The sequence below is a fragment of the Priestia sp. FSL H7-0729 genome, assembly GCF_038005685.1.
GTDB lineage: Bacteria > Bacillota > Bacilli > Paenibacillales > Paenibacillaceae > Paenibacillus.
Genome location: NZ_JBBOTQ010000001.1, coordinates 1,326,445 through 1,384,115, shown reverse-complemented (window position 1 = coordinate 1,384,115; position 57,671 = coordinate 1,326,445). Strand labels below are relative to the sequence as shown.

The window sequence follows — 57,671 nt, the reverse complement described above, 5'->3', positions numbered from 1 at the left end:
TTTGTAATGGAATGGTCTCAAAAGGCGATGAATCGCCCAGGGATAGAAATCCGAGGTCAATGGCACCTCCAGCCAGCCAGCCCTCAATCTCAGCATAATCGCCCTCCCACAGCTTGATCTCAATTCCTGGATGACGCAGGCGAAATTGTTTCAGGATGCCTGGCAACCATTGCGTGGAGACACTTGCGAAGGTGCCGATCCGCACGGTACCAATCTCGGCGCCGCGAATCAGGGAGATTTCTTGGTTCATCAGTTCCGTCCAGCGCAGAATCTCACGTGTATATCCCAGAATGCGTTCGCCTTCAGCGGTAACCCGTATACCGGAGCGGCCGCGATGGAGTAGTGAAAAACCACATTCGGTCTCAAGACTTGAGATGGCATGGCTGACTGCGGATTGGGTGATATTCAGGGCTTCTGCTGCTTTGGTGAGACTGCCATATTCCACAACGGTATTCAATATTTCGTATTTGATCAGTGACATGAATGGTTCTGTTCCTTTCCGATTTGAATACATGAGTTTATTTCATATAATCTATTATAAATATTCATTTTTATAATGCAAAGAGATCGTATATACTTGCCAAGGCGAGTTAGTTTGACGCACGATCACACAGCTCAGAATACATAGAATGAAGGTTGAAGCAAGATGAATGGTGGACAGGTTAATCAAGGTCAGGCAACAAGAAGAGCGGACATACAGATGCTGCTCGCAACGGTCATCTGGGGATCATCCTATCTGTTTATGAAATCGGGCCTGGAGTCCATGCAAGAATTGAATCTGGTCGCATTTCGTTTTGGAATTGCTTTTATTGCAGCAGGACTTCTGTTTCATCGGCGGTTGTTGAACATGGATCGCAGAACACTTGTGGCAGGAGCCATTATGGGGACAGCTTTATTCACTGCATTTGTATTCATCACCTATGGTGTACAACGAACAACAACATCTCAAGCGGGATTCCTGATTAGTTTGGCGGTTATTTTTGTACCGATCCTGACGACGATCCAGCATCGTCGTATGCCTGATAAACGATTGACACTAAGTATATTGGTTGCCGTTACCGGGCTTGGCTTGCTGACGCTTCAACATGAGCTGAGTCTGCACACGGGAGATATTCTGTGCATACTTGCAGCACTGGTATATGCCATCTATATTATGATTGCCGGCAAGTTCACACCGAAGCATGATCCATTAACCCTGGGAACGGTGCAATTGGGTATTGCGGCGATGTGGGGAATTGCAGCTACATTCATGCTTGAGACGCCACGTATGCCCGATACGGCTGAATCCTGGGCAGCCATTCTCGGCTTGGGTGTATTGTGTAGCGGATTGGGATATATTTTGCAGACACTCGCACAGCGTCATGCTTCTCCCACAAGAACGAGTCTGATCTTCTCACTCGAACCCCTGTTTGCAGCGGCCTTTGCATTTACGTTTCAAGGAGAATCACTAACGTTGCAAGGATATGCAGGAGCAGCACTGATGTTGGTCGGTGTTCTGATCACAGAGATCAAGCTTCCACACCCTGTCTTCTGGCGCAGAAAACGCCCGGTTTTACAGTCGGAACTCAGCGATCAGGGAGCACCAGGCGTATAATTAGGGACAATGCCCTTTCGTCATCTTCTATGGAAGGTGGGGAGAGGGCCTTTTTGGTTATGCCATACACCTTGTGTAAGGGAGAATCAACTACCTAACAAAAAAACAGAATAACATAACTTGTTTTGTTGATTTTTGTTTTTTATGCTACACTGAATGAAAATCAGGAAAAACGGGTGAGTAAGATGGCTAAAAGAGTAACAATGCAGCAAATTGCGGATGCTGCGGGCGTGTCCAAATTCGCAGTTTCCCGTGCGCTGACGGGCAAGCCTGGTGTGAGTGAGCATACACGCGAGATGATTGTCAGAACGGCGGGGCAGCTTGGATATTTTAGAACAGAACCCAAGCGGTATCCGGTGGATACACAGGCGGCAGTAGAAATTAAGCCCGAAGCGAAGCGACAAGGCACGATATTGATTTTGTTTCCCAACATTCGTTCTCAGAATCGATCCTCCTTGTACTGGGGTCCTGTGTTTGACGGCATTTCCGAAAGGTTGAATGAGCAGGGAATGGATATTTTAACGCTGACAGAACCCTCTTCAGATCGGATGTTCTCGGTCCTTAATCCCGAAGCAATCAGCGGAGTCATTACGGTGGGCACCATCTCGACATCCGTATTGCTGGAGATTTACAGGCTCCGTATTCCGCTTGTAATGGTGGACCATGAAGACCCAACCGTATACGCAGACTCGGTCTTCACGGACAATATGAAATGTATGAAAGAACTGGTTCTCATGCTCGTTGGTAAAGGGTACAGAAGGTTTCAGTTTGCCGGGCAGCTGCCCGATGCGGCAAGTTTTAGAGAACGCTGGCTTGGATATCGTACAGTGCTTGAAGAGAAGCAGTTGCAGGGAGAACAGCAAGAAGACTTGCTGGGACAAGAGTATGATCAGATTCGGAGATCCATTGCTGGAATGAAGCTGAAGGAGGTGCCGGAAGTCTTCGTATGTGCGAATGACCATACGGCTGTCATCGTGCTTCAGGAACTCCGAAGCCGAGGCATTCAGGTTCCTGAACGCTGTGCCGTAACCGGGTTTGACAATACGCAGACGGATGAACCCATTCTTGCTTCGGTGCATATTAACAAAGAGAATCTGGGCACAAGAGCGGTAGATCAGCTTTTGTGGCGGATCAAACACCCGGATGAACCATATGAACGTAAGCTGATCTATTCAGAATTAATTATTCGCGATGAATATAATGCCAGTATACAGTAACGGGACATGAACGCATGGGTCAGTTTAACAGTGAAAATAGTGTAAGTGAACTCAGTTGAGAGACATGAAGAGGGTAGGGCTTCATGTCTTTTTGGTATGAAGAGATAATTAAATAAATTAAATTACAAAACAGATTGACTATGAGAAGCATATCGTGGTAATTTTGTTTTGTAAGTTATTTATTTTTATGCTAACAAAACCTAACAGAATATTAGATAACAACTCTAACAATAATGGAGGCTGTCATGAGCACAATACAATCACAGGTTTTTCAGAATTGGACGTTCAAGGCTTGCGAAGATCAAGAGTGGATGCCGGCTCAGGTACCCGGCTGTGTGCATACAGATTTGCTGAAACTGGGCAAGATTCCAGATCCTTTTTATGGAACGAACGAGAAGGAAGTACAATGGATTGATAAGATAGATTGGGAATATCAGACGGAATTTGACGTGGCCGAAACGTTGTTCTCCCAGGAACATCTGGAACTGGTGTTTGATGGTCTGGATACATATGCGGATGTGTATGTGAATGATGTGCATGTGTTATCCGCAGACAATATGTTCCGGGTATGGAAGGCGGATGTGAAGGGTGTATTAAAGGGGAACGGCAACATGCTTCGAATACGTTTTCGGTCTCCGATTCAGGAAGACCTGCCGAAGCTGGAGAAGCTCGGATATGCGTTGCCTGCATCCAATGATCAATCCGATGTTGGCGGACTTGGCGATAAGAGAGTAAGTATTTTTGCCCGTAAAGCGCCGTATCACTATGGTTGGGATTGGGGTCCGCGTTTTGTAACCAGTGGGATCTGGCGTGAAGCACGTCTTGAAGGTTGGACACAAGTTCGAATTAATGATGTGTATATCCAGCAAAATGAAGTAAGCGCTACCTCAGCATCATTAACGGCTGTTGTGGAAGTCGAGACCTCACAAGCGGTAGATACAGTCATTCGTATAGGTGCAGACGGTCAGAGATGGGAAAAATCAGTATCGCTGCAACCTGGAACTCAAAGTGTGGAGATTCCTATATCCATCCGTGAACCAAAACTGTGGTGGAGCCGCGGACTTGGTGCTCCGCATATGTACACCTTCCTTACCGAGGTGCTTCAAGGTGAACGGGCTGTGGCTGAATCTGCAGTGAAGACAGGGCTTCGTTCCATTCGACTGGTACGTGACAAAGATGAAGCAGGAGCATCCTTTTACTTCGAGCTAAACGGTGTTGCGGTATTTGCCAAAGGGGCCAATCATATTCCGAATGACAGCTTCATCACCGAAATAACCCGTGAACGTTATCGACATGAGATTATCTCCGCTGCCGAGTCCAATATGAACATGCTTCGTGTGTGGGGTGGCGGGATCTATGAGCAAGATGATTTCTACGAACTTTGTGATGAATACGGTATCCTGGTATGGCAAGACTTCATGTTTGCATGTAGCATGTATCCGGGAGATGAAGCGTTCCTGAACAGTGTGAGACATGAAGCGATCGATAATGTTAAACGTCTGCGTAATCATCCAAGTATTGCACTCTGGTGTGGAAACAACGAGATTGATTCAGCCTGGGCTCATTATGTTGAGAATGGTGGCTGGGGATGGAAGAAGGATTTTACTGCTGAGCAACGGGAACACATCTGGGCGGATTACGAAGCCATCTTCCATGATCTGCTGCCAGAAGTGGTTGAGGCGTATGCTCCAGGTGTAGATTACTGGCCATCTTCACCACTTGTATCCCTGACAGGGGATGAGAAGCAGCATGCGCACCCTTCCACAGCAGAAGGAGATATTCACTACTGGGGCGTGTGGCATAATGTAGAACCGTTTGAAAATTACAACGTGCATGTGGGTCGTTTCATGAGTGAATACGGATTCCAGTCTTTCCCGGAGTACAAGTCAGTCCGTACGTACGCGGAAGAAGAGGATCTGGCGCTGGAATCGGAAGTCATGCTTGCGCATCAGAAGAATGGCGCAGGTAATCGTCTGATCAAGCAGTACATGGATATGTACATGCATGAATCGAAGGACTTCCCATCGTTCCTGTATATGAGCCAGGTGCTTCAGGCGGAAGCAATGAAGACAGCGATTGAGGCGCATCGTCGCCGCAAACCATTCTGCATGGGTACACTTTACTGGCAAATGAATGACTGTTGGCCGGTGGCTTCATGGGCAGGTATGGATTACCTTGGTCGTTGGAAAGCATTGCAATATTATGCGAAACGCAGCTTCAGCGATGTGTTGGTATCCGTAGACGGGACCAAGGAAGATACGACAGATATATATGTAATCTCGGATCTACTTGAGCCAGTCAAAGGTCAATTGCAGGTTCGACTGATTGGATTCGATGGCACGGTGTATCGTGAAGAAAATCATGAAGTAACAGTGGCTTCGAACTCGGGTCAACAGGTGTTGTCCCTAAGCCAGGCTGAATGGCTGGAAGGACATGATGCAGCAACAACGTTGCTGCGAATTGATCTGAAGCAGGATGGAGTAGCAGACATCGTGCAGGAGCATTATTTTGCACCATCCAAAGATCTTGCTTTGAAGCATGCACACATTAAAGTAACTGAAGTTTTGGATGAGGCTGGTGCCCATCTGGTGCTGGAAAGTGATGTACTTGCCAAACAGGTATGGATCGCCTCTGAAGCGGAAGGTGTATTCTCGGACAACTTCTTCGATCTTATTCCTGGCATTCCGGTGAAGGTGCAGTTTACTTCCAGAGAAGGACTGCAATCTGCCGATGCGGTATCCAATACGGGACTCATTCAGGTTCGTTCCATGGCTGACTTTATCAAACAATAATAAGGTTTAATCTCAGGACGGTTGAGATCTCTCTTAAGAGGGATTTCGACCGTTTTTATTTTGCGGCATCCAACAAAAACACAAGGTAGGCTTCAAAGATGGTGCCATCATTGCTATAATTGATAATCATTATCAATTAATAAGTGGGTTTGTGGTCACAATGCTATGTATTGTACAGGGTTGGGCACTTAGGAAAGGGAGTCTATATGGGAATTCAGAATGACATCAAGCTGTGGGATCAGGTACAGGTTCGCGTGCTTGATGTGCGTCTTATATCACTGGAAACCAACGAGTTCATACGTAATTATGTGTTACCGACCAGTGCATTTGTATATGTTCAAGGCAGGGGGCAGGTGTGGCTGGATGAAGAAGTATGGACCACAAGCCAGTTCTTGCTGCTGCACGGGGGAAAAGGAAGGCGTCTGACCCTTGAAGCGACCGGGGTGACAGAGGTGCATTTGATTTTGTACAAATCCACGCTGCCATCGAACGTCTTGGTGGAGTACCGAATGATGCTGAACCAGCGCAATCCGTTCGAAGAGTCCTGGGCGACAGCGCCGGATCATGCACTTGAGCTGCGTGAGCTTGTGCGGAATATATATGAATGCTGGTCAGAACATAAGCAAGTGGGCAAAATTCAGGTCAAAGTGTACTTCTTTCAACTGGTACAGATTGTATTGTTACAACGGAGTCGCATGCTTAATGAAGTTCAGCAGCCTTCGCTTACCGATCGGGTTTTGCGATATATCAAAGCTCATTATCGGGAATCGATCTCACTTGATTCGCTTGCCCAGTCCTTGAGTTACAGTCCGCAATATGTATCACGCAAATTCAAGGAACAGACGGGGTGTACTCCGACAGAATATGTGATTCGGTTACGAATGGGTGAGGCGAGGAGTTTGCTTGCATCCACGGAAGCTTCATTACAGGAGATTGCGGCGTATGTGGGTTATATGGACCCGTTCTATTTCAACCGTATATTCAAAAAAGAGACCGGCATTACACCGGGACAATATCGGTTAAAGCAGCAGGAAAATTCGAAATCAGTTTCAAAAAGTGCATTATATGCAACAAATGAATCCATTGTAACAGGACGCGAGGAACGTTATCCTTTAATTGATGATGATAATCATTATCAATATATTGGAGATGAGGAAATCTACATGTTTAACCAGTTTAAATCAGCGATCATGTCGCTTGCGCTTGTACTCACATTGAGTGCTTGTGGAACAGCCCAGCAGGGGGCAGAAACATCCGAGGTCGCGGCTGAACCCGAACAACCGGCAGTAGTAGAAACCAAAATGGTCAAAACGACCTTTGGTGAGGTCGAGATCCCTGCACATCCAGAGCGAGTGGCTGCTATCGATTATCTGGGAACGTTGCTTGCTCTTGGTGTCAAACCGATTGGTGGAGGCCAATTTCTGATGAACAGTCCTTATCTGGAAGGTCACATGGATGGTCTTGCAACGATAGGGGATTCCGTTGAACAATTGATGGAGCTGGAGCCTGATCTCATTATTACATTGAATCCGGACAAGGCGGCTTATGAGAAATACAGCAAGATTGCGCCAACGGTTTCAATTGCATCCATCACTTTCCCAACACTGAAGGACGAAGTAAACTATTTCGGTGATGTCCTTGGCAAAGAAGCGGAAGCAGAGAAGTGGCTGGCTGATTTCGATGAGGAGATTGCCAAAATCAAGCAGGAGGTCCAGAACGTTGTCCCGGCTGAGGCTACATTCTCCGTTATGCAGGAATATGATCGCCAAGTTTTCATTTTTGGCAATCAGTCAGGCCGTGGAGGACGTAACATCTATGAATTGCTTGGTTTGCAAGCCCCTAAGAACATTCCATCCGAGTTGATGCAGGGTGCCTACCATGAATTCTCCATAGAACTGCTCTCCAAATACGCGGGAGATTACATTGTGCTGACCAGCAATTCTCAACTGAAAGACCTTCAGGCAGATCCGGTCTGGGGTTCATTACCTGCTGTCAAAAATGGAAGAGTATACATATGGACAGAAGAACAGTCCTGGTTCCGCGACCCGATCGCCTTGTTGAAACAGACACAGGACCTGGCAGAATGGATTATTGGACTTCATACACCGTCTAAATAAGGAACGGCCGTTCCTGCCCACAGTTAAAGGCCCGAGTGCATCACAAATGCACAGCGGGCCTTTTTTCGTTTTTTGGAATCATTGAATCTCCAAGATCTCGATCGCGTAACCGTCCAGTTCCAGATGAGGACCTTTCCGTTTGCCGTCCAGTGCACTGGTGTATGAAGCGTTAAGTTCAATGGAGACAGGTTCGGGGCTCAGATTCAGAATAAAACGGAACGTTCCATTCGGACCAGAGCGGGTGGTCACCTGTACACCATGTGGCAAAGCTTGAATTCCACCAAGGTCACTGTCTTCTGCGATGCTTCTCAATAACTGGCTCAAATACGCTTCTTCCGGCTGGGTTGCCACATAATAGACCTCACCATTACCCCAGGTATTCCTGGTTATAGCGGCGGTTTCGGCATAAAATTGATCCGCATATACAGCGATCGGCTGCGCCGTATCCAGTTCCAAAACATCCACCCATTGAGAAGCAGCATAGAGATGACCTTGGTCATCACGAATCTGAACGGTATCCCCGCCAACAGGATCATACTCGGTTACCCGCACACCACTACAGTCAGACAACAGACCTGGGAGCGGAGCCATGACACATACGTTATTGTCGTTCTTGACACCCGTGCGATGGGTTAAGACCAGGATGCCCCCAGCTGCTGCAAAAGCCTGCAGACGTTCTGCTGTGGTCTCATCCAGCAGGTACAGATGCGGAGCAATAATGATCTTATAGCCATCCAGTGGCTCCGAAGTGTGTATTACATCCGTAGAGATGCCCAATTTGGTCAAGACCCGATGCCATACTTTCATATTTTCGTAGTATTCCAGTCCTTCAGCCTGGGGCTGAATTCGAAGGGCGTTCAATTGATCATGCGAATGAAGAATCGCGACTTCGTTATGCAATGTTGAACCTTGCAGACGTTCACTGAGTTTGTTCACTTCGGTGCATAGTTGTTGAAATTCCTTAAAACGTCGGCCCGGAACGTTGCTGTGATCAATCAGTCCATGCCAGAACTGTTCAGCGCCCACAGTTGCACTCCGCCAGCGGAAATGCACAACCGCATCAGCCCCGCGAGCAATGGTCTGCCAAGCGTAAGCGCGCAGGAACCCGGGCTGCGGTGTACGCCACATGGGGAACCAGCATCCCGGAGGGCCACTCAGCTGCTCCATGATCCAGAAGTTGCGGCGCTTAATACCGCGTGTCAGATCCAATGAGAGTGCACCACTGTAAGGCGCGGTGTCTGTTTTGTTCGGTGAAGGGTTCGGATAATAATCAAAAGAAGCGAAGTCCAGCTCCTGACCGATTTTATACTGATCTGCTTTTTGCGGATAACTGTGAAAATTATGGGTGACAAAATGCTTAGGACAATTGCGGCGAATAATCTCGACCTGAATATGTTGAAAATCCATAATGGAGTCCGACTGGAAACGAGAGTAGTCCAACAGGAATGAAGGATTCTGAAACGAAGAGCCTCCATACGGCGGTGTGACTTGTTTCCAATCGCTATATTCACCACTCCAGACCACAGTCCCCCAGGCTTGGTTGATCTGATCCAGGCTGTTGTAGCGAACACGAACCCATTCACGAAAAGCGTCCGCACAAGCGGTACACTGACAATCTGTGAAGCTGAATTCATTGTCTGTCTGCCATCCGATAATTGCCGGATGTTCGGCATAGCGCTCGGTCAGTTTTTGTACAATTCTTGCACTGTACGTTCGAATACTGGGACTGTTATAACAACGATGTCCCCGAACGCCTTCATGATACGGTTGACCATGCGGAAGCACAGGCAGTACATCAGGACATTTTTCGGTAAGCCAGCGTGGGGGTGTCATGGTTGGTGTACCGATTACAATTTGAAGTCCATGACGATGCAAGGTATCAATCGCTTGATCAAGCCATGCCCACTCAAACTGTCCATCTGCGGGTTCCATTCTGCTCCAGGCGAACTCACCCACACGCACAATGCGTACTCCACTTTCAGCCATTAAACGGGCATCATGTTCCCACAGGGAAGGTTCCCAATGTTCTGGATAATAATCGACGCCCATTTGCACGGGACGGTTTGTATTCATATCGGTTGTTCTCCTTTAGTGTCAGCATCATGATCTTGTGAATCCTATACAAGTCTATTTCATTGTATACTGGATAATAACAAGGGAATATAACATCATGTTGCGACAGGATATCATGATCTTGCTATTCAGAATCTTCATAATCGTTACGTAAACAGGAGGTTGAACATATGCGAATACATTGGTTTATGCCTGAGCCGGGATTCGCCGGGTACACCTGTTATCCAGTGGCCTACGGAAGATATATCGATCCAGCGCATGGGGAGCATCGTCCAGACGGGATACGTGAATACAATCTACATCTGATATTCAGTGGACAGGGGTATGTCCGAACAGAACAGGGAAACGTCCGATTGATGGCTGGCCAAGGTTTTCTATATGCACCAGGACAGGCGCAGCAATACTATGCGGACCCGACTGATCCCTGGGAAGTAAGGTGGATTCATATGCAGGCCTACGATCTGGAGCGATTGCTGGACCTCCGCAGTCCAGACAAGGTTTGGCTGTTTTCATTTTCGGGATTCGAACGCTTCGAGGCGTTGCATGAACAATTATGCCAGCTCGGCAGAACTTATGAGAGTGTCCATGAACCCAGATTGTCTGCTGTCCTGTACGAGTTGCTGGCAGAACTTACGAGGAATTCGGAGTCGCTGGCGGGCACGTCTATACTGAGTCATCAGGATACCATTCGTTCAACGGCCGATTATATCCGCCGTCATTGTACGCAGCCGCTAAGTCTTGCCGACATGGCCAATACAGCGGGATACAGTGTGTATTATTTTAATCGCATGTTCAAAAGCATTATGGGGGTTCCCCCAGGCCGGTATCTGCTGGATTGCCGTATGCTGGCGGCGAAGAAAAGTCTGGCAGATTCAGATCTGACAGTGAAACAGATTGCTTCTCAATGTGGCTTTACACACAGCAGTTACTTTATTCGCATGTTTCGAACGTACATTGGTATGACCCCGCAGCAATTCAGGCTGCTTTATGGCTCAGGCAGTGCAGATAAGGGAAATGCCATCACAAGGGAGGATTGAGTCCATATGTAACTCCAACAAAACCGTGCTGCCCAGTTTACTGAGCAGCATGGTTTTCATATTCGTATGTAGGACTGAACAGTAGGAGGGGATTAGCAGTCTGTGAGTCTGGGCGGGGATGAACTAACAGTGTGATTGTCCTATGAGAGATATAGGTTATTGTTTCTTTTGTTCATTCTGGAGTTCTTGCAGATCCTCCAGTTGCAGTGTGAGGTCATTCTCGGGGTTTGCGCTCACAATGACTTCTGACTGTGATTGTTGCTGACCTGGTTGATTCGACTTGGCAGCAGGCTTGATCAGATAGAGACTTTGAACGGAGTTGAGCAGGCTGGCAGGGGTATCTTCATACGTTTCCAGGAAAAGCACATAGTTTTTGGTGGGGATCAGTTTAAGGTTGTCTTCATTAATAATCTCGGTGTTGCCTACTTGTCCGCCAAGTTGCTTCACTTCAAGTTGTTCCCCGGCCTTGTAACTGCCCTTATAGGATTCAGCGATCTGAATCGTGTGGATCGTATAGATTTTGTCAAAAGAAGACGGCTCTCCTCCCGGGTCGGACGCTGGGTTTAACTCGTTTTCATTGGCAGCATCGGTAACTTGTACGATATCGTTCATAGCCTCCACACGCGTCTCAATAACACTACCCTTCACAATGGTATTTGCTCTCGCGGACAGGTCACCAATGCTGGCATAACTTGGGTAATCTTCAGAAGCAATAATGGTTATGGGCGCATCCGATGGAGAAGCGGCAGGTATATAAGAAGAACATCCAACAGCAGATAACATGAAAATGGAAGAGAGAAGCATTGTTAATACTCGATTCTTGTTCATGGACAGGAATCCTCCTTGGTTTTTGGAATGAGTTTGCAGCGGATTAGTACTTGGATCTTACGTTATTGATATCAAAGGTTTGAGGTTTGGTCATGGAATTGCGGTTGCGGGAGTATGACATAATGGAAGGACTCGTTGTTGTTGGGTTGTCACCGAGCCAGATGGAGTGACCGAGTTCGTGGACGAATACGCTTTGAATGAAGTTGGATAAGTTGGTCGCGTCAGGGGTGATGGTGGATGCATTGAGTTCGATGCGGAAGCTAACGACTTGACTGCCGGATACAGAGGCGTAGTTGACACCATAAGCTGTGTTATTGAAGTTTCCTACGGTGATGGTGTTCGGAGAGTTGCTCGTTTTGGTGAATTGCACTTTGGCACCGGCATTGTTCCAGTTGGCGAGGGAAGCGTCCATTGGAGTTTGCCATGCTGAGGTGTAATTATACGTGCGAATGGGGATGGTGGTACTGGGATAACCGTAGGTGAGAAAGGTTGCCGCATAGATGGTACTGCCGAACATCGCAATCGCTGAGAACAACATGATGCTCGCCAAAAACTTCCTTTTCATACTTAAAACCTCCAATAAATGTATTTTATTCTCTATTATAGTAACAAGGAATAGTTAGATTGAAATGAGTCCGAGGTCGTTGTTTTTGTCGAGAAAAACATGAATTAACACTTGATCAGACCCGAGTGGTGTCAAAATAAGTCATTTTCCGTTTGATGTGCATGCATAATTTCCCTGAAGTTACAAACAATACATCCAACTTACACAGGGAAAGGTAGTGCTAGAGCATGTGCAACCGTTTTTCATTGGCAGCCGATTTGGACGAAGTCAGAGATCATTTCAAGATCCAGCGGGTAATGTATTATTACAAGAACCGATACAATATCAGCCCAACACAGCATACGCCGATTATTTTGCATCAAGATGGTGAGCGTGTATTGGATGAGTTCCGGTGGGGGTTCATTCCATTCTGGGGTCGTGATGCCGTTAACGCGAATCTCATGACGGTACACGAGAATCCTTCCTATTACAAACTGGTAGAGACCAAGCGCTGCGTCATTCCCTGCAATGGATTATATTACTGGCGGCAAGAGGGCAAGAAAAGTTATGCGGTTCGTGTTGTCATGCCGGATCGCGGTCTGTTCGGCATTGCTGGGTTATACGAGGTGTGGAGAGATACACGTAAAGAGCCGCTTCGTACCTGCACAATGCTTATGACAGGTGCGAACATGGTTACACGCGAGTTTGGCAGTAAAATGCCGGCGATCCTCTCCGAAGAAGAGATCAATACCTGGCTTGACCCGGCTAATACACGGGTGACACAGTTGCTACCGCTATTAAAATCGTATAACAGTACAGAGATGAATCTGTATCCTGTCACCCCTATGGTCGCGAACGATGAACACGACTGTTACGAGTGCGTGGAAGAGATGGATCAGAAGCTGGCTTACGTTCGGAGTTTCTGAACATCCATTGGATAGAGTGAAGGACTGTGGATAGAATGAAGAAGATTAAGGGGCTGAGAGTCTGGAGACACTCTGCTCTTTTTTTCCTTTCTGAAAATGAAGAGTTGCAATTGCAAAGAAACGTAACTATAATCATTACAGTAAGTGGACGCATATATTCATATATCTATTAAAAGAGATATTTATAATCAGGAGGGAACCACGAATGAATCCAAAGTTTAACCAGATGTTTGAACAAGTTTCACTGCCGACTGGTATTACACTGAAAAACCGTATCGTGCTTGCTCCAATGACTCATATGTCCTCCAATGCTGATGGTACCATATCAGACGCGGAACTTGCTTATTATGCACGTCGCACCGGTGGTGCAGGCATGTCGATCACAGCTGTAGGGCATGTAACAGAGCATGGCATTGGTTTCCCGGCTCAGTTTGGCGTCTATGATGATCGCTTCATTCCGGGTCTGAAGAAACTGGCTGAAACCATTAAACAACAGGGCTCCGTTGCCGTATTGCAAATTTTCCATGCGGGCCGTCTGACGCCTGAACAAGCTGTCCCTGCGGGACAAGTGGTTGCTCCTAGTGCGGTTGCAAGTGAGCGTCCAGGTTCGCCTGAACCAAGAGAATTGACGGATGCCGAGATTACTTCCATTATCAAAGACTTTGGTGAAGCGACACGTCGTGCAATCGAAGCCGGATTTGATGGTGTTGAGATTCACGGTGCGAACGGTTATCTGATCCAGCAATTCTTCTCTCCGCATTCCAACCGACGTGAAGACCGTTATGGTGGAAGTGCCGAGAAACGCCTGACATTCCCCCTTGCTGTAGTGGACGAAGTCCAGAAAGTGGTTGCCGAACATACCAAACTGCCATTCATCATTGGTTATCGTTTCTCCCCGGAAGAACCGGAAACACCGGGACTCACGATGGAAGATACGTATGTACTGGTGGATGCGCTGAAAGATAAAAACCTGGACTACCTTCATGTCTCTGTGAACGAGTTCTGGTCCAAACCAAGACGTGGCGAAGCAGATACACGCTCAAGAATGGAATTCATCCTGGATCGTGTGAACGGCAAATTGCCTGTGATTGGTGTAGGTGCGATTCATACGGCGGATGAGGCCGCAGACGCCCTTCAAACGGGAGTACCTTTACTTGCCATTGGACGTGAACTGATTATCGAGCCGGATTGGGTCGAGAAAATCGAGAGCGGACGGGAAGAAGATATCGAAACGATTCTGACGAAATCGGATCAGGAACGTCTGGTTATCCCTGATGGGCTGTGGAATGCAATCATCCACACACCGGGCTGGTTCCCTATGGCAGAAGATAAATAATTACACTTCTTGACTGGATTTGGAGGGGGCGAAAGCTCCCTCTTTTTGCATGTGGACCAAATTCTCCTTGTGATCGCACTGTGGTATGATGGATGAACAGGATCAACTGGATAATCAACGGTTTGGAGTGAAGGAATATGCTCGTAGCTGAACGGTATGAGAAAATAGTGGAATGGGTGGATACGCAGGGCAGCATGCGTGTGACCGAACTTAGTGAGCGCTGCGGGGTGACGGAAGAGACGATTCGTCGTGATCTGGACAAGCTCGAACAGGCGGGCAGGCTCAGACGATCCCATGGCGGGGCAGTCAGCGTTAAATACAAAGAAGAGTTACAGTCGGAGATTCCATATCCGGAACGCGCTGTAGCCCATGCAGAAGAGAAGCGCAGAATTGCAACAGAAGCGGTGAAAATGGTGGAATCCGGCGATCGGATCGCTCTGGATGCAAGTACAACGGCATGGTATATGGCGGCAGGATTGCCGAACATTCCACTGACGGTATTAACCAACTCGATTAAGGTCGCCGCAGAGCTGAGTAACAAGGAGCAGATTCGTGTGATTGCCACAGGTGGCCAATTAGCTTCGAAGTCACTTTCTTTTGTAGGACCGCTTGCGGAACGTTCGCTGGATGCTTACCATGTGGATAAAGTATTTCTGTCTTGCAAAGGAGTACATCTAACCAAAGGGATTAGCGAATCCAATGAGTTACAGGCTTTGGTGAAGCAGAAAATGATCCATATTGCAGATGAAGTCATTCTACTTGCAGATTCCAGCAAGTTTAACATACAGGCATTTACGAGAGTCGCTGAGATGAGCAGTGTAGGGAAAGTAATTACAGATCAGGGTGTAGATGAAGAACATGTTAGCGCATTGATCGAGCAGAATATTACGTGTATACGTGTGTAAATCAGAAAGGAATGAATGTCATGAAACATCCTTTTCATCTAAAAGCGGTATGGAATGGTGGGCGTAACAGTGAGGGAACTATTGATGCGGGTGGGTTAAAAACGGTCATATCGATTCCGCAAGAGATGGGCGGACCCGGTACGGGAACTAATCCGGACGAGATGCTGCTGGGTGCAGCCTCCACCTGTTACCTGATCACACTGGCAGCGATGCTGGAGCGTTCGGATATTACGCCGGATGAATTGACCCTTGAATCCGAAGCAACGGTAGATGTTACGAATAACATATTTACGTACGAACGGATCGTACATAGACCCCGGATTGTACTCCCCCAAGATGCTTCAGAGGCAGATATCACCAAGGCTGAGCGTTTGGCGCACAAGGCTGAAACATCCTGCATGATCTCCCGAGCAGTAGCAGGTAATGTTTCGATTGCAACCCAGCCAGTCGTTGTAACCACAGGAGCTAACGCGTTGTGATATACTGAAGAACAGACAATTCAAGTTGTCATTTGTGTAAAATAAGGAGTCATTCGGCATGAACACACAGAAGCGCAAGACTAACCGCTGGGTACGTTTAACACGTGCTATGAAGCTGAACTTTCTCAAATTGTTACGTGCTCCGGGAGGTGCGCATAAAGTATCCACCGGATTTGCCATAGGGTTCGGACTGGAATTGATCGTGATCTCGACCGCATCCCTGATATATCTCATATTTTATCCCATTGTGCGATTGTCCGGGGGTTCGATGCCAGCAGCGATCGTGGGTAATGTGATTGGAAAACTTACGTTTTTGCCTATCATTCTGATGCCGCTAGCGAAGCAGATTGGCTCCTGGATTCTGCCTGCGCACAGTATGGGACAGGGACTGGTGCATGAGAGTGCATTCATGGAACTATTTCGCGGGAACTGGTCGGCCGTGAGCGAATTGTTGCTTGGTGGACTGGATATTCTGGCGGGTATGTCCGTATTCGGAGTCATTCTGGGTGTGATTTCGTACTTTGTCGTAAAATTCTTCTACGTCAGAGCGCTCAACCGGCGTTATGAACGCCGGCTGGAGAAACGCCGACAAGCGGATATGGCGTCAGTATCGCCACCGGTTTTAATCAGGAAGCCATCACAATCATGATTGGCAACATCAACATGGATGCAGCAGTTGTCCACAGAATGCAGCGGGATACAAACTGCGGGGAAGCATTGAACTGCTCAGCCAAAATAACGGCGTTCACTGCCGTCGGCATGGATGCGAGAATCAGCAGCACACTGAACAACGTACCTTCGACCTGAAGAGCGGTCAGAATTAACCAGGAGAGGATCGGGGCAGCTGCGAGACGTACGACTAGTCCAGTCCAGAAGGCTCGGCGTACATTGGGCAGCCAAGGTACCGTTATACCTTTGGGTCTGAGCATCTGTGCTCCCAGAATGGCGAGAACGACAGGAGAGTAACCCATAGCTAGCATAGCAATCCCTCCATCCAGTGCTTCAGGCAGGCTCAGATTGGACGCACGCAGCGCAATGGCGATGCCAGCAGCATAGATGGATGGCATGCGGAAAACGGATAGAATCGCATCTTTCACCGTGAATTCGGATCTCGCGGCAAAAAAGATACCCACCGTATTAACAATGATCATCTGTCCAATGACGTAGACGGAAGCCTTGTCCAGTCCAAGCTGACCAAAGGCAAGCAGCACAAGCGGGAGCCCGTAATTCACGCAGTTCGTAAACGTGGAGACGAGGGTGAGGCCCGCTTTTTCGCTTGCACCCAGATGGAAAACCCGGCTTAACAGCTCGGCGAGTGCCCACAGGGCAACTAGATTTATGAGGGAGAACCAGAATGTGCTGGTAACGTCCGTCCAGGTAATCTCGGCATGCAGCAATGTATTGAAGATGAGCGCAGGGCTCAAAATATAAAGGGAAAAGCTCGAGAGCGACCGGGTATCCCAATTCTTGAAGCGTTTTAACAGAATACCTCCGATCACGGGAAGTGATATCGGCAGGAATACATGGTATAACGTGAGTATAAATGAGTGAAGCAATGCAATTCAGTCCCTTCTGGATGAAAAACCTATCTTATCATAGCAGAAGATACACCTCATATGAATGGATTTCAGTATGATTGTGTGCATTCCGCGCGTGTTCTAACCGATGATTTTACGGATGCGCAAGGGCAGCGGATTGCTATTTTGATATGGCAGATTTATTATAGAAGAGGTGCAACAAGATTACATACACATAGAGGAGGAAACTGTAATGAGTGAATCAAAACGCTTGCTCGTACTTGCTGGCTCTTATGCCGAAACGGAAAATGAGGGCATTTATGCATATGAATTGAATGAGGATACAGGCAGCTTGTCCAAGCTTGATGGCATCGCGGGCGTGAAAAACCCGACGTTTGTCAACGTGGATACTGAGGGTAACAAACTGTATGCGATTGGTGAAACAGCGTCTGCTGAAGGCAATAAAATGTCTGAAGCTGTAGCTCTGAGCATTGATCCTTCTACAGGAAAATTAACATTGCTGAACCGGAATGACTCCATTTCAGCTCCACCATGCCATATCCAGCGTGATCCTTCCGGCAAATACTTGATCCTCTCCAGCTACCACGGTGGTCTGGTAGGTCTGCAAGCCTTGACGGATAACGGTGAAGTTGGAGCGCTTCTCGACGAGAAGAAACATGAAGGCCAAGGTGCGCATCCTGAACGTCAGGACAAGCCACATGTGCACTCCGCTTTCTTCAGCCCGGATGGCAAATACATGATGGTACAGGATCTCGGTGCGGATAAAATCGCCATCTATTCCATTGATGCAGACAAGAATGAACTTGTGCTGCACAGTGAAACCAAAACGCATGCGGGTGCAGGCCCACGTCACTTGGCATTCCATCCGAATGGTCAATTCGCTTATGTGATTAACGAAGTGGATTCTTCAATTACTTCGTTCCAATACGATGCAGCAGCGGGTACATTGACTGAATTGTCTACTGTATCCACATTGCCTGATGGATATGATGGCAAAGAGAATACAACAGCGGAAATTACCGTTTCCAATGATGGACGTTATGTATATGGTTCTAACCGTGGACATGACAGCATCGTTGTATTTGCTGTAGATGCAGACAAAGGTCACCTGACATTGGTTGAGCATGTATCTGCTGAAGGTGAGCACCCGCGTCACTTTGCTCTGACACCTAACGGCAAACTGCTGATCGCAGCTAACCGTGACACCAACAACATCGTGACATTCACGGTGGATCAGGAGAGCGGACGTCTGAAATACACAGGTCACAGCACTGGTGTATCCAAGCCGGTATGCGTGAAACCTGTATACTTGTAAAACGATAAATTCGTAAACCAGCTTTGCTGGCATTGAAAATGTTAGGGACCCTGCCATATGGCGGGGTCTTTTATATTGAACACCTGGTTGGATGATTAGGTTGCTGTTCTGCAGCAAGCGGCATGAAACATAGGATAAGTTCTTTAATAAGATTCACCTAACAACGAAAAATTATCAATAGTATCGCCCAAGTAACTACCCCACTTCAAAGTGCGTACTTCCTGAATGGATAGTCAGGGTCTACAATGAGTAAGTAGCCAAAACAAACACTGCATGCATCTGAACAGACCAATTGGTGCAGGCTAAATATCTGATTATTATTTTTACAGGAACGACTCATACTTGAACAACAAAGGAGAAATAAATGATGAAATTGCAATTGGCGCTTGACTTGGTAAATATCCCTGAAGGTATCGCATTGGTTAAAGAGGTTGAACAATATATTGATATCGTTGAGATTGGTACACCAATCGTTATTAATGAAGGTTTGCACGCGGTAAAAGCGATGAAAGAAGCATTCCCTAATCTGCAAGTTCTTGCAGACCTTAAAATTATGGATGCTGGTGGTTATGAAATCATGAAAGCAGCTGAGGCTGGTGCGGATCTGATCACTGTGCTTGGGGCAACCAATGACAGTACGATCAAAGGTGCAGTAGCAGAAGCGAAGAAACAAAACAAACAAGTTCTTGTGGACATGATCAACGTGCCTAACCTTGAACAACGTGCTCGTGAAATTGATGCGCTTGGCGTAGATTATATCTGTGTACACACAGGTTATGACCTGCAAGCCGAAGGACAAAGCCCGTTCGAAGATCTGCAAACGATCAAAGCAGCTGTGAAAAATGCTAAAACGGCTGTTGCTGGTGGAATCAAGCTGGAAACATTGCCAGAAGTAATCAAAGCACAACCGGATCTGGTTATTGTAGGCGGCGGTATCACAGGACAAGCAGACAAAGCGGCAGTTGCAGCTGAAATGCAACGTCTCGTTAAACAAGGGTAAGCAGATGAGCAAAACACAGTACGCAGCTGACATCTTGAAGGAGCTGGAACGTACGTTAAGCCAGATCGATGATGCAGAGATGCAAGCGATGGCTGAGCACATTCTGGCTGCAGAACAGATTTTTGTAGCAGGAGCAGGCCGGTCAGGACTTATGGGAAAGGCCTTTGCCATGAGACTGATGCAGATGGGGCTTCGTGTATATGTGGTGGGCGAGACCGTTACACCCGGGATCAGCTCTAAGGATTTCCTCTTGCTGTGCTCTGGCTCAGGAGAAACAGGCAGTCTGGTAGCCATGGCTCAAAAGGCTAGTCAAGCTGGTGCACCTGTCGGCCTGATTACGATTAAGCCAGAGTCCACGATCGGTCAATTGGCATCTACGGTAGTGCGCCTTCCGGCTTCAGCCAAAGAGGACACAGCGACTTCCGGAGCGGAAGTAACCATTCAGCCCATGGGCTCGCTGTTTGAACAGGGACTGTTAATTGGCATGGATGCTCTCATCCTTACGATGATGGAAATGAAGGGTATGACCGGAGCGGATATGTTTGGCCGCCACGCGAACCTGGAATAGTGAATAGATGAAAGACCGGAATCCTTTGATCATGAAGGGTTCTGGTCTTTTCTGCGATACATAATCATTCATCTGTATAGGTTTTATCATGATTTACAGTTAAACTTTGCATCCCGACCAGGCTGTAGTAGAATTAATAGATAGCTGTATCGAATGAATGTACTTATTACATCATGCATGGAGCGGAAAGCTTACCTGAAGTGAAGTATCCCCGTGATATGCGTAATATACGCGATATAAGATTGAAGATGAGGGGGCTCGGAGCCATGGCAGCCGAAGTCAAGGAACGGATTAATCTGAAAGAAATCAACTGTGAGAAGGAACTGACCCTTGCGGTAATCGGTGGCAAATGGAAACTGATTATTTTGTGGCATTTGGGTCTGGAAGGCACCAAACGTTTCAGTGAGCTGAAACGTCTAATCCCTCATATTACCCAGAAGATGCTGACCAATCAGCTGCGTGAACTGGAGGAAGACAAACTGATTGAGCGCAAAGTGTATGCAGAGGTCCCTCCACGGGTAGAATACACGTTGACAGATCACGGTCAGAGCCTGATGCCTGTCCTGCACGCAATGTATAACTGGGGTAAAAATTACGGTGAAAATGTAATCTGGAAAGAAAGTTAAATAGTTATATTCATTAAAACGCTTGGTGTATGGAGTTTTTCCATCACCTAGCGTTTTTTTAGTTACTTTCAAACCATGGTCACATGAGCAAAAGTTTATACGAAACGTAGGGGACAGAAATAGCTTGAAGAAGCGGAGCGTTCGCATTTATCCCCGGATTTTCCCTTTAGAAAAGGGATCAAAAAAATCTGGGGATAACGGCGATCAGAAGGCTATTCTGTCATTGGAGTGACACGGATAAACTAATTTGTAATCTGGACCATAGGTCTCATTATTCGCAGATGTCATGTATAGATAAGCGTAATATGATACGATGAGAGATATTGGAAAATGCAAGGAGGATGACAACTAAAGATGGAAAAAATACGTACACGTGCTGAGGTAGACCAGGAAACCACCTGGGAATTGAGAGACTTATTTGTAACCGATGTAGAGTGGGAGCAGGAGCTTCGATCACTTCCTGAGGCTGCTGCCCAGATTGAAACGTTCAGAGGACGTCTGGGCGAAGGCGCTGAACAATTGCTGGCTTGTCTAGATGCCCGTGAAGCTTTGCAGGAGCGCATTGGCAAGACGGCTTCTTATGCCCGCTTGAAGCAGTCAGAGGACAGCACCAATCCGGTAAACATAGAGAATTCAGCCAAAGCAGGAGATATCCTGTCGAATCTGTCGTCGTCCTTGTCTTTTGTCAATTCGGAGATCGTTGAACTTCCGGATGGAACTGTAGAGCGTTATATTCAGGAACTTCCGGAGCTGGAGCCGTATGCGCACAGTTTGGAGCGTTTGATTCAGGAAAAAGCACATCGGCTTACACCAGAAACCGAGAAGGTACTCGCTTCACTTGGAGAGGTGCTGGATTCCCCATACCGAATCTATCTGCGCGGTAAACTGGCAGACATGACGTTTGACGATGCCCTTGATGGAGAGGATAATACTCGTCCACTGTCCTGGTCATTCTATGAAAATAACTATGAGATGTCTTCCGATACAAAGCTGCGCCGTTCTGCTTATGCTGCATTCAGCTCGACATTGAATGAGTATAAAAATACGTTCGCAGAAGGTTATGCAACCGAAGTGAAGAAACAGGTTGTTTTATCCAGGCTGCGTGGTTACGACGATGTTACAGATATGCTTCTCAGCCCACAGCAAGTGAGCAAAGAGATGTACAATAATGTGCTCGACATTATCCAGCAGGAACTTGCACCTCATATGCGCAGACTGGCGGCTCTCAAGAAACGTGAGCTGGGTCTGGACAAGCTGATGTTCTGTGATCTGAAGGCCCCGCTGGATCCTGAATTTAGCCCTGCCATTACATATGACGAGGCTTGCACACTCATCCGAGAAGCACTTGATGTGCTTGGGCCGGAGTATGGCGAGATCGTAGAGCGCGCATTCAGTGAACGCTGGGTGGATTACGCAGATAATGCAGGCAAATCCACAGGGGCATTTTGTTCCTCTATATATGGTTCACACTCCTATATCTTGATCTCATGGGCGAACAATATGCGCGGAGCATTTACACTTGCCCATGAAGTGGGACATGCAGGCCACTTTATGCTTGCGGGACGTTACCAACGGCTCACGAATACAAGACCATCGCTTTATTTCATTGAGGCACCATCGACCATGAATGAAATGCTGCTGGCAGATCATCTATTGAAGCGTTCAGATAATCCGAGAATGCGTCGTTGGGTCATTTTGCAACTGTTGAATACGTATTACCATAACTTCGTTACGCATCTGCTGGAAGGTGAATTGCAGCGCAGGGTGTATGCACTCGCAACTAATGATGAGCCGATTACGGCGAAGACGTTAAGTCAGCTCAAAGGGGACATTCTCTCTGAATTCTGGGGACCTGATCTGGTGATTGATGAAGGAGCCAAGCTCACGTGGATGAGACAACCTCATTATTATATGGGACTGTATCCATATACCTATGCGGCAGGTTTGACCGCTTCCACAGCGGCAGCACAGCAGATTCGGGAAAAAGGACAGCCTGCGGTAGATCGCTGGCTTGAAGCACTCAAAGCCGGTGGAAGTCTCACCCCGCAGGAGTTAATGAAGCTTGCAGGTGTCGATATGTCCGGACCCGAGCCGATTCGCTCTGCGGTTGCTTATGTCGGCAGTCTGGTCGACGAACTTGAACGTCTGTATTCCTGATCTGGTTCATATAGTATATGGACAAGGCAGAACGGGTTGTCTGCATGCACCGCCTTCCTTGCGTGGGGGCGGTGCATCTTATTTTGCAAGGGGAAAGGAACGATGATGAATGGCGTTAATGAGCGTGTCCTCATCGATGGGCCAATTAAGTGTGGACGGCTTTGGTGTGTTTGACGACATGAGTGGAGTACCGGGTTTTGAAGGCATTCAGGGTGGTTTTTTTTCGGGATTGAATGAGTTTGGTGCCATGGGTGCGTTTGTTTCCATCTTTATTGGTGCCGTATTTCTTATTGTTGCGGGTGTGATTGTATATGCCATCATCTCAGGGGTACGCACATGGTCATCGAATAACGCAGCGGCCTTGTTAACCCTGCACTCAACGGTGGTGGCGAAACGAACAGAAGTCTCAGGTGGAAGCGGGGATAGCAGTGCGACTACTCGGTATTATGTTACATTTGAATTCGACAATGGGGAGCGCATTGAACTGATCGTAGGCGGAAACCATTATGGCATGCTGGTGGAAAATGATCGGGGGATGCTGACCTATCAGGGGACACGGTTCAAGCATTTTGAGAGAGATGTACAGCCACAGTCGGGGGTAAGCAAAGGCCAATTTTATACGTGAAGAAAAAGAAATGCGACTCCTCCCAAGTGGAGAGAGTCGTTTTTGGTATACCCAAAAGAAAGAAAAAGCGAAGGGTATTCAAACGCTTACAATGGTGATATACTCGTAAAATAAAGTTAAACAGTATTAAACAAAAACAAACAAACAAAAAATACAGCATAAAGTACAGGATTACGGACTGAAATAAGAGATGCCGTTTGGAAAATAGGATGGGTTCGAAAGGTTGGTGACGCGCAGTGAGTGTGCTGGCTTATGATTTGGGCGCTGGGAGCGGGAGAGCGCTACTCGGACATCTGAATGATCGAGGGATCGAAACGAGCGAAATTCATCGGTTCAAGAATGAACCGGTGAAGGTTGGCGAGCGGATGCACTGGGATATTCTGCGATTGCATCATGAGTTGTTGCAAGGGCTTACCATTGTGAAACAGCGGGGGGAACAGCCGGAGAGTCTGGGGATCGATTCCTGGGGCGTTGATTTTGGTTTGCTTGGCAGTCATGGTGAGCTACTGGGTAACCCATATCATTACCGTGATACACAGTTTAACGGCATGATGGATCAGGTACGCCAGGAGCTGAGCTCTCAGCGAATCTTTGAACGTACAGGGATTCAGTTTCTTGGCTTTAATACGCTGTATCAATTGGCAACGCTAGAGCGTAGCGGTTCCCCGTTAATTCATGAAGCAGAGCGTTTTCTCATGATTCCGGATTTGCTTCGTTATTTCCTTACCGGGGAAGCGGTGAATGAGTTCACGAATGCAACGACAACGCAATTATACAATCCATCGGCGGGGCAGTGGGATCGTGAGTTGCTGGCGCATATTCGCATTTCGGAGAAACTGTTTGGCGAAGCCGTGATGCCAGGCACCCGTGTTGGACAGCTGCGCAGCAGTATCTGTACCGATCTGGGTCTTTCCCCGATTCCCGTAATCGCGGTTGCGGAGCATGATACAGGTTCAGCTGTTGTGGCTGTTCCTGCAACGGAACGTTCATTTGCTTATCTGAGTTGTGGAACCTGGTCCCTGATGGGTACGGAGATAGATCAACCCGCGATAAGTAGCCAGAGTCTGGCCTTGAACTTCACGAATGAAGGCGGGGCGGGCGGGACATTCCGTCTGCTCAAGAACATCATGGGCCTGTGGATTTTGCAGGAAAGCATGCGGGAGTGGGAGCGTCAAGGGCAGGGGATCAGCTACGATGCGTTATTGGCGAAGGCGGAAAAGGCGGCTCCATTTGCCAGTTTGTTTGATCCAGATGATGAACTGTTCATGCCAGCAGGAGATATGACAACCCGAATACGTCAGTATTGTAGGGGTACAGGGCAAGTGGTGCCAGAAGATCAGGGGGCTATTGCCAGGGCAATTCTGGAAAGTCTTGCATTGAAGTATAGAAGAGTCCTGGGATGGACGGAACAATTGTCGGGGCAGACATTTAACGGACTGCATATGGTCGGTGGAGGTATCCAGAACCGCCTGTTATGTCAGTGGACTGCGAGTTCCATTGGGAAACCGGTATGGGCGGGTCCGGCAGAGGGAAGTGCCATCGGGAATATGGCTGTGCAATGGATGGCAAGCGGAGCTTTTAAGAATATCTGGGAAGCTCGCAGAACCATTCGTGATTCATTTCCGGTAACTGCATATGAGCCGCAGGACAGGTCCATTTGGGAAGATGCTTACGGCAGATTTCTGCGTTTGACGGCTTCATCTACTTCACAAGCCGGGAGTGAGGTGTAACATGCTGGCAGCGGAGCGGTATGACCGGATTGTGGAGATGGTGAATGAAAAGGGCAGTATGCGTGTATCCGAGCTGAGTGAGCGCTGCCGGGTGACAGAGGAAACGATCCGGCGCGATCTGGATCGGCTGGAACAGGCAGGGCGACTGCGCCGCTCCCACGGTGGTGCGGTGAGTGTGAAGGAAGATCAGCCGGAGATCCCTTACCGGATCAGGGAGACAACCCACGCGGAAGAGAAGAAGAAGATTGCACAAGTGGCTCTGGCGATGATTAATCCGGGTGATCGCATTCTGTTGGATGCCAGTACAACCGCAGGTTATATGGCAGCAAACATGCCTGATTTTCCGCTGACCGTCTTGACTAATTCCATTCAGGTAGCGACTGAACTTAGCAGTCGTGACAAGGTTGAGGTCATCTCAACGGGAGGCCAGTTGGCATCTCGCTCGTTGTCTTTTGTTGGGCCACTCGCGGAGCGTTCTCTGGAGACGTATCATGTGGACAAATTGTTTTTGTCCTGCAAAGGCGTACATCTTGAAGGCGGCGGAATCAGTGAATCCAATGAACTTCAGGCAAGGCTGAAGCAAAAGATGGTTGGCATATCCGATCAGGTCATCTTACTTGCCGATGCCAGTAAATTTGGTGTCCGTGCTTTTGCTCGGGTATCCGGATTAGATGCAGTCCATACGATCGTTACCGATCAGCCATTGGAGGTAGAACAGACAGAACGTTTGAGCGGATACGATATCGAGATTATTACGGTTTAAGCTTTGAATTTATTAATATAAATTGAACTAAACATTTACACGAAACGGAGAGGACAGAAATAACTTGAAGAAGCGAAGCGTGCGCCTTTATCCCCGGATTTTATCCTTTAAAAAGTAAATTAAAAAATCTGGGGATAACAGCGATCGGAAGGTTATTCTGTCATCGGAGTGTTCATTGTAAATATTCTTATTCAATATTTTTAGTCAATTCATCTACTAATCAGTTAATAGGAGCGTGTAATTATGAAGGTCTCCTTATTCATTACCTGCCTCAGCGATGCCATCTATCCCCGAGTGGGGGAAGCCATGGTCAGATTGCTCGCCGCTCATGGCGTTCGGCTGGATTTCCCGCCGGTTCAGACCTGCTGCGGTCAGCCTTCCTACAATAGCGGGTACTGGGACGAGACTCGGATAGCGGCCAAGACGATTCTTGAAGCGTTTGACGATAGTGATTTTGTGGTCTGTCCATCCGGTTCGTGCACGTATATGATCCATCATTATCCCGAACTGTTCGCGGATGAACCGGTGTGGTTGGAGAAGGCAAAGCGATTGGAAGCCAAAGCCTATGAATTCACTCAATTCCTCGTTCAGGTACTCGGGATCACCGATCTGGGTGCACATTTTCCGCACAAAGTGACCTATCATCCATCCTGCCACGGCAGTCGTCTGCTGGGTGTGAAGGATGAGCCTATGGCGTTGCTCTCCCAAGTAAAGGGACTGGAGTTGGTTCCACTTCCGTTTGCTGAGGATTGCTGCGGTTTTGGGGGTACGTTTGCCATCAAAATGTCCGATATTTCAGGAGCGATGGTGACGGAGAAGGTTTATCATGTCAAAGAAACACAAGCCGAAGTACTCGTTGGGCTGGACATGGCCTGTCTGATGAATATTGCAGGTAATCTGCGTTATCGGAATGAACCGGTACGTGTAATGCATCTGGCGGAACTACTGTATGAGGGGGTGCGAACAGGATGAGTCAACCGGGAGTTATGGATACGACGGTCAAAGAACGTGCCGGACTGGCCTTGAATGATGATTTTCTGCGTAAAGCGGTGAAATTCACGACAGAACGATTGCGTAACGGGAAGAAATCTGCCTCAGAAGAACATGGAAACTGGGATGAGTGGCGGGAACGTGGCCGTCAGATTCGTCTGCATACGATTGCGCATCTGGATTATTATCTGAATGAATTTGTGAACAACGCTCGTGCGAACGGGGTCCATATTCATTTTGCAGATACATCGGTAGAAGCAGCGGCGATTGCACTCGATATTGCGGCTCACAAGCAGGCGTCTACGGTGGTAAAGTCCAAATCGATGGTGTCGGAGGAAGTACATCTGAATCATGTGCTGGAGTCGGCGGGCATTGAAGCTATCGAGACCGACCTGGGTGAATACATCATACAGTTGGCAGGTGAAGCCCCTTCTCATATTGTCATTCCAGCCATCCATAAGAATCGCTATCAGATCGCAGAGTTGTTATCCAAAGAGGCAGGTGAAATTCTGGAGCCGGACACAACGGTACTTGCCGGATTTGTTCGCAAAAAGCTGCGCGAGAAATTCCTGGAAGCGGATATCGGCATGACCGGCTGTAATTTCGCAATTGCGGAGACAGGTTCCATGGTATTGTTCGAGAATGAAGGCAATGCCCGTATGGTATCCACTGTTCCAAAAACACAGATAACACTCATGGGCATGGAACGGATCATTCCATCGTGGACGGATCTGGAGGTGATGGCAACCTTATTGCCTCGCTCCGCAACAGGTCAGAAACTGACGATGTACATGTCAGGTATCACAGGTCCTCGCCGTACAGCGGATGCGGATGGACCGGATGAAATGCACATTATAATCGTGGATAACGGTCGATCCCTTCAGCTCGGTGATCCCGAGTTTCAAGAACTGCTGAATTGTATTCGATGCGGTGCTTGTCTGAATGCTTGTCCGGTATATCGCCATATTGGGGGCCATGCCTATGGTGGCACCTATAGTGGACCGATTGGAGCGGTATTGACGCCTGCACTTAATGGCAACATTGATGAATGGAATGACATTGCGGGTGCTTCAAGTCTGTGTGGAGCCTGTTATGAAGCATGTCCAGTTAAAATTCCGCTACATGATATGCTCGTTTATCTACGCAGGCGTAAAGTGGAAGACGGTCATGGCAACAAGATGGAAAGTATGGGCATGAAGGGTTTTGCTGCTGTGGTATCCAATTCCAAACGCTTTAGTGCGGCCATCCGTCTGGGACAGATTGGGCAGAAGGCCGTTGTACGCAACAACGGCATCTCTCTCAAGCTGGGTCCACTTAAAGGCTGGAACAATTATCGGGTTGCGCCAAGTCTAGCCAAGAAATCCTTCCGGCAACAATGGTACAAGCTGGATCAGGAACTGAACGAGGAGCAACAAGACATGGATTCTTCCGTTCGCAGCCGTATGGAGCAGATTATTCGTGAACGAGAAGAAGGGGAGGGGAAGAAGCATGGTCACTGAACACCAGCAATGGCTCGCACAATTGGAGAAGAAGTCCATGGAGAAACAGGAGCAGTTCATGAATGACATTGCTTCGAAATTGAGAAGACCCCGGCAACGACATGCGCCGACCCAACCTTTTCGCGGAGCACCCGATTTTTGGACTGAATTGGAATGGGATGAAGAGAAGCGTATTCAAGCATTCTCCGATAATTTTGTGAGTGTAGGAGCCCACATTGCCCGGGTTCAGAACATGGAAGAAGTGTCTCAATTTATTGCGAACAAATCTCATGAACTGAGTGCGAAGTATATTATTCGTCAAAATGAAGAGGCCCTTGAGGATCTCTGTTTGGAAGCGCAGCTCCCAGATGTACAGATCTCAGTCTGGAATAGTCAAGCCGATGAGAACTGGAAGGCTCGTGCAGCTGAGGCTGATATCGGTGTGGTCATGGCGGATTATGCAACTGCATACACAGGCTCGGTTACTGTACTTTCTTCACCGGAAAAAGGTCGCTCGGTTAGTCTGTTGCCGACGGTACTCATCATCATTATTCCAGTAGACCGACTGTACACCAGACTGGGGGAGACGCTGGATCGATTTGACGAAGCGGGAAGAGAGAATCTTCCAGCAGGTATCCACTTTATTTCAGGGCCAAGCCGATCTTCCGATATTGAAAATGATTTAACCATTGGGGTACACGGACCAGGCATTGTATATGGTTTAATTATGGGTTAACGGTATGTCGAGTTTGATGGTACACCATGATGGGATAACTGTCCGAGAAACAGCTTTTGGCTGTGAGGGCAGTTTTTTTGATCTATCATAGGATAAAACTATTTAGTTTATAATTATTATATATTTCACCTATTACTAGCGGAGGTATATAATCCATCTCAAGAGAGAATTCATGTGAGATACGAAAAGAAAAAAAGAAAGAGGAAGGTGAGTCGAATGAGTATATTTTCTTACCAGGTTCCGTTCATGGATGGCCGCAAAGAAGATTTGTCTGCATTCAAAGGGAAAGTACTGCTAATTGTGAATACAGCAAGCCGGTGTAGTTACTCCCGCCAGTTCAGTGAACTTCAGCAGATGTACGAGAAATATCGTGAACAGGGGCTGGAGATTCTGGCTTTCCCATGTAATCAGTTTAACGAGAAAGAACCTGGCAGTAACACTGAGGTTGCAGAATATTGCAGAAGTCAGTTTCAGGTTTCCTTTCCGATTTTGGAGAAAGTTGAGGTTGTAGGGCAATCGATGCATCCGTTGTTCCGTTACCTGACTGAAATAGCGCCGTTTCAAGGCTATGATCTGGATACCCAAGAGGGACAGTGGATGGACACTTTTGTGAAAGAGAAGCATCCCGAATTGTACCGAGGAGACGGGATCAAGTGGAATTTCACCAAATTCCTGATCAACCGCAGTGGGAATGCTCATGGCCGATATGAAACGCCAATTGCTCCACCGGAGATGAAGTCGGTTATTCAGATTCTGTTGAAAGATTCATAGGTTTACCGCAATCACTGTCCTGAGGTCCTATGACTTTGGGACTGTTGAAGATTGGAACTGGAAATGTTAGGGTAAAAGAAGATAACGAGGTCATCCATTTTTTTTAATTAAAACTGACCAATATACCATTTTGGTCAGTTAGTTCTTCAACGTTTTAACGTTATCTGGATGAAATATGAAATTGTGCAAAAAATAACTTGAGTCTGTTGAATTGAAGGTTAAGTGCGATCCGAAGGTTAAGTGCAGTTTCGCATGTAATCCAGTCATTATTTTTAGTTGTAAAAACTCTTAAGTTGGAAAGAAGGAGTGAGCGTCATGCCACCAATTTCAGTGCCTCAACCGAAAACATTTGGCCCGCTGGGCAATTTGCCGCAATTGAACTTTGAAGAGCCGGTGCAATCGCTGGTGAAACTGGCTGAAGAATATGGTCCGATCTTTCGTATGGAATACCCGGGCCGGAGTGAATTGTATATTTCCGGTCGCGAACTGGTCGCCGAGGTAACGGATGAATCCAAATTCGACAAACGTGTGTGGGCACCCCTTGCGAAGGTTCGTGCTTTTGCAGGAGATGGACTATTCACGAGTTGGACCGAAGAACCGAATTGGAAAAAAGCCCATAACGTACTGCTGCCAAGTTTCAGTCAACGTGCCATGCAGGGATATCACAACAAAATGATTGATCTGGCGGTGCAGCTGGTTCAGAAATGGTCACGTTTGAACCCGGATGAGACGGTTAACGTTCCGGATGACATGACACGTCTTACACTGGACACGATTGGACTCTGTGGTTTCAACTATCGATTTAACAGCTTCTACCGGGAAGAACCACATCCATTCATTACGAGCATGGTTCGTGCGTTGGATGAATCCATGAGTTCATTGCAGCGACTGCGTCTGCAAGACAAGCTGATGATCACCAAAAAGAAACAGTTTGAACAGGATATCCGTTCCATGTTCTCGTTGGTGGATCACATTATTGCCGAGCGTAAAGAGAAACCGCAGGAAGGGGCAGATGATCTGTTGTCCCACATGCTCAGCGGCAAGGACCCGGAGACAGGAGAAACGCTGGATGATGAGAACATCCGTTATCAGATCATTACATTCCTGATTGCTGGACATGAGACCACAAGTGGACTGTTATCCTTCGCCGTTTATTATCTGATGAAGAATCCGGATACGCTGGCTAAAGCCCAAGCTGAGGTGGATCAGATACTGAAAGATCCGGTTCCCACGTACAACCAGGTTCGCAATCTGAAGTACGTTCGTATGGTTTTGAACGAAGCATTGCGGTTGTGGCCGACGGCCCCGGCATTTTCCCTATATGCAAAAGAGGACACAGTACTTTCGGGTCAATATCCGTTGCAAAAAGGCGACAGCGTCAGTGTGCTTATTCCCAAGCTGCATCGAGACCGAGAAGCATGGGGAGACGATGTAGAGGAATTCCGCCCGGAACGGTTCGAAGATCCGAGCAAAGTGCCGCATGATGCCTATAAACCTTTTGGTAACGGTCAACGGGCCTGCATTGGTCAGCAGTTTGCACTTCAGGAAGCAACGCTGGTACTAGGCATGGTGCTCAAGCATTTTGACTTCATCGATCATTCCGATTATCAGTTAAAGGTGAAAGAAACGCTGACGCTCAAACCGGATAACTTCACCATTCGTGTACGTGCACGTGGGGGGCAGCCAGTCATGGCCGTTCCGGGTGTAGGGGTCGAAGAACCAAAGCCAGTTGCCAAAAGAACAGAGCCGGATGCGGCCAATGCCCATCATACACCAATGCTTGTTCTGTACGGTTCCAATCTGGGTACCGCTGAAGGCATTGCTCGTGAAATTGCGGATACCGCCAGATATCAGGGTTTCCGGAGTGAGGTCGCTGCGCTGGATGATCGCGTTGGTAAACTGCCGAAGGATGGTGCCGTTATTATTGTCAGTGCATCCTATAATGGTCAGCCGCCAAGTAATGCCAAGATGTTTGTCGAGTGGATTGAACACGCCGATGCCAATGAATTCAAAGGGGTGCGTTTCGCCGTTCTTGGATGCGGTGACCAAAACTGGGCCAGCACCTATCAGCGTATTCCGCGTCTAATCGATGAACAGTTATCTTCCAGAGGAGCAGAGCGGTTATCACCGCTGGGTGAGTCAGATGCTAGCGGTGATTTCGAGAAGCAAGTGGGGGATTGGACAGAGCAATTATGGCCGGATCTCGCACGAACCATGGGACTTAAGCTAAATACAAGCTCCAATAGCGAACGCAGTTCACTATCTGTACAGTTTGTCAGCGGACTCGCCGTAACACCGCTTGCGGATACGTATGATGCACATGTGGCAGAAGTGCTCGAGAACAGAGAGCTTCACGACGCGGGAAGTGAACGTAGCACACGTCACCTGGAGATTAAATTGCCTGAAGGCATAACCTACAAGGAAGGGGATCATCTGGGTATTCTGCCACAGAACCCACCGGACCTGGTGGAACGTGTACTTCGTCGGTATGGATTTACGGGAACGGAGCATCTGGTTCTGGACGCATCGGGTCGGAGTGCGGCACATCTACCGCTACATCAACCGGTTAACTTGTATGACCTGCTCAGTCACAGCGTTGAGCTTCAGGAGGCGGCAACTCGTGCGCAGCTGAGAGAAATGGCAGCATACACCGTATGTCCACCGCATAAGAAAGAGCTTGAAGCACTGCTTGATGAATCTGTGTATATGGATGAAGTGCGCAATAAACGGATATCCATGCTGGATTATCTAGTGAAGTATGAGGCATGCGAACTGCCGTTTGAGCGCTTCCTTGAATTACTGCCTTCACTGAAAGCCAGATATTATTCGATCTCCAGTTCACCGCGTGTTCAGCCCGAGCAAGCGAGTATTACGGTCAGTGTAGTACGTGCACCGGCATGGAGTGGACAGGGAGAATACAGAGGTATCGCATCTAACTATCTGGCTAATCTGAAGTCAGGTGACGAGATCGTCATGTTCACGCGGACACCGGAATCCGGGTTCCAACTGCCGGAAGATGCACAGGTTCCTGTCATCATGGTAGGGCCGGGTACAGGCGTTGCCCCATTCCGTGGTTTTATACAAGCAAGACATGTGTTGAAGGAACAGGGTCAAGAGGTTGGCGAAGCCCATCTGTACTTTGGATGCCGGAATCCCGAGCATGATTATCTATACAAAAATGAATTGGAAGCAGCCCAACAAGAAGGGCTTGTCGAGCTTCATACGGCGTTCTCCCGAGTGAACGGGGAAGAGAAATGTTATGTACAGCATCTGATGAGAGACGATGCCCGGCATCTGATTCCTTTACTTGAAGAGGGTGCGCATCTGTATATCTGTGGTGATGGCAGCAAGATGGCACCTGATGTGGAAGCCACACTTCAGCAGGCATACGCTGAAATTCATGGCAAATCCGCGCAGGAAGCAGCAGATTGGCTTGATCAGCTTCAGCAGGAAGGTCGTTATGCCAAGGACGTATGGACAGGTATCTGATGTACACATGGAAGGGTCAGCCTGATCCGTAACTGACTGAGCGGTGAGATACAGAAGCAGTTCTGTTCTCACCGCTTTTTGACATAAAATGATTCTTCAGCAGAGGAGTGGTTGCATGGGGTATAATGAACTATTGGAAGGGAGCACCCGTATGCAAACGTGTGGGAACCATTGTATGGCTTGCGAAAAGAACCAGCTTTACTTCCGCCTGCAAGGTCGTCTCCGTTTTTTTCTTCCAGTGGCAGGTCGATAGATCGACTCGACGCTGGAGAGAGGGAATAGAATACGGGAAGGGACTCTGCCTTTTCCCTGAAGTTCAAGATAATCCAGTCCCACGCCCACCAGTCTGATATTGTTAAATGCATTCCAGGAAGGGAACGTCGTGCGGATTCCCACTCTGACGCCTCGCCGTGTTCGAGGAATATCGAATACCCGAATGGAATTCAGACTGAGTGGAATGAATAACTGACGGTTTACTTTGATAAATTGCTTTGGAAAGACACGACGAATACGTCCCGGTTCCAACCCGGAGAGTGGAGTATTCAGTTCTGCAAGGTGCCCCTGGAGTTCTGCCAGACGCTGCTGAAGTGTTTTTCCCGTATGGAGATGCTGCCAGCTCATAAGTATTCCTCCGTTCGCCATTTGTACCTAGTATATGAAGGAACGGGGTAGGAAGGTGTGCGTTTGATAGCCCATGTTCGTTACGGTTAACGGGGTTTCTTTTATAATAGAGGAGTGATTCACATGATCGTAGAAATGTATAAAGACCTCATTCAGGATGAGCGTGGCAATTATTATCTGGCAGTACAGATCGATGGCAATGAGCTTACACTCGTTAATGCATTCGTCGAAGCGGCATTCACACCTGAACTGATCTACAATGAAGAGTTCCGTGCCAAGCATAAGGAAATGGAAGGCGGGTTTGTAGGCAAAATTGCGATGGACCTGCTAAGACATGATGTGGTCATGGGGATGAAGCAAATTGACCGCAAACTGTTGAACCTCTCGGATGTAGAACAGCATTTCACGGTGAATTATATTGATACGATAGAATTTTATCGTCACCCGGCCTGGAACCGGAAAGTGTAGAAATAAAGAAATACAAGAGCGCAAGTGCAGGGCAGTAAGCCTTCGCAACTTGCGCTTTTTGTATAACAACAATTAACGATACGTAGGATGGATGATGCCAATATCACGCTCGGTTTTCAAATTGCCATCAGCATAACGCTGCATTTCATTTCCTTTGATCCGAATCGGAATGCGCTCTCCTTGGTAGAAGAGATCTCCCTCGACGGTGCGGACGCTCATTCCAATAACGGCTTCCAGATGTCCACTACGATCCGTCACCAGTCGAATCCCTGACGGGCCATCCAGATGAACTTTGCCTTCCAGATATACCGTCATGCGATCCGGAGTGTTGACCAATTCATATCCTACTCCAAGGACCTTACGGCTATAAGCCGTGTTGCCAGATACGACCTCACCATGATCCATATCGATGGGGAGCAGTCCGGTAAACCAGAGCTGATTCGATCCAACAGGCATAATTCCGCATAGTCGCTCCACATAATCGAGGAGACAGAGGATGGAGGGTGAGTAAGTCTCGGTAAAACCTTGTTCTCCGGTCCACGGGCTGAGTACCTGACCAAATCGCTTATCTTTGGACAGAGCGGACAAGATAGGCTGCATTACCCAGGTTAGCTCCACATATCGATGATGATACTCAAATGCGTGTGGTGCCCGAATCAGACTCAGGAAATTGGATGCCCCTCCCCAGCTGTTATAGGAGGAAAAGGGATCAAATCGGGGATCATCCATTGAAATCGATGTAAAAGGATATTTAGCGAAAAACTTGCTTGTATTCAACAAGTACCGACGCAGTAGATGATCGAACAATTCACGGTCGCCCACCTCGCAGGCCATCACGCGGAGCAACACATCAGATTGCACTCTGACCAATTCGTCATTGCGATCCCGATCATAGAAGAACATATCCTGTTCGTCGTAACAATAACGGAAGAGACTTTCCAGGCTGGATTCGGCTTTTGCTTTCCAATCCGTTCCTGATTCCCCCAGTTCTTCAGCTATGCGGGACAGATACATGCGCTGACAATAGATATTGGCGGTCAGATCCGGTGCCAGAAAAGGCAGAATCGGAGAATCCCGGTGGTAGGCAGAAGCATCATTCATATAAGGTGTATCCGGAACATGCCAGAAGCGGGGGGATAAGTCATGTCCGGTGTCAAACGTACTGAAGGCCTCTACACAGCCGGTCCTTCGGGTATTACGGTGGCGTGCAATCCATTCATCGTAACGAACCATGGCCTTATACATGGTATTCAGGAAAGGTGACTTCTTACCATGATTGTCATGAAGCTGATAGTGGTTCCATACACTGCGTGCCAGTGGAGTTACTAACTGGATTTGCCGGAAAGAAGGACCGTTTACCGTAAGTTTATACGGAAGCAATCCATCATCTCTTTGCTGCTCGGTTAATGCGAGGTACGTTGTTTCGGATACGGAAGGCAGCAGACGAGACAGCAGCTCCGCGTTGATGGTACCTGTACTCTCTAACCAACATCCCAGATAAATGCCACCTTCTTGTAAAATGGGATCTCTGTCTCCCATGGGCAGGATGCAAGCAAGCAATTTCTCCACTGCCGCATAATACGTAGCTTCCATTCGTCCGCCCGATGCTGCAAACCGGACACCCGACGCATGCCATTCCTGTAATAACTGCTGATCTTCCGGTTTAACTGGCTGAACTTGATCCATGATCGACATGTTGCGTAGACGATTCAGTATCTCTTCTGTCATATGTTCCTCCTCACAGCTTCTGCTTATTGATTCGACTCAAAGATGCGAACGGTCCCGTTATAGAAGTCGGAGACAGCCTGCTCCACACTTTTTCGTCCAAATCCGATCTCCTGATTCGTCGTCTGAGCTAACTTGGAGAACTCTGCAAATCCCGGCGGGTTGTAGCTTACGTCAAAAGGTTCAGTCTTCGTAGCTTCGGAGACAAGGCTCGTATAGTTATAGACAATCTCTTCCACAGGACCTGCACCTTCCTGAAGAAGATTACGATTGGCTTCCGTAACGGGCACGCCGCGGTCATTACCGAGAATTTTGGCTGCTTCCGGATCATGAATCCAGAAGTCCATTAACATTGCCACTTCCTTGGGATGTTTGGTATTGGCATACCCGGATAATCCCTGACTCGACTCAAATACAACACCCGTTCCCTTAGGACCTCGTGGTACAGGGAGAAGAACCAAAGGATCTTCCGTCAAGCTCTGGAATGCAGCGAGCTGGTTGGATGGCAGTAGAGTCATGGCTGCTTTGCCTGTGATCAACAGGGATTTACTGGTATCATCATGCGGGTTGGAAACCTGCAATTCCGGTGTGACTACACCGCCGGATGCCGAAGTCTTTTCCCAATACTGGAACCATTCCAGAATGTCTTCCTTGGTGAATCCGAGTGTGCCGTTTTTCATGTCATATAGCTGTTTACCCCGTTGTTTCAGAAAAATATCCATTCCATCGACGGTAAAATTGTACGTTCCATAGAAGCCGTCTCCGAGCTTGTCGGACAACTCCTTGCTAATGGCGGCATAGTCCGCCCAGTCCCAATCCGAAGCTGGCAAAGGCACGCTGGCTTTCTCAAAGAGTGCCTTGTTAACAACAATTCCCCGTGCGTTGGCACCGGCAGAAATATGTTGCAGCTTCCCGTCGAGACGTCCGTATTCGATCATCGTTTCATCCATACCATCCAGATTCAGTTCGTTGCCAACATATGGGTCCAGGTTGAGCAGGACATCTTTTTTGGCATAATCAACGACATTTCCACCGAGGAAAAAGATATCCGGTGCTGTGCCTGATGCCAACTGAGTATTCAGCTTGTCGAAATATCCAGAGGAGGGCGCAAATTCACCTGAAATTTTAATATCCGGATGTTTCGCCTGAAAGATCTTCAGGGCTTCATTCGTAATATCTGCCCGTTTCTGGTCACCCCACCACATGATGCGCAGTTCGACCTGTCCGCCCTCGGTAGTTCCAGTATCATTAGCATTGCTTGCGTCATTAGCACCCGTATGGTCTGTTCCGGAGCAAGCGGTTACAAATAACAAAAGTGAAGTGATCATACCGATCATGAAACGTTTGAACATGGTAAATCCCCCTGACTATGGATAATGAGAAACGTGTTGTTACTTCAGACCTGTTGTCGCAATGCCTTCAAGGAAATATCGCTGAAACAGTAAAAAGATAATAGTCACGGGAAGCAGTGACAGGGTGGACATGGCGAGCAATGCGCCCCAATCGGATTGTCCTGAGGGATCAAAGAGAGACCGGATGCCCAGTTGCACGGTGAACAGATCAATTTTGCTCAGGTAGATCATCTGGCTGAAAAAGTCATCCCAGCTCCACAGGAAGGTGAAGATCGCTGTTGTAATCAGTGCCGGAACGAGCAGAGGCACTACGATTCGGAAAAAGATCTGTGATTGCCCGCAACCGTCAATGGTTGCACTCTCGTCCAGCTCTCGCGGTATACCGCGTATGAATTGAACCATGAGCAAGATGAAGAAGGAATCCTGCGCGAGCCACTTAGGCAGAATCAGCGGGAAATACGTATTAATCCATTGAAGCTCATTATAGAGAATGTACTGGGGCACCAGAGTAACATGGTAAGGCAACATAATCGTGATCAACATCATGCTGAACCACAGGCCTTTGAATCTGAATTTCAATCTGGAGAAGGCGAAGGCTGCGAGGGAACAGGAGATCACATTACCCAGCACACTCATGACCGAGATCAGCACGGAGTTGCCGAAGAAACGGCCGAAAGAGATGCCCTGCAGACCTTTCCAGCCATTAATATAGTGCTCCAGCGTGAAGCTGGTTGGGAAAAGACTGCCACTGGTGAAAATGAGATGGTTCGGTTTAAACGAACTGAGGATTAACCATAGTACTGGATATAACATCAGCAGACCGAAGAGTATAATGGCAGTATGTCTCCCGGCCTGAACCAGTTGTCGTTTGATTGGCATATGCATTACCTCCCCTCCTGATTATCCCCGTAGAACACCCAAAATCGGGATGTAACAAAGACGATTGCGGTGAATACTCCGATAATGACCAACATGATCCAAGCCAGAGCCGAAGCATAACCCATATCAAAGAACGAGAAACCTTTCAGATACAGATACAAGGTATAGAACATTGTTGCGTCAAGTGGGCCTCCGCGACCATCCCCGATCACGTAAGCGGGTGTAAACGCCTGGAATGAATTGATCATGCTCATGATCAGATTAAAAAAGATAACGGGGGAGAGCATGGGCAGGGTGATTCCAAAAAATTGACGTATCTTTCCCGCTCCATCGACATCGGAAGCTTCATACAAGTCTGCCGGGATCTGTTTCAGACCCGCAAGAAAGATAACCATGGCAGATCCGAATTGCCACACGGATAGCGTGATTATGGTATAGACTACATAGTCCGGATGCGCAATCCAGGATGGTCCCGAGATACCAAACCAGCTTAAAAACTGATTGACCAATCCATTCCCCTCAAAAAGTTGCCGCCAGACGATTGCGATCGCGACGCTCCCGCCCAAGAGGGAAGGGATGTAATATACGGTTCGGTAAATGCCGAGGGCTCGAATTCCCTTGTTCAACGCCATTGCCACCAGTAGAGCAAAGGCAAGCCTTAGGGGAACGGATAAAAAGACATAATAAAATGTCAGCCCCAGGGACCTGCGAAAGGTATCGTCCTCGGTAAAGATGTGAACATAGTTGCTAAGTCCAGTCCAAGTCGGTGATGACAGCAGATTGAATTTGGTCATGGATAAGTATAGGGACGCAATCATCGGTCCCAGTGTCAGACAGAAGAGTCCGATCAGCCAGGGCAGAAGAAACAAGTAGGCTGTGGTATTCTGCTGACCGTATAAGGGCTTGGTCTGTTTTTTCATCATGTGCCTCCCTTCTGCATGGATAAAATTCATGGTTACCCACTGTGAATCCGCTTACAACATGCGGCGTTCACTTGGTAACCACATCATACCGGGGAAGGGGAGATGCTTGAATCTTATTTCTTCGGATCATGGTTATCGATTTTTTCGGAATGCTGCAACCGATAGTCTGAAGGACTCATGTTGAACATTCTTTTGAATTTCGAACTGAAATAACTTGGGGAACTGAAACCTGTCAGCTCAGTAATATCCCATACGGTTAATTGGGTATCCTTTAGGAGTTGCAGGGCATGTTTCATCCGAACGCCCGTCACATATTGAACAAAAGAGGTACCTGCCCCTTCCTTAAACAATTCGGAGAAATAGGTAGGGTAATAGTTGAATCGTTCAGCGAGTAACGTCAACGTGAGCTCCTGCATATAGTTCTCTTCGATATATCGCTTGGCTGACTCTATAACCGTTCCATCCCCATTTTCCGAAGGAAGTTGTCGACCCAGGAAGTCTTGAGCCCATTGCATTAATAAGCGTTCTGCTTGATCTGGCGTCTTAAGCCACAGTATCCATTCCGGGGCCATAGGATAATCCATCAACAGTGAAATTTGAAAAATACTTCGTGTCATTCGGGAGGAAGAGAGCTGGAATGCCTCGTGAATCTCCTTGTGGATGATGCTGCGGAAGGAGTCCAGTTCCCCACGAATGAGGCAGCGATGCAGCGTACGTATCGTTTCTTCAGGCAGTAATGGACTATAGTCTGTTCCTGCCTGAGGGTTCAGCCCGCTGCCAGCCCGTTCAGCTGAATTCCAAGCCAGAAGAGAATGGATATAACCTTCTTTCCAGTGCTCAAGTCTAGATACAGATCGTCCAATCCCAACCCTAATATTTATGGAAAAAACGGATGCCGTAAGTTCCGCGAGCTGCTGGATGAATTCGTGTTGAACACCGTCTGGTGTCATGAAATGCATGATCCCTGCGTGTGCCGGATCATGAAATACCTGGACAATGTCTGAATCAGACTGGGCGATTTCATAACATACCATCTCAAAAGGAAGATGCATGTGCTCGTGTAAGCGATCTTCTCGAAGATCCTGCTTGTCCGAGTGACTTATACTCGCGGTGATGAAACAGACCTTCTGATCCTGCCATGATTCGAGATGGAACAATCTCAGCCGTTCTGGCATGGAGGAAGGCGGTAGGCGATTGCCTTTGACGAGATCAAGAAGAAAACGTTCCTTCATTTCCCGGTAATACTGAGAGAGTCGCCATTGCAACAATTCGGAATCGCCTCGCAATTTACGTTGTTCATCCAGATCCGCTTTGATTTTGCCTAAAGTGGCTTTTAATTCATCCCGGGTTACAGGTTTCAGTAAATAATCCATGACCTGGCTACGGACACCTGCTCTGGCATATTGAAAATCTTCATAACCCGTAATAATGATAATCTGAATGGAAGGGTTATAACTGCGACAGACATCCAATAATCGGACGCCATTCATGACAGGCATATTCATATCGGTAATCAGCAAGTCAAAATGTTCAGATTGTAAAAGTTCATCCGCTTCGATTCCGTTAGACGCTTCTCCTGTTATGGCAAAGCCCATGCCGTGCCAATCGACTTTCAATTTCAACCCTTCGCGAACTTCAATCTCGTCATCTGCGATTAATACGTTGTACATCATATTCCTCCTGTACGGGTAGAGTCAGTTCAATACATGCGCCACTGCTCTCATCGTTCATCATATGAACCGTGAACAAGGCACCATAATGCAGGCGGCAACGAGCAATCACATTGCCAAGTCCAATATGCCAGCCTTCATTAAGCAATATGGATTCCAATGAGGGGGAAGCATCAGGGTGATGCATTTTATGGATTATCTCTGCTGGAATACCCGGTCCGTTGTCTGAAACGCGGATATGCAGACGATCATACAGCCGGTTGATCCGTATTTGGACCTGAGCTGTTGTCTGATGCTGGAAGCTGTATTTCACTGCATTTTCAATAAGTGGCTGTAGTATAAACTTGATGATGACCAAGGCGTTCAGTGTGCCTTCCTTTGTTATCGAAATGTTGAGCTTATGACCGAAACGAGTCTGTAAGATGGAGATATAACGCTGCACATAATCCAGTTCTTCGGTTAGGGGAACAAGATCATCATTGGTGTTAATGGAAAAGCGCATCATTTTTCCCAAATCCTCAATGACCTGAACCGTATCATCCGTTCTACGCTGAATGGCAAGACTGCTTACCAGCTCCAAGGTATTAAACATAAAATGTGGATTAATCTGTATGAGAAGTGCTTTATACTCTGCTTGCTGGCGAAGCAGCTTCAACTTGAACTCATTCTGGATATGCTGTCTCAGCTGACTGATCATATAACGGAAGGTAAAGATGACATAACTGATCTCACTCTTTAGATTTTTATCTGGAGGCAGAAGTGAATCCGCTTGGTCAAAAGCACCTCGTTGAACCTGTCTCATCGCCAGCACCAGTCTGGTCAAAGGTTTGGTTACACCGTGGGATAACCATGCAGCCGCCAAGAGGGAGACCAGAATCAGGACCATTGTCACCACCACAATCGTGCTTTGGAGCTTATGGAGAGAGAGATACATTTCCTTTTCAGGTGCCAGACCCGCCAACATCCAGCCGGTACGCCCCAGTTTCTTGAAAACAAGGATGTCTCGCTGTCCTTCATGGTTAGTGAGGTATGCCACACCAGATTTGAGTGGGCTGTTTCGAAACCGATCGATCTCTGCGGTAGCTACAGCACCTAACGCGTCTACCTGCTGTGACAGAATGGGATCTCCTTGCTCACCCAGTAGAAAAATAGTGCTATTCTCCGCCAGATGTATACGCCGGAGCGGTTCCAGAAAGTAGGATTCACTGACATTCACTTTCATGACATTCTGCGCTGTAGCATGATGAAAGGTGCCAATGGGCATCAGCAGACTGACCACCGGATTGCCATGATCTCTGACACGTTCATGCTGATCGGTGTGTGCAGGTAACCAGCGTTCCCCCAATGTATAGAAATTCGTGTACCAGGATTCTTGTACAAAGGCGGGGTCATATGCTACCTGATTCTCGCTGCCAATTCGTAGCCCATTCCGGCGATAGATGGATACATCCGAGATACTGGTATAACTGTTGGTTGCCTGAGTGAGGAAACGGCTCATCGCGAGGTTGGCTAGCATCTTTTCTCCTTCCGGAAGGTTAGGATCACTGATCGCGTTATCCCAGTTCTTGCCCATATCACTATTGAAAACAAGTGAGGCAACATCATAGATTTGCATCTGTACCATGTCTACGTATGAACCGTATTCCTCCATTTTCTCAAGAGCAGAGGATTCAATATAAGAGCGAATGACCGTGCGAGATTCTTTGAAGAGCAGGTAGGAGAGTGTACCAAAAGCGAGGACAAACAGGACAACGATAAAGGCAATCAGGCGGTTTTTTAAAGAGAAGAACATGAATTTCCTCCTTCTACCGGGTAAACTTGCGTGCAGAGTATTTATAAAAATATAAAAAAGACTGCGTGATAGGCGCAGCCTTTAAATGAAATTAATAATATAGTGCAGATCTGGGAGACTTAGAAACGAACCAGATTATTGACGTTGACAGGCAAACCCGTGGCGATGGCGCGATTGGCCGCAATGCCCGTCAGAATGGATCTGGCACCGTCCACATGATTGGCTGCGCGATGGAACGGATCTTCTACAGGCTCTCCGAACAGATCATTCAGCAGCACTGGGTCACCACCGCCGTGTCCACCTGCTTTTTCCTCCACTTCAACCTCATATGGCGCACCGAACATCGGAAGGACCCGCAACGTTTTACCGATCAGAGCACCTTCCTTACTTTTGTCACCTAATGAATTGACATAGGATTGCTCCACAATGTTCATCTCAATCCGGCCTTTGGTGCCGTTAATGGCAATACGGTAACCTTCCCATGGCTGATAGGCAACGAGGGAGTACGTCAGAATGGCTTTGCTCCGATACTTCACAAGTACACCCATCGTATCCTCAATGTTAATGCCATCCCCAAATACGCTCTGATCCCGCTGATAACCATCTTCTGATTCGGCATCCAGATACATGGACTTCATATGAGCATCCGAATCCAAATGCAGTGCAAAAGGATCTTCCTTCGCGATCGGGTTACCGGTTGCTCGATTGTAGAACTGCGTTACACCGCGTTCTTCTGCGTTTTCTCTACCGTAAAACATCAGATCACCGAATGCAAACACGGTCTCCGGTTGCGAGCCGATCCAGAAATTCACCAAATCGAAGTGATGGGTGGATTTGTGCACGAGCAGTCCGCCGCTGTTACGCTTGTCCCGATGCCAACGGCGGAAATAATCTGCCCCGTGGCGGGTATTCAGCAGCCATTCAAAGTGAACGGAAGTGACTTTCCCGATGGTATCATCCAGAATAAGTTCCCGAATCTTCGTATGGTGCGGCGCATAACGGTAGTTAAAGGTGACTCTGACATTCTGGCCAGTCCGCTTGACGGCATCCAGGATGTCTTGGCATTTCTCCTCATCGATCGTCATTGGTTTCTCGGTGACAACGTCACAACCCAGTTCCATCGCGCGAATGATGTACTTGTGATGGGTACGGTCAACACTGGTTACGATGACATAGTCAGGCTTCTCGTTCTCAATCATCTGATCAAACTGATCCGCAGGATAGGTGGGTACCTCGGGATAATCGTACTTTTCCTTCAGCAATTGATTCGCGTAGTTCATGCGGACTTGATTTATATCACAAAAGCCGACAAGCTCGGAAGTATCCCTGTAATCCCGGGTTAATGCACCATAAAAGAATTCGGCGCGGCCGCCGGTTCCGACTAATACATAACGTTTCTTGTTACTCATGTCTATCGCCTCCTTGAATATAGCTTTAGACTATAACAAGGGAGTACTTCTTTCGCCGCATTTTATGCGTAACCGCTTTCAAATGCCGCATATTTTGCTATAATTTATGGAAAGGAGAGAGGCCGACATGACAGAACCTTTCAGTGCAGATTTTCATGATCCCACGGATTTATTACATATTGAATATGATCGTCGCATTGGATACTTCTCGATGACGGATGACCACCTCCATGATCATTATGAGTTGTATTACCTGTTGTCTGGCGAGCGTATCTATTTCATTAGGGATCGGACCTACCGGGTAAAGGCTGGCGATTTGGTGTTTGTTGACCGGAATACGGTGCATAAGACCTTGGAAAGTGGCATGCCCGACCATGAGCGGATGGTGCTATATTTAAAGCCTGAGCTTTTTGCAGCCATGGCTATTTCAACGGAGTTAGTTGAAGCCTTGAAGGAGCCCTTCTGCTGGGAGATTCCTATTATAAGGTTTCCTTCACAGGTCACGGAGGTTTTGGAGCGGATGGTGAGCGAAATGGTCGATGAGATGCTTCGTCCTCAACCGGGAAGCAACCTATTGCTTCGTCACCGGGCTATTGAATTGTTGCTTCATGCCCATCGTAATCAGCATCTGGGCAGGTTATGCTCCGATGATCGTGAGCCGGTTCTTCATCCCAAGACACAGGTCGTTGTTCGTTACCTGAATGAGAATTATCAGAAGCCACTGACACTACCGGAGGTGGCGGGTATGTTTCGCATTAGTCCGCATTATCTGAGTCGATTGTTCAAACAAACGACGGGCTTTACCTTCAGTGATTATCTGAATCTGTTACGGGTGAAGGAAGCACAGCGTTTGTTGCGGGAAAGTGAGGCATCCATTACGGATATCGCCTGGCTTGCGGGATTCAGTAACTTCTCTCATTTTGGCAAGATGTTCAAGCGTACTGTTCAGGTATCACCAAGAGTCTATAGGCAGGAATACAAGGAATCGGGTTCCGTGAGGACCGTAAAAGAGGGAGAGAATATACGATGATTGAAGCAAAATTAAATGAACTGGGGATCATTTTACCACAGGCCAGCGCGCCCGCAGCAAAATATGCCAATGCTGTTATTGTCAATGGAATCATGTACGTATCCGGTAAAGGACCAGATATCCCCGAACGTGGCAAACTGGGATCAGACTTCACAACTGAGCAGGGATATGATTTTGCCCGGAATGCCGGACTGGAGGTGCTCGCTGTCGTTCGAGATGTGCTGGGTTCACTGGATCGGGTGAAGAGAGTCGTTAAAGTACAGGGTTTTATCAATGCGGCCGCTTCGTATCAGGAGCATCATAAAGTGCTGAATGGATTCTCGGATCTGATGATGGAGGTATTTGGGGATCAGGGGGTACACGCTCGTTCGGTATTCGGTGCCGTATCTGTGAGAGACAATTTGCCCTTGATCATTGATTCCATATTTCAGGTAGAGGAGTAGATCTAACCATGACAGAATCGTCGTCATTTAATCCAATTATGCTAACGATTCCCGAGAGCTTCCAAACGGAACGCCTCACGATTCGTGCCCCGCAGTGGGGGGACGGTGCGGCAATCAATGAAGCGGTCCGTGAAAGTGCGGAGCAGCTGCGGTTGTGGTTACCTTTTGCGGAGAAGATCCCTTCATTGGAAGAGTCTGAAGTGATGGTTCGCAAAGCAAGACTGAAATATCTGGAGCGTACCGACCTGATGCTTCATCTGCGAGACAGACATACGGATGAATTGGTAGGCAGCAGCGGGTTACATCGCATCGACTGGAATGCACGTTGTTTCGAAATTGGTTACTGGATTCGAACTTCACGAGTTGGTGAGGGGTTGATGACGGAAGCAGTGAAAGGCATTGAGCAATTTGCCATTACGCATCTGGAGGCGAACCGCCTGGAAATCCGCTGTGATGCGCGAAATGTGCGAAGTGCCAAAGTAGCTGAAAGGGCGGGTTATACGTTGGAAGGCACACTCCGTAAGATGCGGCGGAATAGTACAGGTACGCTGGTCGATTATATGGTTTTCTCTAAAGTCAGAGGAATTGAGTTCGAATAAAAGGGCGGGTAGATAATGGAGCGAATTGGCCAGGGAAGAACTGCGGAAATCTATGCGTATTCGAACGAGCATATTATGAAGTTATATCGAATGGATTTTCCATTCGAAGCAGTCCAAAATGAATTTAGAATAAGTGAGTTGGCTTACAAAAAAGGACTACCCGTCCCACAAGCAATATCCTTGATAGAACATACTACGTCACGTGCTGGCATTGTTTTTGAGCGAATCCAGGGGATTACCCTGTTATCCCTTATCATTCAGCAACCGGAGTTACTAGAGCAGCTGGCGTTTAAAATGGCTGACTGCCATTACAGACTTCATTGCGAGCGAGATGATGAAGGGATACTCCCCTCACAGAAGCAGATTTTAACTGGAGCGATTCACAATGTTCGACTATTGTCGGAAGACGATCAAGCGAGAGTCCTTTCTTACTTAACAACATTGCCTGATCGACAGCAGATCTGTCATGGCGATTTTCACCCCGATAATGTTATGCTCAGTGATGCTGGCGATCAATACTGGGTTATCGATTGGATGACTGGTATGTCAGGAGATCCTGCGGGTGATGTGGCTCGAAGCTGGGTAATATTAATGAGTGCCACATTGCCGGAAGATACAGAGCCAGTTATACGAATGGGTTTTGAAAAGGCTCGTGAATCGCTGGTCGAATTTTACATCCATCATTATATGCAACTATCCGGGATTCCCCGGGAAGCAATAGAGTCATGGATGCTGCCAGTTGCTGCCGCGCGTCTTGACGAGGATTTGCCTGCTCAAGAGGTGGAACAGCTGCTCAAGTTGGTTCAGGAACGACTTCGGCTGTTATAAAAGTTAACTTTAAGATTATTTACACAGACACTACGTTGACAGGTAGGGTAGAGAACGAGAGGGGACTAGTTCATGCTGCATTCATTAAAGGCCATACAATCATACAAGTCAGGTAACACGCCGGAAGCCCAGCAGCCATGGCTGCAACTGCTGGCAGCAGCAGAGCAGCCCCATATTAACCTCGAACGCATTCATTCCATCGCGGAACTTGAGGGCACGAATCCGGTGCTGGATTACACCGAGCGTACGCTGCACGTGCTGGAGAAGCTTCAGGTTTCTTTTTGGGTGCGAGAAGTTCTGGAGGACGTATTAATCTGGGCTGAGACGGCGAAGGCCGGATCACGGGAGCAGCGGCGGGTATGGCAAAAGCAGGGCGTCAACCTGTTTGTGCACAATGTGGGGTCCGCCCAGTTATATGATCTATACGCAGGGCCAGAGCACCTGGATAACGACGGTAAGATCAAGGAGACGAGTATCAATCAACACGGATCTCCGAGTGGTGCCTATAGCAAGAGTACAGATATAAGCGAGCATGATACGTTGACTTCACACTCACCAAGACATGAGATTATACGTACACTAATTGCTACGCATGGACTTATTGGTCAATACATACGCGGTGAGATTCCATTTGCCGAGAATGCGCCGCTTCACGCTTTGGTCGTCAAAGGATGGCTTACTACAGATGAACTTCACACCGTATTGATGGCATTAAATGAGTGCATTATTGCAGGCGTTGATCCGGCGTTATGGATTCAGGTTCATGCTGAGGTACAGCGAATTGTAGGCTGGATTATCGCTGGGCCTGATCATGAGGACTGGAGCGTGATGGAACGGTTATCCCGCTTGAGAAGTTCATCCATTCGGCAGGGAGAAGTAATGGATACGGCTTACGCCAAGCTCCAAACGGAACTGGATGTAGAACAGGCACTGGCTCCGCTGGCTCATCGTACGCTGTGGTATGTAGAGTCAGCCATGCAGGATTTTTCGCTGCAAGAGATGGTGAAAGTATTCCTGTTGACGCTTCGCAGCGAAGGTATGAATCCCACATCCATGGAGGGCCGATCTGAAATCGTTCGCCATATCAGCTTTGAACCATTGATGAATACGATGTATTACGACTACAAGGGCGTCAAGAAACTTAATATTTACAAGAAACGAATGATTGAAAAATATTTGGAACAGTATACATGGGAACAGATTGCTGCAGGGGAGCAGATCGTCTATCCCCATCTAACTCATCGCATTGAACGTCATGCGGATCTGCCGGATACATTATTTGTGACCTTCGAATTTTCTCCAGCGGCGGAGAAGCTGATTGCATTCTGTATTGAAGCGGAAAAGTCGCCTTTATATGAGAAGGCTGTATTGCTGTTATTTGACCTGTTCGGATTGCGTCGGGATGCCTATGACCGGTTCCATAATGAAGAGACGTATTTGTCCGATATGAACAGCTCCGGTGATTATAAAAAAGTACTGCTCGATTATATCGTCGGTAAACGGGTACTAGATATTGGTCCGGGCGGAGGAATTCTGCTGGATCTGATTGAGCAGGAAAAACCGGAAGTGGAGCCGATCGGTATCGATATCTCAGCCAATGTCATTGAAGCGCTGGAGCGCAAAAAACAGCGTGAAGGACATCGCTGGCAAGTCATGAAGGGCGATGCCCTGCAACTGGAGCAATATGTGCAGCCAGGCACAGTGGATACGGTTATTTTCTCATCCATTCTGCATGAGTTATATTCATATATTGAACTGGACGGTCGAAGATTTAATTCCGATACGGTTGTGGCAGCGCTGAGAAGTTCATTCCGTGTGCTGTCACCTGGCGGAAGAATTCTGATTCGGGATGGCATCATGAGTGAACCGGAGGCACAAAAGCGCCGGATTCGTTTCCTGGAACCGGATGGCATGCGCTGGCTGGAGCGGTATGCAGAGGATTTTCAGGGACGTGCAATTCAATATGAACGGCTCTCCAACAATGAGGTTGTGTTGCCAATCAACGATGCGATGGAATTTCTCTACACTTATACCTGGGGTGAAGAGGCATATGTGCATGAGATTCAGGAACAGTTCGGTATTTTTACACCGACCGACTATAAGAACTGTATTCTAGAAGCGATAGGCGAACAAGCTGAGATGATCACCTTCGAACACTTCCTTCAGGAGGGGTACACAGAAGCACTCGGAGAACGAATTATCTTCATGGACGAAGATGGTGAACCTGCGCCTTTGCCAGATAGTACCTGCCTGATTGTCATTGAGAAGAAAGGGTTGGTGGATGGAGGATGAGCGAAACCAGTACGGTTTTGTATTTTGTCAGACATGCGGAGTCTCGGTATGTTGCAGGACAAGAGCGCGAGCGTGGGCTGACAGAGCAAGGTCATCAAGATGCGGGGACGGTTGCCAGTCTGCTCCATGAGGAGCAGATTCAACTGTTCTATTCCAGCCCTTACAGGCGAGCGGTGGATACAATTCAGATTCTGGCAGATCGGTCAGGTGGAATTGTGCTGACAGAGGAAGATCTGCGCGAACGCCAGTTGTCGAGTTCGGATGTGAAGCATGATAATTTTCGTGAAGCCAAGCAACGATTGTACCGCGACCCCACGTATGCATATCCTGGAGGAGAGTCTGGTGAGCAGGCTCGCTCAAGGGCAGTAGCGGTGATCGATCAAATTCTGGATAAACATGCCGGTCACAAGGTAGTCATCGGAACACATGGAGATGTAATGACGCTTATTTTACAACATTATGATTCTTCCTACGGTTATGACTTCTGGGAAAGTACTACGATGCCGGATATCTATAAGTTGGAGTTTGACGAAACGTACAAGTTGGTCCAGGTAACACGATTGTGGGAGTAACAGGTTATTTATGAGAAATGCATTAACCGTGATGAGAGTAGAGAGGTGTGAGTTGAACAGATGAAAATTACGCTGTTACCTGATACATACTTTATTGAAAATCTAAGCGTATCCCCATTACAGGATAGAATGTACTGCATATTTGATCTCGAAGGTACGGGCATTAATCCTGTGGTGGAGAGTGTGACACAATTTGGTGCGATGCATTACCAAAGAGGTCAACAATGTAATACAACATTTTCTTCACTTGCACGGGCGAACAAACCTATACCAGAAGCTGTGGCAAAATTAACAGGCATTTCGAATGAGGATATGGTAGAGGCTCCGTCCTTCGTAGAAGCATTTCAGTCCTTTCAGGAATTCATTGGAGATAGCGTTCTTGTGACACAAGCCGGATATGAATATGATTTGCCCATCTTGAAGCGACATTGCGATGAGTATGGTCTCCCGATGTTGACTAATCTGGTATTGGATACAAAAGCGATGTTCACGTACATTCATCCTGAGATTACCGAGGTCGTCTCTACGGATTTTCTGATTCGATATTACGATCTGAATACAGATGGAGTTCACAGGCACAATGCTTTGGCAGATTGTGGTGTAATCACTGGTATCTTTGAACGTATCCTTAGTGAATATGAGGAACTTCAATTGAATCATTTTACAGCCGATCCCAAGCGCATGATGAAGCGTTTCGTTATACCTGAGATGTATCTGACATAATGAAGAACTGGAGGGAGATCGATGAGCAGAACAGAGGTGGAGAAGCTGCTGTCGGAACTTAACGAAGGACAGATTCTGACTCAGCAGACATTCGAAGGATTGGATGTGGAAGTTTACCTGGATGAAAGGGATGCTTCTGCATTCGCTGACGAGTGGATGCAATCTTTTGAACGATGGGCTCAAGCTACTGCTGTGGCTGAAGAAGAGGTGCTGCGTGCATGCAGGGAACAGGCGTTCAAACAAACGTTAGCTCTCACTGGAGAACCTGAGTTAGCGGGGTATGTGAGTGATGATCTGGGTTTAATTGGTGCTGCACTGTTACAGGATATGGTGAATGATATCTTTGTGAACAAGCTGCTGGAAAGTTATCGTCAAGGTAGGTTGCCCCTGCGATAAGCGGGGGTAGAGCCATGTTGGCTATTCTCGTTTGTATAAAAAAATAGCATCAAATGTACATTGTGAGTCGGTTGAAGCATGAGTTACAATTCACCTAAGCAATAGATGAGAATGATAATCATTATACGTTATGTGTATATCATTCTCACGATTATATCAACAGATCATATAGGGGTGAAGGGTATCATGGTAGGTTTTATTAAAGGTATAAAAGGGTGGACGATCACATTACTGCTCATGGGTCTGGTGATTTCGGGATGTAGTACAAATACCGCTACCAATGCGGAACAGACTCCTGCAACTGAAAGTGCAGCTTCGGGAGAAAATACTTCTGGAACCGAGACAGAGCCTGCGACACGAGTTGTTCAGGATGAATTTGGAGATGTAACGATTCCGGTTCAGCCACAACGAATTGCTGGAATCTATGTAGAAGATTATCTGAAGGCGCTTGATATTACACCTGTTGTGCAGTGGTATAATCCGATGTGGGGTGTGCAGGAGTATTTAGGACTGGATGTGCCGCAATTTGATACTACAGGCAGCATTGAGGCCTTGTTGCAATATGATCCGGATCTCATCATTGTGGATGGGGGAGCGGACATGGAGAAATATGAGATGTATTCCAAGGTGGCACCAACGTATCGCTTGCCTGAGGAAGTTCTGCAGGACTCCGATCAAATGTTAAAAACCATTGCCGATGTTGTAGGTAAATCAGACAAGGGTGAAGAAGTTGCTGCGGCATTCGGGGCCAAGATTGCAGATGCCAAATCGAAACTGAAGGAAGCGGTTGGGGACGAGAGCGTCGCAGTGGTCCGGCTGAATGTTAACGATGACACACTGGCACTGTTCGGTGTGAAAAATCGATTGACCGGATTTATCTATTCAGAGCTTGGTCTAACACCGCATCCTCTGGTTAGCAAGATGGAGGAATATCAGGAAATTCTGTCTGAGGAAGCCATCCCGCAGCTTGATGCGGATCATCTTATCATTTTCCCTTCCAATGGAGAATGGTCATCTCCCGAGAACAAGGAAGCTTTGAAGGTACTGGACAGCAAGTTGTGGCAATCTCTTCCGGCGGTTAAAAACAATCAGGTGTACATTATGGAAAGATCACATTGGCAATCAGGTGCGATTACAGCGAATTCCATGAAAATTGATGATCTTTTGGAAAAGATGACTCCATAGTATAAACCCATAAGAAAGAAAGTTCTTCAGCGAGGGTTGAAGAGCTTTCTTTTTTCGTATACACTGTTTCAAATGATAACAATTCTCAGTTAAGGACGATGAATATGTGCCCTACGATAATACAATGGATTCCCAAGCCCTGGCTGTGCACGATTCAGCAGATGGAATATATAAACCACGATAAATCTGAGATCGATAAACGTTTGCTACATAAAAAATCGTCTTCACACTCCATATTTGTTGTTACGTCTGGAAAGGGTTTGATGGTTTACACCGATCGGGAATTTCATTTGGAAAAAGGAATGATTATGTTTGTTCCAGCGGGAACACCGATTAAGATAGAAGGCTCTCCTTGGACAGAAAGTAATTTGCAATATTATAAGCTTGATCTGGTGGTGGCTGAGGTGAAAGAAGATATTTCTGACCATTCGCCTACGATAATCACGACTGAGCAGCAAGAGTTTCTTAAAGAGATTGAAGCTCAAGAAGCGCCCCCTCTTATTCAGCTGAGTTACAGTCCGTGGAGTTCCTGTCTGGAAGCCTTGGAACAAATACTGCGTCAACAGGTCACTGGCGATTGGCTGAAGCAATGGGAGGTACAGCTTCGTTTCCAAGAGTGGTTCCGTGCTTTGCTTCGCCAGAGTGATCCCGAAACCGATGCACCAGATGACCGTGCCCGTCTTCAAAGTTCAATTCGTTATATTGACGACCACTATGATCTGACGATAACCGTGGACGAGCTCGCGGCAGATATTGGTCTAACCAGAGCCAGCTACACTCGGCAATTCAAAAGAATGACAGGCAAGCTTCCGCTTGATTATGTGAATACGGTTCGGCTGGAGCGCTCGAAGCAACTATTGCAGCTAACGGATGATCGCATCCATGAGATTGCACAGAATGTGGGATTCAGCAGCGAGTATTATTTTGGTCGTCGTTTCAAGCAGTATGCTGGTATTTCCCCTGGGTTATATCGTCGTCATCATCGTCAAGAGGTTCGTGTCTTTGCTCCGTATCTGGAAGACTTTGTGTTGGCCCTGGGCGTAAAGCCTGTGTTGCAATATTCGCATCACTCCTGGGGTAGACAGCATTATTTGGGATTGGATGATGTGCCCGAATTCGATGTAAGCCAGCAGGATGCTCAATTCAGTGCGGGTATTGTTCCTGACTTTATCATGCTGAACAAGGGATATGATCGATGGAATCTGGACCGCTTTGAGCAAGTAGCACCTACGTTTTACGTAGATCATCTGGGAGAGGATTGGCGTTCCATTCTTAGATCAACAGCCGATGTGTTGGGAAAGGTGAATCGAGTTCAAGATGTAATTGGTGCGTATGAGGACAAGGCATTGGAAGCTAAAGGACGTTTAACACGTTATATGCGTGGTCAAACGGTGGCGTTTTTGCGTATATCTGCGTCGGATATTACTCTCTATGGGAATCAGCAAGGTTACGTGGGCCCTGTAATTTATCAGGATCTTGGACTGACTCCGCATTCCCGTGTGCAGCAATGGACAAGACATGAGCGCAGGATTTCCATTGGATTGGAGCAGTTAAGCCAACTTGATGCGGATCACTTGTTGATTACTTTTGATACTGGGGATTCTGCTGAACCAGGAGTTGAGCGCGAACTGCTCGACCGGGATGAATGGAAACGCCTGCCTGCCGTGAAGAGCGGCAATGTGTATGAAGTGGATTTCATGACCTGGATGAACTACGGTGTGATCTCTCATGGGAAGAAGATTGAGGATATATTGCGGTTTATGGCTTGAGGAAGGCTTTGTCCAATAATAGTTCTAAATCCAATTCAATTTTAGTTTGTTAAATAGTCTAAATAAAGGGATTTGAATCAGATTGAAGAATATCTTATAAAAGATAGGGGATAACCGAAAGGAGCAGATGAATGGTCAAAGAAAAAATTCCAGTATGGTTTTGGTGTATCTCGATAGTAGTTGCCGTTATGTTAGTATACAACTTGTTTCAAGTAGATTCTCGTATAAACATGCTTGCACTAGGCATCCTTAATGTTGCTAATGCCATTCGGATGTGGAAGAATTACCGAAACTCGGCAATTATGTTTTTAATAATAGGTGTTCTTGGTACATTTTTATTTTTCAAGTATCTATTTTAATAATTAATTTGAAGCCTGACCGTCATTTATATGGCGGTCTTTTTCGTTTTCAATTATTAAACCAATGGAGGAATTCAGTAGGACATGGAGTTGAGCTGTTTCATCTCATTTTAGTGTAGCGTTTACAAAAAAACAGAACAATGAGCACAAAATGCAAAAGCGGAGGTCCTTGACTGAAAGATTACGACATACCATTAGAGTGAAGGCCGATCTGTAACTCAGGGGTTGAAGTCTTCAAGCATAGCCATGAATGGCGGATGGGAGAGCTGTAATGACAAAACGGGTAATTCTGTTGGAAGAAGGTACGGCAGAGATGAAAGGGCTAATGGGCAGTAAAGGGGCTGATCTTGCAGAGCTAATCCATGCAGGGTGGTCTGTCCCGGCCGGATTTGTGGTCACAACGGAATGCTGTCGCGAGTTCTGTACCCGTCTTGGACATCTTTCCGGTGAAGGAGAAGAAGAGGTTGTGACCGCGATCCGTCACCTGGAACAGCAAAACGGAAAATTCTTCGGGCATTCGGAGAATCCGCTTCTGCTCGCGGTACGTACTGATCAGGATCGATTATCAGAAGCGGCCATAAATTCACTACTAAATGTTGGTCTGAATGATGTTACCGTGGAAGGACTCGCACGTCAAACTGGTGATCGGTTGCATGCACTCCGATGTTACCTGGATTATTTAAAGGAGTATGGACAGCTGGTATATGGAATGTCGTCTGAAATTTTCACAGGAGTATCAAGTCACGATAAGGGTCGGGATGAAGCAGAGCTAGAATTAACCATTATGGAATTAAAATATTTAATTGAAGCAAAAGGGCGTAATCCCTTTCCACAGGAAGTTCAAATTCAATTGAAAGAAGTTGTATGTGCGGTATATCACTCACAGCGTGTTAAAGCATCCAGATCTCAGGACGAGATGGTGCGTAAGTCAAATTACATTTCTTTGGAGCAAAGCGCTCCTGTTCTTATACAGACGATGATGCATGGAACGTGCGGAGACTCAAGCGGGACCGGAACAATATATACGCGTAACCCACTTACGGGAGAAAAGGAATTTACGGGACAATACGTCTCCATCGGGGACTTCAATCAGACCATTCACGGTCTGGATGGTTTGCAGTATGACGAACCTGAGCTATTTGCACGTTTGCTGGAGATAAGTAGCCAGTTGGAGAGGAATAAGGAGGAAATTCAGGAAATTAGCTATGTAATTGAATCTGGCGAGTTATATGTTGTGCAGACCCAGCCAGCACGATTATCCTCTATAGCCACACTGAGGAGTACTGTGGATTTCGTCCATGAAGGACTCATCAACAAGGAGGACGCACTGCTACGCATCCAACCTTGGCATATCACCGAAGTGTTGAAGCATAACACCGATTCTAGCAGAGATGTGGACACGGGAAGTTTTCCCACACCATCACCAGAATTACAATTACTACTTGCATGGGCTGATGAAGTCAAAGAACTAACTGTACTGGCCAATGCTGATCGACCGCAGGATGCCATAACAGCACGGATACTGGGGGCTGAGGGAATCGGATTATGCAGGACGGAACATATGCTGTTGTCACCTGCGCGGCTACCTTTTGTACAGAAAATGATTTTGGCTGACAGTGAATCCGAGCGCAGGCGTGGCTTGGAGCGGTTGTTACCCATGCAGCAATTTGATTTTGAACAGATATTTGAAGCGATGGATGGACACCCGGTAACTATACGTTTGCTTGATTCACCGTTGCATGAACTGCTACCGGATCTGGAAGTGTTGGACAAACGACGCGAGTGGTTGCAAGCAGAGGAGTGGCAGGAGCACGCAGACCATCAGATTGAACTGGAGGAACTGGAGCGTGTGATTCGAAGAGTCAGTGAATTGCATGAACATAATCCGACATTGGGGCAACATTCTTGTCGTCTGAGTACGGTGTTCCCGGAAATCGTTGATATGCAGCTGGAAGCGATATTCCGCGCAGCGGTGAAAGGCATCCGTCAAGGCTGGTGGGTACGTCCGGAGATTATGATCCCGCAGATTGGTAATGTGTATGAACTTCAGGAGATGAGAGATCTGGTAGATCATGTGGCTGACCAAGTGCTTGGTGAGGAGAAGCGACATTGTCACTATAAAGTAGGGGCGATGATCGAAGCTCCGAGAGCGGCGCTGACGGCGACTCACCTTGCTCGTCAGGCAGACTTTTTCTCGTTTGGCGCGGATGAGCTGACAGAGATGACGTTTGGATATAGTCGCCAAGAAGCCGAGAAGCGATTCCTTCAACGTGATACGGACTCCCGTACGGTAACGAATAATCCATTCCATGTGCTGGACACGGAGGGCGTTGGACAGCTAGTGGAGATGGCGGTTGTTCAAGGTCGGATTCGTAAACCTTATCTGAAGACAGGGATCTGTGGAGAAAATATTGTGGATCTGGAGTCCATTACGTTCTGCCACCGGATTGGGTTGGATTACGTAAGTTGTTTGCCTGAACAGATCCCTTATGTACGAATTGCAGCTGCACAAGCAGCCATTAAGGGACAGAGAGAGGGAGCGCAAACAAAGAACTCGGATATATCTACAATTGCGTAACGCTCACCCTGTACTACACGGAACTTCCATGGAATAGCAACCAGAAAACTGTTATACTGAAATATGCGTTTTGTAAAATGAACGTAAAATTTCAGGGTAAGGGTTGAAAGCGACCATGTATAATTCCAAAAATGAACGAACTTCTTCACGGACTTTATTCGCCGTGTTATTCATTCTTATGCTGCTGAAGTTGTCACTGTTGCGGTATTTCTTTTTCCAGGGTCTGTCTGGCATCGGTCTGTTAACTGACGCATTAGGCGCACTAACCGTGGTATGCGTGCTGGATCTGATCGTGCCCAAAGCCTGGAAGCGAGCAGTATACGGCGGATTCAATGTTCTGTTTTCTCTGGTGCTGTTCGCGGCCACGCTGTATAACGTTCATTTCAGTTCGGTACCCACGTATACCGCACTCAGTGAACTGGGG

General features: G+C 47.4%; 49 protein-coding genes (2 of these 49 only partly in view). 36 read left to right on the top strand and 13 right to left on the bottom strand.

Going from position 1 to position 57,671, the window contains the following annotated elements; all coding sequences use genetic code 11:
* A protein-coding gene (locus MHH93_RS05725) for a LysR family transcriptional regulator (protein ID WP_500053191.1) crosses the window boundary here: on the bottom strand, positions 1–481 show its 5' portion. 395 nt of this gene lie to the left of the window's left edge; 481 of the gene's 876 nt are visible here — the first part of the coding sequence; its start codon is at positions 479–481; its stop codon lies off the left edge, out of view.
* A gap of 165 nt (positions 482–646) precedes the next feature.
* Here MHH93_RS05725 and MHH93_RS05720 point away from each other — a divergent pair, with 165 nt between their 5' ends.
* The 4 genes from MHH93_RS05720 (at position 647) to MHH93_RS05705 (ending at position 7,720) form a co-directional block, all read left to right on the top strand.
* Positions 647–1,594 (top strand): DMT family transporter, encoded by a 948-nt coding sequence (locus MHH93_RS05720; RefSeq protein WP_500053190.1) that lies wholly within the window; start codon positions 647–649, stop codon positions 1,592–1,594.
* Between the two features lie 185 nt (positions 1,595–1,779).
* The gene (locus MHH93_RS05715; protein ID WP_500053189.1) at positions 1,780–2,811 is read left to right on the top strand and encodes a LacI family DNA-binding transcriptional regulator; all 1,032 of its coding nucleotides are present in this window, start codon (positions 1,780–1,782) and stop codon (positions 2,809–2,811) included.
* A gap of 245 nt (positions 2,812–3,056) precedes the next feature.
* Positions 3,057–5,603, top strand: coding sequence for a beta-mannosidase (locus MHH93_RS05710; RefSeq protein ID WP_500053188.1), 2,547 nt, complete (start codon positions 3,057–3,059; stop codon positions 5,601–5,603).
* A 206-nt stretch (positions 5,604–5,809) separates the two neighbouring features.
* Entirely contained in the window at positions 5,810–7,720 is a 1,911-nt protein-coding gene (locus MHH93_RS05705; RefSeq protein WP_500053187.1) for an AraC family transcriptional regulator, read from the top strand.
* Positions 7,721–7,798: 78 nt separating this feature from the next.
* Here MHH93_RS05705 and MHH93_RS05700 read toward each other — a convergent pair whose 3' ends face one another.
* On the bottom strand, positions 7,799–9,793 hold the full coding sequence (locus MHH93_RS05700; protein ID WP_500053186.1) for a beta-galactosidase: 1,995 nt from the start codon (positions 9,791–9,793) through the stop codon (positions 7,799–7,801).
* A gap of 170 nt (positions 9,794–9,963) precedes the next feature.
* On the opposite strand from MHH93_RS05700, the gene MHH93_RS05695 reads away from it, so the two are divergent.
* Entirely contained in the window at positions 9,964–10,830 is an 867-nt protein-coding gene (locus tag MHH93_RS05695) for a helix-turn-helix transcriptional regulator (protein WP_500053185.1), read from the top strand.
* Positions 10,831–10,986: 156 nt separating this feature from the next.
* On the opposite strand, the gene MHH93_RS05690 is transcribed toward MHH93_RS05695, so the two are convergent.
* Both MHH93_RS05690 and MHH93_RS05685 read right to left on the bottom strand, forming a co-directional pair.
* Positions 10,987–11,658, bottom strand: a complete 672-nt coding sequence (locus tag MHH93_RS05690; RefSeq protein ID WP_500053184.1) for a hypothetical protein — start codon at positions 11,656–11,658, stop codon at positions 10,987–10,989.
* A gap of 43 nt (positions 11,659–11,701) precedes the next feature.
* The gene (locus MHH93_RS05685) at positions 11,702–12,223 is read right to left on the bottom strand and encodes a zinc metalloprotease (RefSeq protein WP_500053183.1); all 522 of its coding nucleotides are present in this window, start codon (positions 12,221–12,223) and stop codon (positions 11,702–11,704) included.
* A gap of 227 nt (positions 12,224–12,450) precedes the next feature.
* Between MHH93_RS05685 and MHH93_RS05680 the strand changes: the two genes are divergently transcribed.
* The 5 genes from MHH93_RS05680 to MHH93_RS05660 all read left to right on the top strand — a co-directional run bounded on the left by MHH93_RS05680 (position 12,451) and on the right by MHH93_RS05660 (position 16,497).
* Complete coding sequence (locus MHH93_RS05680) at positions 12,451–13,128, top strand: SOS response-associated peptidase (protein ID WP_091016984.1); 678 nt, start codon at positions 12,451–12,453, stop codon at positions 13,126–13,128.
* 205 nt (positions 13,129–13,333) lie between these two features.
* Entirely contained in the window at positions 13,334–14,464 is a 1,131-nt protein-coding gene (locus MHH93_RS05675) for an NADH-dependent flavin oxidoreductase (RefSeq protein WP_500053182.1), read from the top strand.
* Between the two features lie 137 nt (positions 14,465–14,601).
* Positions 14,602–15,369 carry a DeoR/GlpR family DNA-binding transcription regulator gene (locus MHH93_RS05670; RefSeq protein WP_500053181.1) on the top strand — a complete coding sequence of 256 codons (768 nt, stop codon included), beginning with the start codon at positions 14,602–14,604 and terminating at the stop codon, positions 15,367–15,369.
* Positions 15,370–15,389: 20 nt separating this feature from the next.
* Positions 15,390–15,848, top strand: coding sequence for an OsmC family protein (locus MHH93_RS05665; protein WP_500053180.1), 459 nt, complete (start codon positions 15,390–15,392; stop codon positions 15,846–15,848).
* A gap of 58 nt (positions 15,849–15,906) precedes the next feature.
* Positions 15,907–16,497 (top strand): DUF2062 domain-containing protein, encoded by a 591-nt coding sequence (locus tag MHH93_RS05660; RefSeq protein ID WP_500053179.1) that lies wholly within the window; start codon positions 15,907–15,909, stop codon positions 16,495–16,497.
* Here MHH93_RS05660 and MHH93_RS05655 read toward each other — a convergent pair.
* Positions 16,475–17,404, bottom strand: coding sequence for an AEC family transporter (locus MHH93_RS05655; protein ID WP_500053178.1), 930 nt, complete (start codon positions 17,402–17,404; stop codon positions 16,475–16,477). The genes MHH93_RS05660 and MHH93_RS05655 overlap by 23 nt on opposite strands.
* A gap of 214 nt (positions 17,405–17,618) precedes the next feature.
* Between MHH93_RS05655 and MHH93_RS05650 the strand changes: the two genes are divergently transcribed.
* From MHH93_RS05650 to MHH93_RS05590, 13 genes are all read left to right on the top strand, one after another.
* Positions 17,619–18,701, top strand: coding sequence for a lactonase family protein (locus tag MHH93_RS05650; protein WP_500053177.1), 1,083 nt, complete (start codon positions 17,619–17,621; stop codon positions 18,699–18,701).
* Positions 18,702–19,068: 367 nt separating this feature from the next.
* Positions 19,069–19,701, top strand: a complete 633-nt coding sequence (hxlA, locus tag MHH93_RS05645) for a 3-hexulose-6-phosphate synthase (RefSeq protein WP_036670570.1) — start codon at positions 19,069–19,071, stop codon at positions 19,699–19,701.
* Positions 19,702–19,705: 4 nt separating this feature from the next.
* A complete protein-coding gene (hxlB, locus tag MHH93_RS05640) occupies positions 19,706–20,269 on the top strand; it encodes a 6-phospho-3-hexuloisomerase (protein WP_500053176.1) in 564 nt (187 codons plus the stop codon).
* Positions 20,270–20,535: 266 nt separating this feature from the next.
* Positions 20,536–20,895, top strand: a complete 360-nt coding sequence (locus tag MHH93_RS05635) for a winged helix-turn-helix transcriptional regulator (RefSeq protein WP_062833989.1) — start codon at positions 20,536–20,538, stop codon at positions 20,893–20,895.
* 354 nt (positions 20,896–21,249) lie between these two features.
* Positions 21,250–23,052 (top strand): oligoendopeptidase F, encoded by a 1,803-nt coding sequence (gene pepF / locus MHH93_RS05630; protein WP_500053175.1) that lies wholly within the window; start codon positions 21,250–21,252, stop codon positions 23,050–23,052.
* 109 nt (positions 23,053–23,161) lie between these two features.
* Positions 23,162–23,677 (top strand): DUF2500 domain-containing protein, encoded by a 516-nt coding sequence (locus MHH93_RS05625; RefSeq protein ID WP_500053174.1) that lies wholly within the window; start codon positions 23,162–23,164, stop codon positions 23,675–23,677.
* A gap of 236 nt (positions 23,678–23,913) precedes the next feature.
* Positions 23,914–25,407, top strand: a complete 1,494-nt coding sequence (locus tag MHH93_RS05620) for a rhamnulokinase (protein ID WP_500053173.1) — start codon at positions 23,914–23,916, stop codon at positions 25,405–25,407.
* Between the two features lies 1 nt (position 25,408).
* Entirely contained in the window at positions 25,409–26,170 is a 762-nt protein-coding gene (locus tag MHH93_RS05615; RefSeq protein ID WP_500053172.1) for a DeoR/GlpR family DNA-binding transcription regulator, read from the top strand.
* A 243-nt stretch (positions 26,171–26,413) separates the two neighbouring features.
* Entirely contained in the window at positions 26,414–27,142 is a 729-nt protein-coding gene (locus tag MHH93_RS05610; protein ID WP_500053171.1) for a (Fe-S)-binding protein, read from the top strand.
* Entirely contained in the window at positions 27,139–28,659 is a 1,521-nt protein-coding gene (locus tag MHH93_RS05605) for a LutB/LldF family L-lactate oxidation iron-sulfur protein (protein ID WP_500053170.1), read from the top strand. Before MHH93_RS05610 ends, MHH93_RS05605 begins: the two co-directional genes overlap by 4 nt.
* Complete coding sequence (locus tag MHH93_RS05600) at positions 28,649–29,374, top strand: LutC/YkgG family protein (RefSeq protein WP_500053169.1); 726 nt, start codon at positions 28,649–28,651, stop codon at positions 29,372–29,374. Before MHH93_RS05605 ends, MHH93_RS05600 begins: the two co-directional genes overlap by 11 nt.
* A 216-nt stretch (positions 29,375–29,590) precedes the next feature.
* Positions 29,591–30,145, top strand: coding sequence for a glutathione peroxidase (locus tag MHH93_RS05595; protein WP_500053168.1), 555 nt, complete (start codon positions 29,591–29,593; stop codon positions 30,143–30,145).
* A gap of 315 nt (positions 30,146–30,460) precedes the next feature.
* Complete coding sequence (locus MHH93_RS05590) at positions 30,461–33,634, top strand: bifunctional cytochrome P450/NADPH--P450 reductase (RefSeq protein WP_500053167.1); 3,174 nt, start codon at positions 30,461–30,463, stop codon at positions 33,632–33,634.
* A 198-nt stretch (positions 33,635–33,832) separates the two neighbouring features.
* Here MHH93_RS05590 and MHH93_RS05585 read toward each other — a convergent pair whose 3' ends face one another.
* Entirely contained in the window at positions 33,833–34,255 is a 423-nt protein-coding gene (locus tag MHH93_RS05585; protein ID WP_500053166.1) for a hypothetical protein, read from the bottom strand.
* Positions 34,256–34,378: 123 nt separating this feature from the next.
* Here MHH93_RS05585 and MHH93_RS05580 point away from each other — a divergent pair, with 123 nt between their 5' ends.
* Entirely contained in the window at positions 34,379–34,723 is a 345-nt protein-coding gene (locus MHH93_RS05580) for a hypothetical protein (protein WP_500053165.1), read from the top strand.
* Positions 34,724–34,795: 72 nt separating this feature from the next.
* Here the strand turns inward: MHH93_RS05580 and MHH93_RS05575 are convergent, their stop codons facing one another.
* The 7 genes from MHH93_RS05575 to MHH93_RS05545 all read right to left on the bottom strand — a co-directional run bounded on the left by MHH93_RS05575 (position 34,796) and on the right by MHH93_RS05545 (position 44,473).
* A complete protein-coding gene (locus MHH93_RS05575; RefSeq protein ID WP_500053164.1) occupies positions 34,796–36,451 on the bottom strand; it encodes an MGH1-like glycoside hydrolase domain-containing protein in 1,656 nt (551 codons plus the stop codon).
* Between the two features lie 23 nt (positions 36,452–36,474).
* Positions 36,475–37,800: an ABC transporter substrate-binding protein gene (locus tag MHH93_RS05570; protein ID WP_500053163.1), complete on the bottom strand. Its 1,326-nt coding sequence runs from the start codon at positions 37,798–37,800 to the stop codon at positions 36,475–36,477.
* 39 nt (positions 37,801–37,839) lie between these two features.
* Positions 37,840–38,679 carry a carbohydrate ABC transporter permease gene (locus MHH93_RS05565; RefSeq protein ID WP_500053162.1) on the bottom strand — a complete coding sequence of 280 codons (840 nt, stop codon included), beginning with the start codon at positions 38,677–38,679 and terminating at the stop codon, positions 37,840–37,842.
* 5 nt (positions 38,680–38,684) lie between these two features.
* Positions 38,685–39,599 (bottom strand): carbohydrate ABC transporter permease, encoded by a 915-nt coding sequence (locus MHH93_RS05560; RefSeq protein WP_091016954.1) that lies wholly within the window; start codon positions 39,597–39,599, stop codon positions 38,685–38,687.
* A gap of 116 nt (positions 39,600–39,715) precedes the next feature.
* Positions 39,716–41,275: a response regulator transcription factor gene (locus tag MHH93_RS05555; protein ID WP_500053161.1), complete on the bottom strand. Its 1,560-nt coding sequence runs from the start codon at positions 41,273–41,275 to the stop codon at positions 39,716–39,718.
* Positions 41,247–43,064 carry a sensor histidine kinase gene (locus tag MHH93_RS05550; RefSeq protein ID WP_500053160.1) on the bottom strand — a complete coding sequence of 606 codons (1,818 nt, stop codon included), beginning with the start codon at positions 43,062–43,064 and terminating at the stop codon, positions 41,247–41,249. Before MHH93_RS05550 ends, MHH93_RS05555 begins: the two co-directional genes overlap by 29 nt.
* 119 nt (positions 43,065–43,183) lie before the next feature.
* Positions 43,184–44,473, bottom strand: a complete 1,290-nt coding sequence (locus MHH93_RS05545; RefSeq protein ID WP_500053158.1) for a Gfo/Idh/MocA family oxidoreductase — start codon at positions 44,471–44,473, stop codon at positions 43,184–43,186.
* 127 nt (positions 44,474–44,600) lie between these two features.
* Between MHH93_RS05545 and MHH93_RS05540 the strand changes: the two genes are divergently transcribed.
* From MHH93_RS05540 to MHH93_RS05485, 12 genes are all read left to right on the top strand, one after another.
* Positions 44,601–45,503 (top strand): AraC family transcriptional regulator, encoded by a 903-nt coding sequence (locus MHH93_RS05540; protein WP_500053157.1) that lies wholly within the window; start codon positions 44,601–44,603, stop codon positions 45,501–45,503.
* Positions 45,500–45,946: a RidA family protein gene (locus tag MHH93_RS05535; protein WP_500053156.1), complete on the top strand. Its 447-nt coding sequence runs from the start codon at positions 45,500–45,502 to the stop codon at positions 45,944–45,946. Before MHH93_RS05540 ends, MHH93_RS05535 begins: the two co-directional genes overlap by 4 nt.
* Before the next feature lie 8 nt (positions 45,947–45,954).
* Positions 45,955–46,545: a GNAT family N-acetyltransferase gene (locus MHH93_RS05530; protein WP_500053155.1), complete on the top strand. Its 591-nt coding sequence runs from the start codon at positions 45,955–45,957 to the stop codon at positions 46,543–46,545.
* A gap of 15 nt (positions 46,546–46,560) precedes the next feature.
* Positions 46,561–47,373 carry a phosphotransferase family protein gene (locus MHH93_RS05525; RefSeq protein WP_500053154.1) on the top strand — a complete coding sequence of 271 codons (813 nt, stop codon included), beginning with the start codon at positions 46,561–46,563 and terminating at the stop codon, positions 47,371–47,373.
* Between the two features lie 72 nt (positions 47,374–47,445).
* Positions 47,446–49,665, top strand: coding sequence for a class I SAM-dependent methyltransferase (locus MHH93_RS05520; protein WP_500053153.1), 2,220 nt, complete (start codon positions 47,446–47,448; stop codon positions 49,663–49,665).
* The gene (locus MHH93_RS05515; RefSeq protein WP_500053152.1) at positions 49,662–50,237 is read left to right on the top strand and encodes a histidine phosphatase family protein; all 576 of its coding nucleotides are present in this window, start codon (positions 49,662–49,664) and stop codon (positions 50,235–50,237) included. The genes MHH93_RS05520 and MHH93_RS05515 overlap by 4 nt, the downstream gene beginning before the upstream one ends.
* 60 nt (positions 50,238–50,297) lie before the next feature.
* Positions 50,298–50,960, top strand: a complete 663-nt coding sequence (locus MHH93_RS05510; protein WP_500053151.1) for a 3'-5' exonuclease — start codon at positions 50,298–50,300, stop codon at positions 50,958–50,960.
* Positions 50,961–50,981: 21 nt separating this feature from the next.
* On the top strand, positions 50,982–51,356 hold the full coding sequence (locus MHH93_RS05505; RefSeq protein ID WP_500053150.1) for an immunity protein PIM1 family protein: 375 nt from the start codon (positions 50,982–50,984) through the stop codon (positions 51,354–51,356).
* Between the two features lie 186 nt (positions 51,357–51,542).
* A complete protein-coding gene (locus MHH93_RS05500; RefSeq protein WP_500053149.1) occupies positions 51,543–52,541 on the top strand; it encodes an ABC transporter substrate-binding protein in 999 nt (332 codons plus the stop codon).
* Between the two features lie 290 nt (positions 52,542–52,831).
* Positions 52,832–54,310: a helix-turn-helix domain-containing protein gene (locus MHH93_RS05495; protein WP_500053148.1), complete on the top strand. Its 1,479-nt coding sequence runs from the start codon at positions 52,832–52,834 to the stop codon at positions 54,308–54,310.
* 630 nt (positions 54,311–54,940) lie between these two features.
* Positions 54,941–57,247, top strand: coding sequence for a putative PEP-binding protein (locus MHH93_RS05490; protein ID WP_500053147.1), 2,307 nt, complete (start codon positions 54,941–54,943; stop codon positions 57,245–57,247).
* 115 nt (positions 57,248–57,362) lie between these two features.
* Positions 57,363–57,671: the beginning of an LTA synthase family protein gene (locus tag MHH93_RS05485; protein WP_500053146.1), read on the top strand. It continues 1,629 nt past the right edge of the window; 309 of the gene's 1,938 nt are visible here — the first part of the coding sequence; it begins with the start codon at positions 57,363–57,365; its stop codon lies beyond the right edge, outside the window.

Coding starts and splice junctions, on each gene's coding strand:
- MHH93_RS05515 (WP_500053152.1), top strand. CDS start 49,662: ATGAGCGAAACCAGTACGGTTTTGTATTTTGTCAGACATGCGGAGTCT.
- MHH93_RS05595 (WP_500053168.1), top strand. CDS start 29,591: ATGAGTATATTTTCTTACCAGGTTCCGTTCATGGATGGCCGCAAAGAA.
- MHH93_RS05710 (WP_500053188.1), top strand. CDS start 3,057: ATGAGCACAATACAATCACAGGTTTTTCAGAATTGGACGTTCAAGGCT.
- MHH93_RS05610 (WP_500053171.1), top strand. CDS start 26,414: ATGAAGGTCTCCTTATTCATTACCTGCCTCAGCGATGCCATCTATCCC.
- hxlA (WP_036670570.1), top strand. CDS start 19,069: ATGAAATTGCAATTGGCGCTTGACTTGGTAAATATCCCTGAAGGTATC.
- MHH93_RS05525 (WP_500053154.1), top strand. CDS start 46,561: ATGGAGCGAATTGGCCAGGGAAGAACTGCGGAAATCTATGCGTATTCG.
- MHH93_RS05530 (WP_500053155.1), top strand. CDS start 45,955: ATGACAGAATCGTCGTCATTTAATCCAATTATGCTAACGATTCCCGAG.
- MHH93_RS05500 (WP_500053149.1), top strand. CDS start 51,543: ATGGTAGGTTTTATTAAAGGTATAAAAGGGTGGACGATCACATTACTG.
- MHH93_RS05720 (WP_500053190.1), top strand. CDS start 647: ATGAATGGTGGACAGGTTAATCAAGGTCAGGCAACAAGAAGAGCGGAC.
- MHH93_RS05635 (WP_062833989.1), top strand. CDS start 20,536: ATGGCAGCCGAAGTCAAGGAACGGATTAATCTGAAAGAAATCAACTGT.
- MHH93_RS05490 (WP_500053147.1), top strand. CDS start 54,941: ATGACAAAACGGGTAATTCTGTTGGAAGAAGGTACGGCAGAGATGAAA.
- pepF (WP_500053175.1), top strand. CDS start 21,250: ATGGAAAAAATACGTACACGTGCTGAGGTAGACCAGGAAACCACCTGG.
- MHH93_RS05560 (WP_091016954.1), bottom strand. CDS start 39,599: ATGAAAAAACAGACCAAGCCCTTATACGGTCAGCAGAATACCACAGCC.
- MHH93_RS05510 (WP_500053151.1), top strand. CDS start 50,298: ATGAAAATTACGCTGTTACCTGATACATACTTTATTGAAAATCTAAGC.
- hxlB (WP_500053176.1), top strand. CDS start 19,706: ATGAGCAAAACACAGTACGCAGCTGACATCTTGAAGGAGCTGGAACGT.
- MHH93_RS05520 (WP_500053153.1), top strand. CDS start 47,446: ATGCTGCATTCATTAAAGGCCATACAATCATACAAGTCAGGTAACACG.
- MHH93_RS05535 (WP_500053156.1), top strand. CDS start 45,500: ATGATTGAAGCAAAATTAAATGAACTGGGGATCATTTTACCACAGGCC.
- MHH93_RS05615 (WP_500053172.1), top strand. CDS start 25,409: ATGCTGGCAGCGGAGCGGTATGACCGGATTGTGGAGATGGTGAATGAA.
- MHH93_RS05700 (WP_500053186.1), bottom strand. CDS start 9,793: ATGAATACAAACCGTCCCGTGCAAATGGGCGTCGATTATTATCCAGAA.
- MHH93_RS05665 (WP_500053180.1), top strand. CDS start 15,390: ATGAAACATCCTTTTCATCTAAAAGCGGTATGGAATGGTGGGCGTAAC.
- MHH93_RS05675 (WP_500053182.1), top strand. CDS start 13,334: ATGAATCCAAAGTTTAACCAGATGTTTGAACAAGTTTCACTGCCGACT.
- MHH93_RS05565 (WP_500053162.1), bottom strand. CDS start 38,679: ATGCCAATCAAACGACAACTGGTTCAGGCCGGGAGACATACTGCCATT.
- MHH93_RS05690 (WP_500053184.1), bottom strand. CDS start 11,658: ATGAACAAGAATCGAGTATTAACAATGCTTCTCTCTTCCATTTTCATG.
- MHH93_RS05600 (WP_500053169.1), top strand. CDS start 28,649: ATGGTCACTGAACACCAGCAATGGCTCGCACAATTGGAGAAGAAGTCC.
- MHH93_RS05555 (WP_500053161.1), bottom strand. CDS start 41,275: ATGATGTACAACGTATTAATCGCAGATGACGAGATTGAAGTTCGCGAA.
- MHH93_RS05625 (WP_500053174.1), top strand. CDS start 23,162: ATGGCGTTAATGAGCGTGTCCTCATCGATGGGCCAATTAAGTGTGGAC.
- MHH93_RS05570 (WP_500053163.1), bottom strand. CDS start 37,800: ATGTTCAAACGTTTCATGATCGGTATGATCACTTCACTTTTGTTATTT.
- MHH93_RS05545 (WP_500053158.1), bottom strand. CDS start 44,473: ATGAGTAACAAGAAACGTTATGTATTAGTCGGAACCGGCGGCCGCGCC.
- MHH93_RS05670 (WP_500053181.1), top strand. CDS start 14,602: ATGCTCGTAGCTGAACGGTATGAGAAAATAGTGGAATGGGTGGATACG.
- MHH93_RS05580 (WP_500053165.1), top strand. CDS start 34,379: ATGATCGTAGAAATGTATAAAGACCTCATTCAGGATGAGCGTGGCAAT.
- MHH93_RS05540 (WP_500053157.1), top strand. CDS start 44,601: ATGACAGAACCTTTCAGTGCAGATTTTCATGATCCCACGGATTTATTA.
- MHH93_RS05680 (WP_091016984.1), top strand. CDS start 12,451: ATGTGCAACCGTTTTTCATTGGCAGCCGATTTGGACGAAGTCAGAGAT.
- MHH93_RS05605 (WP_500053170.1), top strand. CDS start 27,139: ATGAGTCAACCGGGAGTTATGGATACGACGGTCAAAGAACGTGCCGGA.
- MHH93_RS05505 (WP_500053150.1), top strand. CDS start 50,982: ATGAGCAGAACAGAGGTGGAGAAGCTGCTGTCGGAACTTAACGAAGGA.
- MHH93_RS05660 (WP_500053179.1), top strand. CDS start 15,907: ATGAACACACAGAAGCGCAAGACTAACCGCTGGGTACGTTTAACACGT.
- MHH93_RS05590 (WP_500053167.1), top strand. CDS start 30,461: ATGCCACCAATTTCAGTGCCTCAACCGAAAACATTTGGCCCGCTGGGC.
- MHH93_RS05650 (WP_500053177.1), top strand. CDS start 17,619: ATGAGTGAATCAAAACGCTTGCTCGTACTTGCTGGCTCTTATGCCGAA.
- MHH93_RS05715 (WP_500053189.1), top strand. CDS start 1,780: ATGGCTAAAAGAGTAACAATGCAGCAAATTGCGGATGCTGCGGGCGTG.
- MHH93_RS05685 (WP_500053183.1), bottom strand. CDS start 12,223: ATGAAAAGGAAGTTTTTGGCGAGCATCATGTTGTTCTCAGCGATTGCG.
- MHH93_RS05695 (WP_500053185.1), top strand. CDS start 9,964: ATGCGAATACATTGGTTTATGCCTGAGCCGGGATTCGCCGGGTACACC.
- MHH93_RS05585 (WP_500053166.1), bottom strand. CDS start 34,255: ATGAGCTGGCAGCATCTCCATACGGGAAAAACACTTCAGCAGCGTCTG.
- MHH93_RS05705 (WP_500053187.1), top strand. CDS start 5,810: ATGGGAATTCAGAATGACATCAAGCTGTGGGATCAGGTACAGGTTCGC.
- MHH93_RS05550 (WP_500053160.1), bottom strand. CDS start 43,064: ATGTTCTTCTCTTTAAAAAACCGCCTGATTGCCTTTATCGTTGTCCTG.
- MHH93_RS05575 (WP_500053164.1), bottom strand. CDS start 36,451: ATGACAGAAGAGATACTGAATCGTCTACGCAACATGTCGATCATGGAT.